The sequence below is a fragment of the Dyadobacter linearis genome (genome assembly GCF_907165045.1).
In the GTDB taxonomy this organism is placed as follows: Bacteria; Bacteroidota; Bacteroidia; order Cytophagales; family Spirosomataceae; genus Dyadobacter; species Dyadobacter linearis.
The window spans coordinates 1151323-1208993 of record NZ_CAJRAU010000001.1; the positions used below are offsets into that span (position 1 = coordinate 1151323).

Below are 57671 nucleotides of genomic sequence, written 5' to 3' on the forward strand. Positions count from 1 at the left end.
TCAGATCAGTTTTATAGGTGACGATACGGGCCAACTTAGACGATCTTAAATCCACTAAGCTTAATTATTTTGCGTTATTTGTACTACAACATAATTTTCCGGCAGCTCGTGCCACGGCAACTGAATGATCAGTCAAACTCCCAAGCAAAAACCGCGATTTCGTCTGCATCCGGCAGCCATATTAAACAGCCAGCGCCTGCGCCGCTCGCTGATGGATACCTACGATCAGAAGAGTGCTTATAAGTATCTGATCGGGATTATTCTGCTCCTGCTCAGTATCAGTTCACTTTTTTACACCAACATATTGGTCGAAGAACTGGAACAAAGGGAGGAGCGCGAGGTACAACTTTACGCGGAAGGGCTTCGGTATGTGGTAAATAGTCCGCTGGATGAAAACTTCAATGTGGTGTACCAGGTAATCCAGGACGCTGTCAATTTTTACCAGATCCCGGCCATTTATGTAGATGAAAATAACCTGACTTCCCCCGACCGGACGATGAATATCGATTTCCCGGTGACGATCAGTGCACAGGAAAAGGAACGCATGATCCAGGAGAAGCTGGCCGTTATGAAGCTCGAACACCCGCCTATTCCGGTGGAGCTCGGCAAAGGACGCACGGGCTATATTTATTACAGTAACTCATTTCTACTCACCCAATTACGATACTATCCTTTTCTGCAACTTTCGGTGATGCTTTTGATCGGCTACCTCGCCTATCTGGCATTCAGTTCGGCCAGGAAGGCGGAACAAAACCGGGTTTGGGTGGGCTTGGCGAAGGAAACTGCGCACCAGCTGGGCACGCCGCTGTCGTCGCTGATGGCGTGGGTGGAATATTTCAGAAGCGATCCAAACATTGATCCCTCTATTGCCGAGGAAATCGAAAAGGATGTGATCCGCCTTGAAATGATCACTACCCGCTTTTCCAACATCGGCTCTATTCCCACACTGAAAGCCGAGCCGGTCGCCGAGATCCTGAATAATTTTGTCAGTTATCTTGAAAAAAGGGTTTCATCCAAAGTGAAGTTTACGGTGTACAATCAGCTCGCCGACGAGCAGACTGCGCTTTTAAACAAAAATCTGTTTGAATGGGTGATAGAGAATATATGCAAGAATGCGGTAGATGCAATGGGCGGGATCGGCGAAATTAACGTCACACTACAGGCGCCGCCGAACAACAATGAGATGTGGATCGATATTGCAGATACCGGCAAAGGAATGACGAAAGCTAATATGAACAAGATCTTCAATCCCGGGTTCAGTACCAAAAAAAGGGGCTGGGGACTGGGGCTTACATTGGCAAAAAGGATCATCGAAAATTACCACTCGGGCAAGCTTTTCGTGAAAAATTCGGAGATAGGCAAAGGAACTACATTCCGTATCATATTAAACGCCAGCATCGTAGAGTGATGCCGGCGTTTTGTATTTGGTTTTCGAATGAATTTTATCTGTAAACCGGAACTGTAACTTCGTCGGTAGGCGGGTTAAGCTGGTTACTGATGTGGAATGCACGGTCGATAATGCGCACTTTGAATTTCACTTTCGTTAAAACAGCATTATCGAGGTAACGGAAAGGAATTTTCAGATCGAGCTTACCTTTAATCGGCCCCGCTTTTCCGTCTGGTTTAAGCATAGGAAAGAATTTAAAACTATCTCCCTCCATCACCGTCTCCGACCAGCTGCTATCCTTGTTCATGATCATGGTCACCAGTTCGTAATTGGCAGGCATCCCCCAGCCTGGCACATTCTTGTACGCAGAAGTAAACTCAGGTTTCTGAACATCTTCCGAAGACGCGCCCAGATCTCCGTCGCCATCTTCAAAATCGACTGTGATCGTCACCACTTCTGTCCGTTGCAGCTTACCTGAAATCGTATCAGATTCGGTATATTGATCTATTCCGTTATAATAAATTCTTGGCGTTTCGTCGAAATTGGGGATATCGACACATCCTGCCATTGAAACCGCAAATAAGAGGAAGAGGGAAACTTTCAGCTTCATATCACTTCAATTTTTAACTTTGTACTTATATCCTACGAAAGTAACAGTATTGGAACTTCAAAACAATATAGCGGTTACCGAACTTAGACAGCGCCTCAGGGACCAGATTCTGACATTTGAACCCTCTGATTTCGAGAAACTGGCGCTGCAAATCTTCCGCTATCAAGCCGACCATAATCCCATTTACAAACAGTTTATCGGTCACCTGCAAATCGATCCGGGGACTGTCGAAAAACTGACTGATATCCCATTTCTGCCTATTCAATTTTTCAAAACGCACAGGATCAAAACCGGGGCTGTTTCTAAGGTAAAAACTACTTTTGAAAGCAGCGGGACAACTGGTCAGCAAACGAGCCGCCACGATCTGTACGATCCTGAGCTTTACGAAACGATCTCAGAACAGATTTTCAGGGAAAAATACGGAGACCTTAATCACTTCCATATTCTCGCCCTATTGCCGTCATACCTTGAACGAAACAACTCTTCGCTCGTGTATATGCTGCAACATTTTATTAAGGCCAGCGGCTCCCCTTTTTCAGGATTTTATTTGAATAACACAGCGGAAATGCTGAAAAACCTGCGCAGTCTCATTGCAAAGCCCGACGGTAAGCAGGTACTGTTAATGGGCGTGACCTTCGCATTGCTGGACCTGGCTGAAAATGAAGCTGATCTTCAATTTTTGAAGCAAAAAAACGACCTCATCGTGATGGACACTGGCGGTATGAAAGGGCGCAGGCGCGAAATGCTGCGGGAAGAAGTGCACGATATATTGACGTCGGCTTTCGGTGTGCCGCAAATTCACTCCGAATATGGTATGACGGAGTTACTTTCCCAGGGATATTCCAGCGGCTCAGGACTCTTTACGGCGGGCCGCACCATGCGGATTTTGCTGCGTGATATCAATGATCCTTTGTCCGTTTATGATCATAATATCAGCTTATCGAAAACCGGCGGTATCAATGTGATCGACCTGGCGAACCTTGACAGCTGTTCTTTCATCGAAACGCAGGATCTGGGTCGCTTTGGCGAGGCTGAGGGTAGCTTTTATGTGATGGGAAGATTTGATAATTCTGATATTCGTGGCTGCAATTTAATGGTCCTGTGATGCGTTTTACCTCCATTATTCCGACTGCAATTATTCGTACTGCAACTTTAATGCCATTTTAATTAGTCATAGCTGACTGGATCTCAGACTGCTACCTATCAGTTTTCTTATATAGAATTGTTCTAACAAGTTCGGTTTAGAATATTTCATAATTTAGCTTGATTGTTTAAAAATTGCATTAATCGAATGTATTATTACATTTTGGATTGTTAACTAATATTATAATATATACCAAATGAAAAGACGTGATGCCCTTGGCCGAGTAGCGCTCCTGATGGGTGGAACACTTTCCGCCCCTACGATCCTGGCTTTCCTGGAAAGTTGCAAATCGGCTACCGACACTTCTACCGCTACCGGTTTCTCCTTTTCCACTGATCGCAAGGCATTGGTCTCAGAAGTTGCAGAAATGATCATTCCAAAAACTGACACACCCGGTGCAAAGGATGCAAAAGTGGGTGAGTTCATCGAGAAAATGCTGAATGAATGCTATTCAGAAAAAGATCAGGATAGTTTTACAAAAGGACTTGACGCTTTGGAGAAGAAGGATTTCATGAAATCCTCCGCTGCCGACAGAACTACTATTTTGAAAGAAATGGAAAAATCGGCGAAAGATGAGATTGCAAAAGCCGATACGGAGAAGAAAGCCAGAGCCGAAGAGGAAAAGAAAAAGTATACCGAAGCCGGTAAAGAGTATAGCGATGCGGGTGTGCCATTTTTTAGGTTGATGAAGGAACTGACCTTACTGGGCTATTTCACTTCGGAAGTTGGGGCAACGCAGGCATTGGAATATGTGCCGGTACCTGGCAGATATGACGGTTGCATTGACTATAAACCGGGGCAGAAAGCCTGGGCAATGTAAAAATTTAGACGAATCGGAGCAGCCGCCTTACTTCATAAAATCGATATTATTCACTATGAATCTGAATTTAAAAGCAACAAAACAAGCCACTTACGACGCCATCGTAGTTGGTTCGGGTATCAGCGGCGGCTGGGCAGCTAAGGAGCTGACAGAAAAGGGATTGAAAGTCCTGATGCTGGAAAGAGGCCGTGACATCAAACACATTACCGATTACAAAACTGCTACCCTTGCTCCCTGGGAGCTGGAACACAGAGGCCGGGTTACGACCGTGGCCAAAGAAGAATACTGGGCAGGAATGCGCACTGGCTACACGGCCAATGAAGAACACCGGTATCTTTTCGAGAATGACAAAGAAAATCCTTACGAAGAAACGAGGAAGTTTGACTGGATCCGCGCCTACCACGTAGGAGGCCGCTCACTGTTGTGGGGACGCCAGAGCTACCGCCTCAACCCTGCTGATTTTGAAGCAAATGGAAAGGAAGGCATTGGTGTAGACTGGCCGGTACGCTATGCAGAGATTGCGCCCTGGTACGATTACGTCGAAAAATTCGCAGGTATCAGCGGAGCAAAGGACGGACTGGATGTATTGCCGGACGGTAATTTCCTGCCACCAATGCAAATGAACTGCGTTGAAAAACATGTGAAAGGCGAGGTTGAGAAAAAATTTGCAGGCCGCCACATTATCATGGGACGCGCCGCGCACCTTACCCAGCCGCAGAATTTCCATACTGAACTGGGCCGCGCTGCTTGTCAGTTCAGGAATATGTGTATGAGAGGCTGTCCTTACGGTGCCTATTTCAGCACGCAGTCTGCTACACTTCCTGCGGCTCAGAAAACAGGAAATCTGACCATGATCACCGATTCGATCGTGTCGGAAGTTATTTTTGATGATAAACTGAATAAGGTAACCGGAGTGCGCGTGATTGATCAGAATACACTTGAAAGCAAGGAGTATTTTGCCAAGATCATATTCATGAATGCGTCTGCGATCGCCTCTGCGTCAATCCTAATGAACTCCAAATCGAAACGTTTCCCGAACGGACTGGGTAACGAAAGTGACCAGCTGGGCCGGAATATCATGGACCATCACCTGGCGGTAGGTGCACGCGGTGATATGGACGGATTTGAAGATAAATATTATTTTGGTCGTCGTGCCAATGGTATCTATATACCTCGTTACCGCAACTGGGGAACGGATAAGAGAGATTACGTAAGAGGTTTTGGATATCAGGGCGGAGCCAGCCGCGAAAGCTGGGGCCGCGGTGTGAGTACCGACGGTTTTGGAGCTGATTTTAAAAAGCAGCTTACCGAGCCAGGCGCGTGGAGCATGAACCTTGGCGGATTCGGTGAAATGATCCCGAACGAAAAAAACAGGTTTACACTGCACCCAACCAAGAAAGACAAATGGGGGCTTCCTGTTGTCGTTTTCGATGCGGCTTATGGTGATAATGAGAAAAAGATGCGTGTCGATATGATGAACGACGCAGCGGAAATGCTCGAAGCAGCAGGCCTGAAAAACGTTGTTCCTTATAATGACGAATCAAAACACCCTGGAATTGGTATCCATGAAATGGGTACAGCGAGAATGGGTAACGATCCTAAAACGTCAGTATTGAACAAGCACAACCAGATCTGGGGCGCTGAGAACGTGTATGTGACCGACGGTGCGTTTATGACCTCGGCTTCCTGCGTGAACCCGTCACTTACTTATATGGCAATGACAGCAAGAGCTGCCGACCACGCAGTGAAAGAACTGAAAAAGATGAATGTTTAAGAACTGAGATACGATTTGAAAAACCCCGCCAGGTAAATCCAGCGGGGTTTTTTCTTTATATTTCAATTCTAAACCCACATGGATTTGAAAGACTTTACGCCAGCCCCGATACAACGGGTTTCTTCCGTCGATGCCTACCGTGGCTTTGTGATGTTTCTGATGATGGCTGAAGTGCTGCGCCTGGAACAGATATCCGAGTCATTTCCGGACAGTGCGTTCTGGTCTTTTCTGGCATTTCATCAAAGTCATGTACCCTGGGTAGGCTGCTCGCTCCACGATCTGATACAACCTTCATTTTCATTTTTGGTCGGTGTTGCAATGCCATATTCCATGGCAAGTCGGGCCAGCCAGAATCAAAGTACCGGCGTGATGTGGTATCATACCTTGCGCCGTTCCCTGATTTTGATCTTACTCGGCATCTTCCTCCGCTCGATGCATTCAACGCAGACGAATTTTACATTTGAAGATACATTAACACAAATAGGACTGGGATACCCGTTTTTATTCGCGCTCGCATTTGTGAATGAACGAATGCAATGGAGTGCGCTGGGAGTGATCCTGCTCGCCTATTTCCTCGCATTTGCGTTTTACCCTGCCCCGGGTCCCTACTTTGACTGGTCTCAAACCGGCACTACGGCCGATTGGGAGCATAATCTGAAAGGTTTTGCAGCACACTGGAATAAGAATACGAATCTGGCGTGGGCGTTTGACAGGTGGTTTTTGAACCTGTTCCCGCGCAGCAAACCGTTTCTGTTCAATGGCGGCGGGTATGCAACTTTAAGTTTTATTCCTACCCTGGGCACTATGCTGCTTGGTTTGATTGCTGGAAAATGGCTCAAATCAGCTCCGAATTATAGCTGGCTTATCAAGCGCTGTGCTATCACGGCAGCGATATTATTTGCATTAGCTATTATTCTAAATATCAGTGGTATCAACCCGATTGTAAAGAAGATATGGACGCCGGCGTGGACCCTATTCAGCGGCGGCTGGTGCTTTGTTCTGCTTGCGGCTTTCTATTACGTAGTGGATGTGAAGAACAACAAGCGGTTTTTCCTGTTCCTGATCGTGATCGGTACCAATTCCATCGCCGCCTATATTTTCGCACATACCATAGACAGCTTCATCGATCAGTCTTTCCGGATCAATATCAGTCCTAACTATGACCTGATTTTTGGTGAAGGATTGAAATCGCTGGTAAGCGGCGCGGTGATCCTATTGATCGAGTGGTGGATACTTTACTGGATGTACAAAAAGAAAATTTTCATTAAGATCTGATCGGTCTTACATTTAGAATTCACTTTCAAAAATGGCCATGTTAAAGCTCAACGCGGTTCACCATATCGCTATCATTTGTTCGGATTATCAAAAATCAAAAGCGTTTTATACAGAAGTGCTGGGATTTAATATTGACAGGGAAGTATTGCGTGCCGAGCGGCAGTCATACAAACTGGATCTTTCACTAAATGGTCAGTATTGCATTGAGTTGTTTTCTTTTCCCTCGCCGCCTGCTCGACCTTCCAGGCCAGAGGCGTGCGGCTTACGGCATATTGCCTTCGAAGTAACTGATATTGAAGAAGCTATTGCTGCATTGAACGAAAAGGAAATATATCCTGAACCGATCAGAGTGGATGAATTTACCGGAAAGCGATTCACATTCTTTGCCGATCCGGACGATCTTCCGATCGAACTTTATGAAGTGTGAATAGCGTGAATCAGGCCGCGGCGGTGTAAGATATCGTTTGTCTGCTATTCCCTTCCAACTTGCTGAGAACCTCGTAAAATTCGGCGATCCGATTCAAATGTTCATCCAGAATGCGGCAAGCTTCCAGTTCCCTGTCCATATAAGTGCGAAGTGCCTTATAATGCTGCAAAGTGGTACCTTCTAATTTTCTCAGACATGCTGCAACTTCCGACGGGGCTTTTGCATTTTCAAGTAATTGCAAACTGGCCAGTGAAGCGATCTGGTTGGTTTCGCTCAGTTCTTTATCTGTCAGGAAACATTTGAAATAATCGTAGATAGAGCGAATTTCTTTCTGAAACAGCACCGCGCTCACGTGCCCCTGGCTTAACAGCCGGCGAAAAGATCCCATGCTATCCTTTTTAAGGGCTTCCAGATAAAGTAGCTCCCGATTTTTCTGTTCAACCCACAATGCCCTGATAATAGGCACAAAGTTGTTAGTTCTCACATTTTCCATAACCCCTGATTTTGACCGTGACACTTCTTGCAAAAAATGTATGCCTGAGGTTACTAAATCGGAAGTGATATTCTTATTAAAACATCAATTCCAGCGTAAATGCAAAAAACGCAGTATTTAAAATTTTAGCTGAACAGCTACACAAGGCGCGAAATAGTTAGCTGGGGTGAATTTGCCATAGCGGTCACATGGAATGGGGAAACCGCAAAGCGCAAATCACATACCTGATGCGATATTTTTGTCGTGTACCGAAAGCGGCTAACTTTGCCAGCTTAACAATATTTGAATACAATCGGGGTTAAATAAAACAGCGTCTTTTGGGCTGTCATTTGAAATTAAATAATATGCTTAGAGCAACTTCCTTTATTATTACTACTGCGCTTTTCACGACTTTATCCTGTAAAACATCCGCACCGCCCAAGCAAGCTGTCACTGAGGAGCAGCCGCTGCTTGAAATAGGAAACGAGAAATTTTCAATCGACGAATACCAGGACTCTTATAACAAAAACAAATTCGCCTCCGACTCCACCAAAGAGCTCACACCGAAGGAATACCTCGACCTATATACGGACGTAAAGATCAAGGTGATGCAGGCGAAACAGGACGGCAGGGATACCACATTGGACTACCGGGAGGAAATTGCTTCGTACCGGGAACAACTGGCTAAAAATCATCTGGTTGACAAAGATTTAGTAGAGAAATTTACTAACGAAGCTTACAACAGATTGAAGCAGGAAGTGCGGGCTTCGCATATATTGGTAGCTGTATCCGAGGACGCTGCGCCGGCTGATACCCTGGAAGCGCACCGCGCCGCAATTGCATTAAGGGGCCGCCTGGAAGAGGGTTCCGATTTTGGAGATATCGCTTCCCGCTTTTCAAAAGATGCTACTGCAAAGAAAAACAAGGGAGACCTGGGTTACTTCACCGCTTTTCAGACCCTGTACCCTATTGAAAATGCCGCCTATAATCTTTCCGTCGGCAGGGTTTCCCAACCCGTTCGGACAAAAACCGGTTACCACCTTATTAAGGTAACCGACCGGCGCGCCAATCGGGGAATGATCCAGATTGCGCATATTATGGTACAGGATACCAACGCCGCTGCCGGCCAGAAAGAAGCTGCGAAAGCAAAAATCGACGAAGCCTACAAGCTTTTGCAAGACGGTGAAAGCTGGGCTGATGTAGTCGCCAACTATTCTGATGACAAACAGTCCAAGAAAAATAATGGCCTTTTGCCGCTGTTCGGTATTGGTGAAATGGTACCTGAGATCGAGGAAGCTGCCTATGCATTGAGCAAGCCTGAAAGTTACTCCAAGCCCGTTTTAACTATTTACGGCTGGCATATTATCAAGCTGATCCAAAAAAAGCCGATAGAAAGCTTTGCTGTGATGGCGCCTGCATTACGTAAAAAAGTAGTAACCGATTCACGCGGAAAGATCATTGAAGCGGCACGGGCGAGACAATTACGCAACAAATATGCGGTTCAGGAATTTGCTGATCAGTATCAGGAAATGGCCGGCTTGCAGGATAGCAGCCTGATTACCGGGAAATGGGATTACCAGCGGGCCGTTTCAAAAGACTGGTCAGCAAGCACTTTGTTCAAGATCGAGGAGCAATCTTACGACGCATTGTCTTTTCTGGATTTTGTAAAAAGGCGCCAGCAGCGGAGACCGAAAGATTCATCTCCGGCTGTGATTTTCAATAGATATTACAATGAATATCTGTCTGAATGCCTTTTTCAATACGAAAGAGAACATTTGGAAGAAACCAATCCTGAGTTTAGAAGCTTATTAAAGGAGATTAAAGAAGGCGTGCTTTTGTCGCAGGTAATGGAGGAAAATGTTTGGCAAAAATCGCTCTCGGACTCGACCGGCCAGGTGCGTTTTTACGAACAAAATAAAGGCCGCTACAACTATCCCGAACGCGCACTGGCCACGGTTATTTCTGCGAAAGACACGCAGACTGTCAACTCAATCAGAAAGATACTGGCGGTTGCTCCCTATCGGTTAGAGAGAAAATCCAAGGAAATACTTTTTGAAGCCGGCTCTACCATTATCAGTCCGGCCGAAACATCGTCCCTGGAAGACCTGGCTCTTATCATGCAGAAAAATCCCGACTATGTAGTTGAAATAGCGGGCTACCGTTCCACCGAAGAGCCCGAAATGGCTTCTGCGGCACGAATCAGAAATGTTGTGAAGTATTTAAATACACAAAACATACCGATTCTGCGTATTATAGAAAAGGACTACGGTTCTTTCCGGCAAGCGGCTGAGGCTGAGCGTAACCGAAGAGTAGCATTTCAGTTTTACAGCCAGTCAATCAAGGATGTTGAAAAGGTGTATAATTCCGATGCAGGCGCTTCCGTCTTGATTGAAGATGGCTATTTTAACCGCGATAACCGGTATCTGGCCAAAGCCAAATGGGATATTGGCGAACAAACCAGCGAAGAAAACGGCGCCGCAACGTGGGTAAATATCCGGAAAATTGAACCGGCCCGGCCGAAGACTTTTATGGAAGCGCGCGGCAGTGTGATCAACGATTACCAGAAAGAGCTCGAAAAACAGTGGGTGAACCGGTTGCAGCAGCAATATCCTGTGAAAGTCAATGCACAAGAATTAGAGAAAATTAAGCGTTAAGATGTATTTTAGCATTATTAAAAATAAAATCAGAAAACCCGCAAGTGTTTAAAATTGGAATAACTAATCATATGAAAATAAATAAATTGTTTGCTGTCGGCTTGATGATGGTCCTGACGCTGTTTGTCAGTCTGAAAAGCAATGGGCAAGGTCAGCAGGGCGTAAGCCTCGACAAAATTATCGCCAGGGTCGATAATCACTACATTCTGAATTCCGAACTGGAAGAAATGTACAACCAGTACAAGGCAGAAGGCCGGACTGCGCCGGAAAAATGCCAGTTGCTCGAATCTCTGATCATCAACAAAATGCTTCTTGCCAAAGCGGAAATAGATTCAGTTTTGGTGGAAGATAAAGAAGTTGACGGCGAACTGGACGCAAAAATGGGTTATATGATCCAGCGTTTCGGTTCGGAAAAGAATATTGTTGAAGCTTATGGAAAAAGTATTGATAACCTGAAAGCAGAATTGCGGCAGCAGGTAAAAGAGCAGAAAGTGGTTGAGAAAATGCAGCGTACGATTTCAGGTAATGTAAAAATTACACCCAATGAAGTTCGCAAGTTCTTCAACTCGATCCCGAAAGACAGTCTTCCCTATATTCCTTCGGAAGTTGAGATCGGGCATATCGTGAAACTGGGAACGGTGACACGGGAGCAAAAAGACAAACTGCGCCAGCAGCTGGTAGAGCTGAAACAACGTGCCGAAAAGGGAGAAGACTTTGCTACATTATCGCAGATTTATTCGGAAGATCTGGGCTCAGCCAAAAATGGCGGTGACCTGGGATTTGCCAAAAGGGGCGCAATGGTACCAGAATTCGAAGGGGCCGCATTGGCGCTGAAACCAGGCGAAATGTCCGACCCGATTGAATCGCAATATGGTTTTCACTTGATCAAGATGATCGAAACGCGTGGAGCCGAATATCATGCGAGACATATTCTGTTACGTCCTGATTACAACAAAGGAACTGATATGTCGCAGGCGGTACGCTCGCTGGACAGTCTGAGAAAACTGATCGAGATTGACACATTGAAATTTGCAAAAGCAGCTCTGGACAATTCCGACGACAAAATGACGGCGGAATCTGGCGGTTTGATCCAGGATAGAAACACAGGTTTGTCTAAACTTACCCTCGATGCTTCCATGGACCCGGCGCTTTATTTCGCCATTGATACGATGAAAGTAGGCGAATTGAGCCAGCCGGTATCTTACCGTACCGAAGACGGAAGCAGCGCGATGCGGATTATCTGGTACAAGAGCAAATCCGAGCCGCATACAGCGAATTTGCGTGACGATTACGAGAAACTTTCACAGATCGTGCTTAGCAACAAGCGTAACAATGCATTAGAAGAATGGTTTAAAAAGGCGCAGGGAGATGTATTTATCAGCATCGAACCCGAATACAAAAATTGTCAGGTGCTCGGTTTAGCAGCGGCCGGTAATGATATTTAGCGCCTTGTTTCGATTGCATTGAAGGAGTATTTAAAAATTAACCCATTACACTGTGAAGTATTCATCGGACGTAGAAGCTGCCGAAGCTATGAAAGTAGCTTACGAGAAGATCAGGAGGGAAATCGGTAATGTGATTATTGGTCAGGACGAGGTGGTGAAACGGTTACTAACCGCCATTTTTTGCCAGGGTCACTGTCTTTTGGTCGGCGTACCCGGGTTGGCGAAAACGTTGTTGATCCAAACGATCGCATCTTCGCTCGACCTCAACTTCAACCGGATCCAGTTTACGCCCGATTTAATGCCTTCCGATATTCTGGGATCAGAAACGCTCGACCAGAACAGAAATTTTAAATTCATCAAAGGGCCTGTTTTCGCAAACATTATCCTTGCAGATGAGATCAACCGGACACCTCCAAAAACGCAATCGGCACTGCTGGAAGCAATGCAGGAATATTCTGTAACGATCGCCGGAGCGAAGCACAATCTGGAAAGACCATTTTTTGTTCTGGCTACGCAAAACCCAATCGAACAGGAAGGTACCTATCCCCTGCCCGAAGCCCAGCTCGACCGGTTTATGTTTATGATCCAGCTGGACTATCCTTCTTATGCAGAGGAAGTTAATATTGTAAAAAACACGACGAGCGACAACCGTTATCAGGTTCAGAAAGTGATCAGTTCGGAAGAAATAATGGACTTCCAACACCTGGTGCGCCGCGTTCCGGTGACTGACCATGTGATTGAATATGCCGTGAAGCTTGTTCATAAAACGCGGCCGGCAGCAGGATTGGCAGTAAAAGAAACAAACGATTACCTGGAATGGGGCGCTGGTCCGCGCGCTTCTCAGGCTCTGATCCTGGCAGCGAAATGTAATGCATTGCTTTCGGGCAAATACTCGCCGGATATTGAAGATGTGAAAGCGGTTGCACTACCTGTACTTCGCCACCGCATTATCCGCAATTTCAAGGCGGAGGCGGAAGGAATTTCGGTTGACGATATCATCGGAAGACTGGTTTAGCAAGAATAAATAGATTGATATGAAATTGTGCAGGTCGGCGATTTGCACAATTTTTTTGTTTAAGGTTATATCAAAACAAAGATTTTTCAAATGGATATTCAAGGTAAAAACTATATTGGCTACTCACTTTCAGCCGAAAGCGATCGTACATTTCAAGCTTATGTACCTTCCCAAGACGATTTTCTTCCTGAGAGATTTCATGTAGCAACGAGTGCGGAAGTAGAGCAAACAATGCGCCTTGCTGAAAAGGCATTTCAGGAATATGCCGGAATTTCTGCCAGCCGCCGCGCCGACTTTCTGATCGCTATTACCGAAGAAATGTTAGCAATCGGCGACCACTTGCTTGAACGTGCGAGCCAGGAGACAGGTTTGCCCGCTGGGCGGTTGCAGGGAGAACGTGCCCGCACAATTAACCAGCTCACCCAGTTCGCCGATTTGCTCCGCGAAGGTTCCTGGGTAGAAGCTAGTATTGACACTGCATTGCCAGACCGCCAGCCTGCGCCGAAGCCGGATATTCGTAAAATGCTGGTACCGATCGGACCGGTGGTGGTTTTCGGTTCGAGTAACTTCCCTTTTGCCTATTCGGTGGCGGGTGTAGATGTGGGGCCGGCAATTGCGGCTGGAAATCCCGTGATCGTAAAAGCGCACGCGGCGCACCCTGGCGTGAGCGATCTTACTGCGCAGGCAATCGTAGCAGCTGCGAAAAGAACGGGAATGCCAGAAGGTGTTTTCTCAATGCTATACGATGATAAATTTGAGGTAGGCGCTGCGTTGGTGAAACATCCTGTGACTGCGGCCGTTGGTTTCACCGGTTCATTCAAAGGCGGAATGGCGCTGCATAAACTCGCGCAGGAGCGGGAAGATCCTATTCCTGTTTTTGCCGAAATGGGTAGTGTGAACCCGATAGTAGTTTTGCCTCAATATTTGAAGAACAATGCACAGGAGCTGGGAAAAACGCTCGCTGGTTCAGTAAGCCTGGGCGCCGGCCAATTTTGCACCAATCCCGGACTTGTATTTGTAACGCGGTCTGAGGGAGTGGATTTATTTAAAGAATATTACCAAAAAGCAATAGCAGAAACTGTCTCGGCAACTATGCTGACTGCGGGTATATGCAAGAATTTCTATCGCCTGCGGGATGAAGTGTTCGGGCAAAATGACGTTTCGGAACTGGTGGTCTCAGAGAATATAAATAGCGGAGAAAATCAGGCGCAGGCTTCTATTGCCGAGGTTTCCGGTGCCGCCTTTATTGCTAATCCAAAATTGCATGAAGAGGTTTTTGGACCGTTTTCTTTGCTGGTGGTTTGTGAAAATACCGACGAACTGCTGAATGCAATTTCGCATTTGAAAGGGCAACTTACCGCAACTTTAATGGCCGAAGAAACCGAGGCCGCCTCCTACCCCGCACTACTGCGACAACTCGCTAGAATATCGGGCAGGTTTATCATGAACGGAGTTCCTACCGGCGTCGAAGTTTGTCCTTCCATGCATCACGGCGGCCCTTTTCCGGCAACAGTTGATTCGAAATTTACCTCGGTGGGCAGGCATTCTATTCTGCGTTTCGTGCGGCCGCAATCTTTCCAGAACTGGCCGGATTCGCTGCTGCCTGACGCATTGAAAAATGATAATCCGCTTGGGATAAACAGGTTAGTGAACAATATACTAACCAGCGAGAGCGTGAGTCACTGACCTAGCAATATAGATTCGGGGTAACCTACTTCTGTTAAAAACAAACCTTCTGCCGGGGCCTGCGCTCCGGCATTTTTTCTGTTTTTTGAAATAATTATTTCCTCAAAATCCTGAACCGACTTTTTGCCTTTGCCCACTTCCAGCAAAGTCCCCACCACCGCGCGCACCATTCCACGCAAAAATCGATTTGCCTGAATGTGGAAAACTAGCATATCGTCCGTTTCTCGCCAAACCGCCTCCGTAATCGTGCACCTGAAGTTATTGACGTTTGTATGGATCTTACTGAAACTTTCGAAATCGTTGTGCCGCAATAGCAGGCCGGCAGCTTTGTTCATCAGATCGACATCCAGATCTGCTTTTAACAAAAAAGACAAACCGGTCAGAAAAGGATCTTTACGCTTTGAAATGCGGTATTCGTACTTCCGGTGACTCGCTGCGAAACGTGAATTAAGATCTGCTGCAACCTGGTACACATTCCTGACCGCAATATCTCTCGGGATCATGCCATTTATTTTGTAAATGAATAAATCGTGGTCCGGAATGGGATTATTCAAATCAAAATGGGCGAATTGTTGTTCTGCATGTACGCCGGTATCCGTTCGGCTGCTGCCGGTCAGTTCAACAGTGGCGCGAAAGAGTTTTGTAAGTGCTTCTTCGAGCACCTGCTGCACACCGAGCGCATTATTTTGCTTTTGCCAGCCATTGTAAGCTGTTCCGCGATAAGAAAATTCCAGAAAATAGCGCATGGTGCAAAAGTAAGGCAAACCGCAGAGATTTGCGATTTACATTCTGATTTGCGGATTTTGTTGGGAAGAAGATTAACTTTGAGAATTGGATAATTTCATTATTATATGATTACGGAAGACAAAAAGGAAGAGAAAAGCCTGAATTTTATAGAAGAGATCGTAGAGGCCGATTTGCAATCAGGAAAATACACTCAGATCGTTACCCGCTTCCCGCCAGAACCTAATGGTTATCTGCACATTGGGCACGCGTCATCTATTTGTCTCAACTTTGGATTAACCAAAAAATTTCCCGGCTACACCAACCTGCGATTTGACGATACCAACCCCGTAACTGAGGATACGGAGTACGTGGAGAGCATTAAACGGGATATCCGCTGGATGGGATTTGAGTGGAAACACGAACTTTACGCTTCCGATTATTTCGATACTTTATATGATTTCGCCGTTTCGCTGATCCAGCGAGGTCTTGCTTACGTCGATGATTCCACTTCGGAGGAAATCGCCGCACTTAAAGGTACGCCTACCGAGCCGGGAAAAGACAGCCCGTACCGTGATCGCAGCGTGGAAGAAAATCTTGTACTTTTTGAACAAATGCGGAATGGCGATTTTCCGGACGGAAGTCGCACGCTGCGTGCCAAAATAGATATGGCGCATATCAATATGCTCATGCGCGACCCGATTTTGTATCGTATTAAACACGCGAAACACCACCGTACCGGCGAAAAATGGTGCATTTACCCGATGTACGATTTCGCTCACGGACAAAGTGATTCCATAGAAACCGTGACGCATTCCATTTGTACGCTCGAATTTGCGCCGCACAGGGAATTGTACGACTGGCTTATCGCACAGCTGAATATATATCCATCACACCAGTATGAGTTCGCACGCCGAAACCTGAACTACACAGTTACCAGCAAGCGAAAACTGCTGCAACTTGTTCAGGAAAAACATGTTAGCGGCTGGGATGATCCCCGGATGCCGACGATCAGCGGTTTGCGCCGTCGTGGTTTTACTCCCGAGAGTATCCGCGATTTCTGTGACCGGATCGGTGTGGCGCGTCGCGAAAATATGATCGATGTGGGCTTGCTGGAATTTTGTGTGAGAGAGGATTTGAATAAAAAGGCGCTGCGCCGAATGGTCGTTCTGGATCCTTTAAAAGTCATTATCACCAATTTCCCGGAAGGCGAAACTGAAATGTGCCACAGCGAAAATAACCCTGAGGACGTTTCGACTGGCAACCGGGAGATCCCATTTACAAGAGAGATCTATATTGAAAAGGAGGATTTCATGGAAACGCCTTCCAAAAAATATTTCCGCCTGGCGCCCGGCAAAATGGTCCGTCTGAAAGGTGCATATATCATTCAATGCGACGATTTTGTAAAAGATGAAAATGGCGAAGTAACCGAAGTGCATTGCAGCTATGTTGAAAACAGCAAAAGTGGCCACGATACGACGGGTATTCATGTAAAAGGAACCCTGCACTGGGTGTCGGCTGCGCATGCGGTCAAAGCCGAGATCAGGTTGTATGATCGACTGTTCTCTGTGGAAGATGTTTCCTCTGAGGAAGGTGATTTCAAAGATTACATCAACCCGGAATCCCTGCACGTGATCACCGGCTACGCAGAACCCGCGCTACTCGACGCAGAAGAAGGACAATCGTTCCAGTTTCTGCGCAAAGGCTATTTCGTAAAAGACTCCGACAGCCAACCCGGCGCACTGGTTTTCAACAGAACCGTCACATTGCGAGACAATTGGGCAAAGGCGGCGGAGAAGTAAGGAAAGGTTCATACACACACACTTTTTGATGATTGTATCCATTAAGCACAAAGGATTGCTGCTCTATTATGAAAGTGGCAATAGCTCTAAATTACCGGCGTCGTACCTTAGAAAGATAGTAAGGATATTTGATCAGCTCGACGCGGTTTCAAGTTTGGAGGACGTGAAACAATTAGGAAGCGGAGTGCATAGATTATCCGGCGATCTTGCCGAATATTGGTCTATCAAAGTTTCGCCCAACTTCCGGATTATTTTCCGATTCGAGGACGGTGATATTTACGATGTCGATTACTTAGACTATCATTAATACTATGTTAAAACGAGAACTTCCACCAGTACATCCGGGTGAGATCCTGAGAGAGGAGTATATTATTGAGCGCAACCTGACGATCACGGAAGTGGCCTCAGGGCTGGGTATAAGCCGCACTAACTTGTCTGCGATTGTGAACGGACATTCAGGAATCAGTCCTGAGCTTTCCGTGAAGTTGTCTGAGGCATTTGGCAACTCGACCCAATTCTGGATTAATCTTCAAAAAAACTACGATATGTGGCATGCGGAGAAAAATGTAGACAGAACGAGTATCAGGCATTTTTGGAACGACCATGATTTACAATCAGCTTGAAGTATTTAATTAGATTGCTTACAAATAATCTTGCTTGACAGGAAGTTTGATCCTATATTTGTGCAACAATTTCCACGAATTAAATTCTTTACTGTCAGTGAATACCCCCAATGAATTGTTCAGTACTGCGAAAGGTTTTTGCGTACAATGTGATCTTACTTCCAGAATCCAACTTCATTTCGGCGAAATTCAAGCTTCTTTTAAAGTCCGTGATTTCCTGGCATTCCGCCGGTTTATCAACAGTATCGATATCCACAGCAAAATTTTTGACCTCTCCGATGAATCTGATTACGAGTTCGTTGAGGCGCCGCAGCTAAACATTTACCACAAACTTACCCTCTGCGAACTGATCCAGTTACGCGAGCTCGTGAACGGTACCCACTTCGCAATTGAGCTGAATTCCCTGCTCCACCAATTACTCTTCTTAGAAACAGAATCAGTCTAAATAGCTCATTCAGATCATATTAGACCAATTCCAAATTTCAGATCCGGTTTGGATTGATGAACTTTCGCATGATATTTGTACTTATAAATACAAATAAAAAGAAAGTAAACCATGAGAGATTTATTGAGACAACGGACTTCCCTGAAAGAGGAAATAGAAATACTTTTAAATAATCAGGTTAAAATGGAAGCTGAGGCTTCTGCCAAATATCTGGCAATGGCTTCCTGGTGTGATCGCAACGGATTCAGATACAGTGCTAAATATTTCATGAAGCAGTCTGAGGAAGAAAGAGAACACATGGTTAAGATATTTGACTACCTGATGTTCGTAGGCGGAAACGCAACTTCTCCTGAGGTACCCGCTGTAAGACACGAATTTCCAACCTTTAAAAGCATCTTCGAAGCTGCACTACAAAGCGAGATCGCGGTAACGCAATCGATCAACCGCATTGTATCTCAAAGCCGCAAAGAAGAAGATTATGCAACTGAAAACTTCCTTCAGTGGTTTGTTAAAGAACAAACAGAAGAAGAAGACAATGCACGCCGCGCACTTGAACTTTTCGATGTAATCGGAGAAGAAGGTACAGGCCAGTATTTTATCGACAAAGCGATCGGTAAACTCGGACACGAAGAGTAAAATATCAGCAATGATAAGTCTGAGGCTGCTTCTGCAAGGAGGCAGCCTCTTGTTTTGTATCCTGATGTGGTATGTCTTTTGCTTCTTTTGAGATTAAAATAGTAGTATTGCAAAAAGCGCCGCCAGCCATTATAAATGATCTATCTCGACGAATTTAAGAAATTCATTTTCAGTCATAACCTGTCGACGGGAGTGCGCTTAACGCTGGGCGCGATCATTCCAAGCCTCATTTTTCAGCATTACGGCATCCTCGGCGAGATGATCGCGTTCCCACTCGGGACACTGATTATCGGCGCTACGGATAACCCCGGCCCCTATCACCGCAGACGAAATGCATTGCTTGTTGCAATCGGTACCTGCTTCGTCGTGGCGTGCATAACCGGATTTTTGCGGCACCTCCATTTTGTGATTTTCATTGAGATCATCGTTTTCGGGATGCTCTTTTCGCTTGTCGGTGTATACGGTAACCGCGTAAACAGCATCGGATTGATCGCATTGCTGGTGTTTGTATTCAATATCGACGATCACCTGAGCGGGGATATGGTGCTTCGAACCGCGGCCATTTTTGCGGCTGGCGGGATATGGTACTTCCTGCTTTTTATGATCCTGCAAAAGCTTCTGCCTTATAAACTCATCCAGCAGCTCTTGGGTGAAAGTTTTATAGAGCTGGGAAAGCTGCTTTCCATTAAAGCGGGCTACTATTTCGCTAATCCCGATTACGACGGGCTTTTCAACCGGATTGTAAAGCAGCAGGTTTTACTTCGCGAAAACCATGAAAACCTGAGGGAGATACTTTTCAAAACGCGCGAGATCGTCACTGAATCGACTAACAAAAGCCGCATATTAATGCTGATGTTTCTTGATAGCATTGACCTTTTTGAACGCATTTTAAACTCACAACAGAACTACGCCAACCTGCACCGGGCATTTGACCATACCAAAGTGCTCAGACTATTCGGAACTTACATTATCTGGCTGGCCGAGGAAATTCAGACGATCGGGATAGCAGTTCAAAGCGGCTTCGCTTCCCAGCCGCGGCACGACCTGGACGAAGCCTTTGCGAAATGTCAGAAAGCATTCGAGCGGATGCGTGAATATAAAATGACCCATGAGAACATGGAGGATTTTATCATGCTGCGCCAGATTCTGAACAGTTTGCAGGATGTAACCGAGCGTATCAAGAAAATGCACCGGGCTACTACTTACGATGCGGAGGTTGGGAAAGGGTACACTTTGAATGTGCAGGGAGACAATTTCATCCCCAAACAGGAATATCATCCACGCATTTTGCTGGATAATTTGTCGCTCAAATCCAGCCATTTCCGTCACGCTGTCCGGGTTACGCTTGGTTTACTGGTGGGTTATTTCGCGTCCTTATTTTTCGAGCTTGGCCATGGTTACTGGATTTTGCTGACTATTGTGGTGATCTTAAAACCCGCTTTCAGCATTACCCAAAAACGAAATATCCACCGGATAGGCGGCACTTTGCTTGGCGTCGCGACCGGATTTATGCTATTGTACCTGGTTAAAGACAGCACTGCCTTATTTGTATTCATGATGCTGGCTATGGTCACGGCATACAGCTTCTTGAAAATCAACTATTTCATCGCTTCCACATCCATCACTTTGTATGTGATATTATCATTCAACTTCCTGAATCCGAACCATATACAAACTGTTTTAGAGGATCGGGTGGTCGATACCATTATCGGGTCGGTGATCGCTTATGTGATTTCATCGTACGTATTGCCGGTTTGGGAGCATTCGCAGATCAATCAATACATCAAAGAGGCGCTAGATGCAAACCGGAAATATTTTGATCTGGTAGCCGGTAAATTTGCAGGTAAGGAGCTCGATATCAATGAGATGAAAGTGAGCAGGAAAGATGCGATCATTGCGATGGCAAACCTTTCTGATAATTTCCAGAAAATGCTTTCCGAGCCTAAAAGACAGCGGCTTAACATGCAGGAATATCACCAGTTTGTCGCGACGAGCCACATGCTCACTTCCTACATTGCCTCTTTGTCTACTTACGCCCAAATGCTCAACTACTCGGAGTTTTCAACGGAATTTGAGCTGATGATCAGACAGATAGACAGGCAACTGCTCGCTGCGACTGATATTATTGAAGGCAAGAAGAACAATACTTTTGAGATAACCCGGGAATCTTTACCACAAAACCAGAAACTCATCGAGCTGCTCGCGAAACGAAAAAAGGAAATAAAAGAGCTGGGAATTGAAAAAGCAGATCAATCCGCGTCGAGAAAAATGTTATCGGATATAAAAACGATCAATGGGCTTTTCGAGCTGATCAGCACCATTACAATTGACGAAATCAAGATTTTACAAAAAATAAAGGCAGCTAATACGTAGAATGGAAGGATTATCAGGAACAGAAAGAAAGAATATCCGCGCCGGCCTTTCAGTCGGAATCGTTTTGAAAAAAGATCAGCGGAGCGGCACGTTAACCTATGGAATTGTTAAAGATATCCTCACCAAAGCGCAGGTTCACACACACGGAATCAAGGTCAGGCTCGAAACGGGCGACGTCGGCCGCGTTAAAATCATTCAGTAAATTTCACCAACAACTAATTTATGTCATCACTCCTGTTCACTCCAATTACATTTAAAAGTGTCGAATTAAAGAACCGCATCGTGGTTTCTCCGATGTGCCAGTATTCTTCCGTCGATGGATTTGCCAATGACTGGCATTTGGTCCATTTAGGTAGTCGGGCTGTCGGAGGCGCGTCGCTTATCATTGCCGAAGCCAGCGCAGTATCGCCGGAAGGCAGAATTTCTCCGGAAGATTTGGGTATCTGGAAAGACGAGCATATTGAAAAGTTGAAGCAGATCACCGATTTCATAACTTCTCAGGGAACCGTACCAGGCATTCAGCTCTCCCACGCAGGCAGAAAAGCAAGCACTTACCCAGCATGGAAAGGCCGCGGACAAGTTCCGTTTGACCAGGGCGGCTGGCAAACATTGGGCGCCTCCCCTATTCCTTTTCACGCAAGTGAAAATCCGCCGCTTGAACTTGATCAGGCCGGTATTGACAAAGTAATTTCCGATTTTGCAGACGCCGCGCAACGAGCCCTCAAGGCGGGATTCAAAGTGATCGAAATCCACGCAGCCCACGGCTATTTGGTGCATCAGTTCCTTTCGCCGCTTAGTAATGCGCGACAGGATCAGTATGGCGGAAGCTTCGAAAACAGGATACGGTTTTTACTCGAAATTCTTGAAGGAGTAAATAAAGTATGGCCGCAGGACTTGCCCGTTTTTGTACGAATTTCCGCAACGGATTGGGCCGAGAATGGATGGGAAGAAGAACAATCGTCCAGACTTGCGGGTATATTAAAAGAAAAGAATGTGTCATTGATCGACGTTTCGACAGGCGGTTTGGTGTCAAATGTCAAAATTCCCGTCGGCCCCTCTTATCAGGTGCCTTTTTCAGCGAAGATCAAAAAAGAAAATGAGGTATTGACGGGAGCAGTAGGATTGATCACCGAAGCCGGGCAGGCCGAAAGTATCCTGCAAAACAACGAGGCCGACCTCATCATTATGGCGCGGGAGCTGTTGCGTGACCCCTATTTCCCGCTGCATGCAGCGCATGAACTCGGCGAAGATATTGCCTGGCCTATTCAATACGACCGGGCAAAACCTACCCTGTAACATTTATATCGTGAACCCGAAGATTGCGCTTGTAGTTGGTCTGATCAGCATCAGCATATTTCCGGTACTTGTGAAATGGGCGCCGGTGTCCGGCATTACCTCTGCATTCTACCGCATGTTCTTCGGGTTCATTCTGATATTACCTTATGTTTTTTTAACTAAAAAATTTACCTGGCCCGCTCGTAGCCTATGGCTTCCAACAATTCTGTGCGGGATTATTTTCGCTTCTGATATTGCGGTCTGGAATTTATCAATCACACTTTCCAGTGTAACCCAGGCTACTTTGCTCGCCAATCTTTCGCCGGTTTGGGTAGGTATATGTTCATTCTTTTTTCTTTCTGATAAACCAAAATCCGCATTCTGGGCCGGCACTATTGTCGCTCTGGCCGGAACTGTGGTATTGATCGGATTCGAGCATTTCACCGAGATGAAACTCGATGCAGGATTTAGCCTGGCAATGCTATCGGGCATTTTATATGCAGCCTATATGCTCCTGAGCAAATTAGTACTCAACAAAGTGGATATTGTTAGTTTTATGACGATCAATATGGCTGCTTCGACCATTTACCTACTCGCAATCTGTCTGTTTTTCGACCAGCCGCTTTTGGGTTTCACGCCATCGGTTTGGAGCGTTTTTGTAGTGCAGGGATTGATTTGCCAACTTATCGGCTGGCTCGCATTGAATTATGCAGTGCAAAAAATGGATGCGAAAAGAGTCTCTCTCAGTCTGCTTAGCCAGGCGATCGTGAGCGGGTTATTTGCCTGGATTTTTATAGATGAACAGATCACATTGCAAATGATCGCCGGTGGCGTGATCATCCTGGCTGGCATTGCGATCACTTATCAAACTAAAAAACAATCTCCCTCGGCTGAGAAAACAAACGACGGCGGGTATTAAGCTTCGGGCAAATAAATAATGAACGAGGCTCCGATCCCGGGTTGGCCGGTTGCATCAAGCAAACCTTTATGATTCTCCACGATCTTCTTACAAATCGCCAGCCCGATTCCTGTGCCGTCATAAGAACTTCTGTTGTGCAAGCGCTGGAAAACCTGAAAGATGCGGTCTTTGAATTGCTCATCAAAACCAATACCGTTGTCAGAGAATGAAATGTAAGTGTACGTCTGACCGGGATCAGCTTCCGAAAGCGCTATTGATTGTCCTGCGATTCGCCCGGCTTTGATCTGAATAAGCGGAGCCTGTCCCGGCTTTACGAATTTGAGCGAGTTGGCAATGATATTTGTAAAAAGCTGCTCAAATTGGTACACAATCACATCTCGTGTCGGAAGCAGCTCACTGGTAATCACTGCATTCTTTTGAGAAATCACCTCGCCAAGCTGTTCCTTAACAACTTTTAATATCTCATTCAGGTCCGTGCGCTCGAAGTGCTTTTCAACTGCATTAGCTCTCGAAAACGCCAGCAAATCAACGATCAGCTGCTGCATTCGCGTAGACGAAGCCTGCATCCTGCTAAAATAATCCTTGCCTTTTTCCGACAGTTTATCGTTTTCTGTTTCCAGAATGCGCGTAGCAAATGTCTGTATCTTCCTGAGTGGCTCCTGCAAATCGTGACTCGCCACATAGGCAAACTGGGCAAGTTCCATATTCGTCCGCACCAGCTCACTGTTCGCAATCGTCAGCTCCTTGGTACGCAGCTGTACCTTCGTTTCCAGCTCATCGATAAAAAGCTTGCTCTCGTGAATATCAGTACTTGTACCTACCCACATATTAATCGAACCGTCGGGGTTCCGTTGTGGAATTGCGCGGCTCAGCTTCCACCTGAATTCCCCGTCGAACCTTCTTAAACGATGCTCGCGCACGAAATCAGTACCATTTTCAATAGATATGTTCCACAGCCGCGTATTCTCTTTCAAATCCTCCGGATGCACAATATGCCGCCACAAATGCTTATGCATTTCGGCAGGTGTCAGGCCCGTATAGTCGTATACGGATTTGTTGAAATAATTGAGATTCCCTTCCCTGTCGCCGGTCCAGACAAATTGCGGCATAGAATCCGCCAGTGTCCTGAACTTCCCTTCACTCGTTTTGAGCGCAAGTTCTGATTCTTTCCGATCGGTAATATCCATCATCGTACCCAACATCCGGTGTGGCACGTGATTGTCCCGGTACAATATCTTGCCCTGCGTTCTGATCCAATGGATGGATTTATCTGGGTGTATTACCCGGGCTTCGTAATAGTAAGTACCAGTTTCCAGCGCAAGCTCGAATGCTTTTTCTACGATGGAATGCCTGTCGTCGGGATGCACGTGGTCCCGTAGCTCGGCGTGCGTCAGCAGTTTGTTTTCGTCGTAACCAAACAGGGTAGCCAATCGGCCGGAATAAATAATATCTCTGGTTTGCAGGTTCAAATCCCAGGTAGCCAGTTTCGTACCGTCTGTTGCAAGTGAGAGCCTGTCCGCGGCTTCCGAGATTTGCTGGCGGAATTTTACCTTTTCTGTCACATCATTCACGGACACCATTATAGCCGACACTTTTCCTTCCTCCTCAAATATCGGTGCATACTGATAATCTAGATAAAAAGTCCGCATTCCATCAGGCCCGTCTACCTGCGCAAGCGCTTCGTTTTCCCGGTGAATTGTCCCGGTTTCGTATACGTTTTTGAGAATTGCGATAAATTTCTGCTCCTTTAATTCAGGAAACACGTCGAGTAGCTTTCTGCCTGCTACCTCATCCAGTGTCCTTCTCCACAAATTTTTGAGCATTGCTTCATTGGCAAGACTGATCACAAAATCCTCGCCTTTGAATATTGCTTTGGCAAATTGAGACTGGGTTACCAGGCTCCGGAACTGATTTTCACTCCGCTGTAATGCTTGCTTCGACAATACCTGCTGGGTTACCTCGGTAGCCACCACAATAATCCCCGATAATTCCCCGGAAGTTTCAGCAAGTGGCTGATATACAAAGTTGAAATAGCACAACTCCTTTTTACCAAAACGGTTCAATGTTACTTCGAACTCGTTTCCATGGAAAGGTTCGCCGGTCTGCAATACTTTGGTAAGAACAGGCTTTACATATTCCCGCACTTCGGGCAAGGCGTCGAAAAGCAACCTTCCAACGAGCTCTTCTTCGGTGCGGCCAACTATGTTCAGGTAAGAATCGTTGGCCATTTCCACCAAAAAATCTTCTCCACGCAGGATCACCATTCCTACCGGAGCTTGCTTCATCGTATCTCTGAATCTGCTTTCGCTATCGCTTGATTGCTTCTTGTTTCTGTCTTCCTGGTGATCAAAGTAGCTACCAGGGTTCGGGAGTTCAGTTGACTCGTTCACCAATATCGTCTGAAATGTATTTTACAAATTAAACAGTGAACAGAAGGAGAAGGTTAATATTGATAATAAAAATTCTCTGGTACCAGCTTCCAGTTGTAGTTGTTCCAGTCTATATCCAGAACTTGCTTGATCGCCTGCTTCAGCTTCGGAAAAGAGCCTGGTTTTCTGATAAAGAAATTGGCCCCGCCCTGGTACACCTTTCTTACCATTTCCTCCTGGCCGGTTGTAGAGAATATAACCACCGGAATCCTCTCCCACGCTTTGGTATTTCTGATTTGTTCAAGACACTCAAAACCGTTTTTCCGCGGCATATTCAGGTCTAGAAAAATCACGTCCGGCGGAGGTGGGACGGTTGTTTCCATTAAACTGATCAGTTCAACGCCGTCATTCGCAGTTATCAGTTCTGTCGAGTCGCTCACTTCCCTCAGTGCATCTTCAAACAGCATGCAGTCGTCTGCATCATCATCTGCCAGAAATATCGATTTATTTGCTTTTGCGCCCATAGTTCAAAATTAAGCATTATCAGAAGATAACATCGCCATTGATCAAGACATTCCGCAAAACACGATTTGGTGAAACACGCTAACAATCTCTAAATCATATACAAGTTATGACAATTATCCTTTTTTACGAAACATAATTTCCTTAAAATTCCCCGTCAAGAGACTCCTTCGGCTTCTTCTTCGCCTGATGCAGCCGGTAATTCAGTGTGAGGTTAACCTGGCGCAATCTGCCTTGTGAAGTGTTTCTGGTGTAAAAATTAAAACCCTCGGTGACAGAGCGGAACTTGCGCGAGTTAAATACATCTATCACGCTCAGTGTCAGGGTTGCATTGCCTTTCATAATGTCCCGCGTTGCCGCCAGGTCCAGCGTGGCCAGCGCCTTTCTCCGCCCCTGCGGCGTTTGCTGCGGCGCTTCATAATTTCCCCGCAGCTGCACGTCGGCTGACTTCCAGAGTGTAAATCTCGACATCATCCGCACAAACCAGCTGTAAGTATCACTTTGAAAAGATTCGTCGACATTCGCACCATCCGTGATCGCCCGGAAAAAATTCACGCTATTATCGATTTTCCACCATGAATAGGGGTTAAATGAACTGGTAAATTCGGCACCGTAGGCATCTTCCGTACCCAGGTTTTCGGGGCGGGTGTAAGAGCTACCGTCTTCCTGCACAGTCCTGATACTCGTAATTTTCCCATTCGTGTGGCGATAATACAGTGACGATGTGAGCGAACCCTTTGACATATACTTAATATGTCCCAGCTCAAATGCATTCGTAAATTCAGGGTTGAGATCCGGGTTACCGCTCCAATAATTGCGATTATCGCTGTAAGTAGCAAACGGGCTCAGGTCATTATACTGCGGCCGGCGCACGCGGCGACTGAAACTCAGCTGAAATGCATTCTGCTTGGCAAAATCATAGGTGACGTGCACGCTGGGAAACAGGTTCGCATAAGTCCGTTTATTCACCTCGGCAGTTTGTTTCAATTCCGTAGTCACGCCCGTCCATTCAGCCCGTAAACCAGCCTGGTAAGAGAATTTGCCAGTTTTGTTACCAAGAATCCCGTACACTGCATTGATATTCTCCTCATAAAGAAAATCATTCGTAAGGTTTGGCAGCGTAAACCAGCCGCCGTCTTCTCCGCGCTGGGTTACGGTATAATCGTTGGTCATGTCCCGCGAGCTGCTCCGTGCACCTGCTTCTATCTTCCCGTCTTTGGCAAAAGGATGCACATAATCTGCCTGGAAAAGCAGCTGTTTTTCAGTCTCATAATTAACCGCACGCTGCAAAAGTGGCGGTATTCCGGACATGCTTCCATTGGGGTTAAATACACTTTCGTTGTAATACTGATCCGAATTTTCCCAGTTATCCAGGTAGCGCACATCCGCCGTAAACTCCTGCCCTTTCCTGTTAAATGTCTTTTTGTAAGTGACTGAGTATTCAGAGTTTGGCTCCGTTTCCGTCTCGTCCTGCGTGCGCACTGTGTAGCTCGTCAAATTATTGGTACTGCCGATATAATCCCTGTAATTCAGTGTCGAGAAGCGTTTTCCTTTGCTGGTACGCCACGTATAGGAGCCGGTCAGGATATTTTTTGCGTTAAAATAATAGTCGATCCCGCCACGGGCACTATTGGCCATTCCTTTCAGATTACTCTTCATATCCCGCTCCATGATAAACGTGGAATCGTTTCGGTACAACTCCTGGTACAGGAAATTCTTGCCCGGCGTATTGCGGTAGGACATGGTATAATTAATGAAGAAATTCAGGTTTTTACGTCGGTAGTTAACATTTGCGGCAGCACCGTAATTGGTCGGGTGGCCGGTGATTATGTCAAAAGATCCGTTGAACCCTTCTTTCCGCTCCTTCTTCAGAACGATATTGATCACCCCTCCCATACCTTCCGCCTCATAACGCGCTGATGGATTTGTTATAATTTCAACCCGCTCGATCATGCTGCCCTGCAACTGCTGCAAGCCGCTCGCGCCCTTGATGCTCACCAGACCGGAAGGTTTGCCGTCGATCAGTATACGCACATTGCCACTTCCCCGCAGGCTCACATTCCCTTCCACGTCCACAGCTACGGAGGGCACATTTGTGAGGATATCCACCGCTGTACCACCCGCATTCGCCAGGTCTTTTCCGACATTGAATATCTTCTTATCCAAAGACAGCTCCATCGAACTTTTCTCCGCCTGCACGGTAACTTCATCCAGCGTCCGCGCTGAGGGGCTTACTTTGATTAATCCTAAATCCATCGGAGAGTTCGAGGAATTCAATCTGATATCGGGCGTAACCTGTGGTTTGTAACCGATAAATTCGGATAGTGCATAATAGTTACCTGCTGCAATATCCACAATGAACCCGCCTGTCTCGTCGGTGATCGCGCCGCTTACAAATGAACTGTCCGCTGACTTAAAAACCCGGATACTGGCATATCCAAGCGGACTATTGCTTTGGCTGTCAACGATCTTACCTACAATTTTCAATTTCACCCCACTCTGGGCAAATGCCATATTTGCGCCCGAAATAAGGCAAATTAAAATCCCTGCCGCGAAACTTCTCCTGATACTCATTCTGTTTTTTGTAATATTTTTTCAATAAACGATTCCCCTGTTTTTGCTACCAATAGAAACCGTTTTGCAAAGCTGTTTTACTCTAACCGGGTAGATATTAAAACGAAATATTCCTACTCCCATCTCTAAATACCTAACTTTGCATCCCTTTTAGCATATCCACATAAAGCCGTGAAAAAAGAAGCATCACAAACGTTAAAATTAGCATTTCCTATTATTATCGGCGAGCTCGCACAAATGGCGCTCCACCTGATAGACAGCGCAATGGTAGGCGCGATCAGCTACAAACATCTTGCAGCCGCCGCACTCGTTATCAATGCGATGAATATCCCATTCGTGATCGGTATCGGTATGACGATCTCCGTTTCCCAAATGGTATCGCTGGCCAACGGAAAGCAGGACGCGCAGCAGGTATCCCACTATTTGTACAATGGTTTCATCCTCTGCACGCTCACTGCGCTCGTCATTTCATTTACCCTGGTTTTTGGTAAAAATATACTTTATCATCTGGGGCAGGATCCTGACGTAGTGGAACTTGCAATGCCTTTTATGAAATTAATGGGCTTGTCCATTATTCCTATGCTGCTTTTCATGACCCTGAAACAGTTTGCCGACGGACTCGAATACACGCGCACCGCGATGATCTTCTCTCTGGCCGGCATGCCGCTGAATATACTTTTGAACTGGCTGCTGATCTACGGCAACTGGGGCTTCCCCCGGCTGGAACTGGAAGGCGCGGGCTGGGCCACGCTTATTACCCGGACCTGTATGTTTCTCGCGCTGGGTTACGTGGTACTGAGTCACAAAACTTTTGCGCGGTACATTGCTGTGCGCCATAACCAATGGAAGCTCAAAGCCAAGACTTTACGTGAACTGCTGCATATCGGCGTTCCGAGTAGCATGCAGATCGGTATGGAAGCAGGCGCATTTGCGGTTTCGGGTATTATCATCGGTACTTTGGGGGCAGTTTCGCAAGCGGCGCATCAGATCGCGCTCAACTGTGCTTCCTTTACTTTTATGGTTTCCATGGGCCTCGCGCAGGCGGGTTCGATCCGGGTCAGCAATGCACTCGGCCGCACCGATTGGGTCAAGATCATCGTGATCGGAAAAAGTACGATTCTGACTGCTTTAATATATGGTACCATTTGCGCGGCATTGTTTGTAATCCTCCGCAACGTACTTCCGGTCGCATTTAACCAGGAGCCGCAGGTGGTGGAACTGGCCGCCCTCCTGTTGCTTTTCGCCGCGGTTTTTCAGATTTCAGATAGTACCCAGGCGATCAGCGCGGGTTTGCTTCGCGGGATCAAAGACGTAAAAACACCCACCATACTGATCGGAATTGCGTATTGGGTAATCGGTATTCCAGTCGGGTACCTGCTCGCATTCAATTTCAATATGGGTGCCAAAGGAATGTGGCTGGGCCTGATCCTCGGCCTTACAGTAGCTTCCGGCTTCCTGATCACGCGGTTTTTGAAAATGGGTAAAAGGAACACACTGCGTGGCGCGCGGGGATGAAAAACTGAGCGAGCGGTAAGGTTCTGCGGCAATATCACTCGTCAGGTCAATTTGACGGAACGATCCGTTGTTTTAAATCATTCTTCAATTAAACCTTACCATCATTTTTAGCCAGCAAAAAATGGATTTCAACGCCACATTAAGAAACATCTTCGTCGAAGAAAATGACATTCCCCAGGAGTTCAGCCTGCCCGGGCTTATTCACCAGCGCGAATACCTGAGCAACGGTGCAATGAAAACCTGGGACGGGCCTGTCCATGAAGTATATTCACCGATTTGTATCAAAACCGAAAACGGGCTCGAAAGAAAACTGATCGGCAGTTACCCGGTATGCACAGCCGCAGAAGCAGACGAATCGCTTGACGCGGCCGTGGCGGCTTACAACAATGGCAGAGGAGAGTGGCCCACAATGGGCGTGGCGGAAAGGATCCATTGCGTGGAGCAGTTTACCGGCAGAATGATCGAACAGAAAGATATTATCGTCAAACTCATCATGTGGGAGATCGGTAAGTCTTTCGCGGATTCGGTAAAGGAATTTGACCGGACCGTTGAATACATTTACGCGACGATCGATTCTTTGAAAAACCTCGACCGGGATTCTTCGGGTTTTGATATTGTAGACGGCATTGCAGCTCAGGTAAGACGCTCGCCGCTGGGCGTGGTGCTTTGTATGGGACCGTTCAATTATCCCCTTAACGAAACTTTTACCACACTTATACCTGCCCTGATCATGGGCAATACCATTCTTTTCAAACCCCCGAAATTCGGTACGCTGCTGCATTATCCGTTGCAGGAAGCATTCAGGGACTGTTTTCCAAAAGGGGTGGTCAATATAATTTACGGACGCGGAAATACGATCGTACCTGGTTTGATGCAGTCGGGCAAGATCAATGTACTGACGCTTATCGGGTCGAGTAAGGTAGCTAATGAACTGAAAAAGCAGCACCCAAAAGTGAACCGCCTGCGTGCAGTTTTGGGGTTGGATGCGAAAAATGCCGCGATCGTAACGTCCAATGCGGATATCGAGCTGGCGGTAAAAGAGATTATCCTGGGCTCGCTTTCCTTCAACGGGCAGCGCTGCACAGCTTTGAAGATCGTGTGGGTGCACAGAAGTATTGCCGACGAGTTCTTGAAAAAATTCAGTGCTGCGGTGGCCCAGCTGAGATTTGGAATGCCGTGGGAAAAAGGCGTTTCGCTGACCCCTCTTCCTGAAACCAATAAAATTGAATACCTCGACAGTTGCATTGCCGATGCTGTGGCGCACGGGGCTTCGGTAGTGAATGAAAACGGCGGCGGCTCGGAAGGCTCGTTTTTCTATCCCGCCGTGGTTTATCCCGTTAATAGCAAAATGAAACTGTACCACGAAGAGCAATTCGGGCCGATCGTGCCGGTGGTGCCTTTCGATGATCTGGAAGAAACGATCGAGTTTTTGATCGAATCGACTCACGGTCAGCAGGTAAGTATTTTCAGTAATGATGCCGATGAAGTTGCGTCGCTGATAGATCCGCTCGTAAACCAGGTTAGTCGTGTAAATATCAATACACAATGTCAGCGCGGACCTGATGTATTCCCATTTACCGGCCGGAAAGACAGCGCCGAAGGTACCTTATCAGTAGCCGACGCGATCCGTGCATTCTCGATCCGCTCGCTGGTCGCATTCAAAATGAATGAAACCAACAAACAGCTGATCAACGAGATCGTTCATGAGGATACATCTAACTTCTTGAGTACCAAGTTTATTTTTTAGAATATTATTATATTAATACAGAAACCCTTTCCGCCAGCATTCGGAAGGGGTTTTTATTTTAAGGTAAAATCTGATCTTGAATAAAAATACAATAGTTACTAAATTCGGAACACACGTTTTTTAAGCACCACAAATGGAGTCATCGAGTGAGGAGGAAATTTTCGGGCAAAAAAAGTCAGAGGGGGAGGATGATCGTGAGCTTTTGCAGGAAAAACTGAGCGTGATCTTCCAGTATTCCACAGATGCGCATTTGCTGTTTGATGAAAGTGGTATCCTTGATTGCAATCAGGCTGCTGTGAAAATGCTGGCTTGCAAAGACAAGATTGAACTGCTTTCCCTTCACCCCGCGACATTTTCACCCGAATTCCAGCCCGACGGAAAAAGGTCGGCTGAAAAAGCGCTAGAAATGGACCGGCTTGCCTATGAAACCGGTTACACGCGTTTTGAATGGATACACAGAAAGATAACCGGAGAGGAGTTTCCGGTAGAAGTCACATTGAGCCCCGTCCCGATTAATAATAAGAAAGTGCTGCTGGTGGTGTGGCACGACATTTCGGACCGGAAGCGGGCGGAAGAGGCGATCAGGCGCAGCGAGGCAATGCTCAGCGAGTCGCAGCAACTCACCCACAGCGGGAGCTGGGAAGCCGATCTGATAACGGGGCAAAACTACTGGTCTGCCGAAGCTTTCCGGATATTCGGACTGGAACCTGACAGCGCCGGGCCGAATACCGACGTTTTTTCCAAAATGATCCACCCCGACGACCTGCACCTGTACAAAACGCACATTTGGGAAGCGATCAATAAAATGTCGCCCGCCAGTTTCGACCTCCGCATCGTCCTGCCTGACGGACAAATCAAATTTATCCACGCGATCGGAAAGCCTTTTTGTGATGCTACCGGCAAGGTAGTGAAGCTGTACGGGGCGATTATGGATATTGATAACCAGAAAAAAACCGAGAAGGAACTGATCCACGCCAAGGAAATGGCCGAAATGGCGGCTATTGCGAAATCGCAGTTTCTGTCCACGATGAGCCACGAGATCAGGACGCCGATGAATGCAGTGATCGGTTTTACACATTTGCTTTTGCAGCAGGATCCCCGGCCCGAGCAAATGGAGTATCTCAATATCCTCAAATTCTCCGCTGAGAATTTACTGGTATTGATCAATGATATCCTGGATTTCAGCAAGATCGAAGCCGGCAAAATAGAGTTTGAGGAAGTCGATTTCAATGTGCTGTCCCTGCTTGAAAATATCCGCTCGGGTATCCTTCAAAAGGCAAATGAGAAGGGGATTATGCTCAAATTAAAAGTGAGCAACGATGTGAACGTGACCGTTGTGGGCGATCCTGTGCGGCTGGGACAGATATTGACGAACCTGGTCAGCAATGCAGTTAAATTTACAGAAACCGGCAAAGTGACGATTTCCTCGGAGGTGACCAGCCGCCGGGGAAACGTGATCACACTCGATTTCAAGGTCCAGGATACAGGTATCGGGATCCCGCCCGGAAAAATCGATAATATTTTCGACAGCTTCACGCAGGCTACCTCAGACACTACCCGGAAATACGGCGGCTCAGGACTCGGACTGACGATCACCAAACGCCTGCTCGAATTACAGCATAGTAAGATTTTCGTGGAAAGCGAGCCGGGAAAAGGCTCCGTTTTCTATTTCAGTCTCACATTCAGGATCAGCGAAAAGCATTTTACCGAAAAAATAAACGGCAGCCCGACCAACAAATTCAGCCTGGAAGGAATGCGGCTGTTGATCGTGGAGGACAATGCCATCAACGTGCTGCTGATGCGCAATTTCATGAAGCAATGGAATGTACAATACGACGTCGCAGAAAACGGCCTCGTCGCGCTCGAAAAAGTGCAGACAACCGATTACGACCTGGTATTAATGGATCTGCAAATGCCGGAAATGGACGGCTACGAGGCTACTTTAAGGATCCGCCAGCTTCCCGACGAAAAGTACACCAAACTCCCGATCATCGCATTGACCGCCTCCGCGATGATGGATATCAAGGATATTGCATTTACCGTCGGCATGAACGATTACATCAGCAAACCTTTTACACCTGCGGAATTATATTCAAAAATCGCTTCCTACCGTAAGGATAAGCCTTTGTAAATGAAGCCCGCTATTCGGTAGCATCGGTCGCTGCAATTCCTAAAAACGGTAGAATGTAGTTGTAAAAATCTTCCGGGATAAAAGGTTTGGTAAGATAACCCGAAAATCCAGTAGACATAGCCCGCTCCTTTTCGTCTTCGAAAGAAGAAGCTGTGAGCGCCACTACCGGAACCTGCTTGTCGAGTAAGCGGATCATGCGCGTACTTTCAAAACCGTCCATTACCGGCATCCGAAGGTCCATCAGCACCATATCAAATTTCTCCCGGGCAAACATTTCATAAGCCTCCTGTCCATTCACCGCAATTTCAAAATCAAGGTTGCGCCTTTTGAGCAACTGGGTCACCAGAACGATATTGGCCCGGTTATCATCAACTACCAGCACTTTTATCCCTTCCCTCGGCGGGGTGGGCAGTGTCGTTGCCGGGTAATCAGTTTCAGTGCTTTGGGAATATCTCAGTGTCAATTCAAAAGAAAAGGTACTGCCCTTTCCCGGCTCGCTCCGCAGCACTATTTCGCTATTGAATAATTGAAGCAAATCACGCGAAATAGCCAATCCGAGCCCCGTACCTGCATTTTCCCGCTGGTTACTGGCTTTCGTTTGCGTAAAAACTTCAAATATCTCGCGCTGCTCAGATTCGTGAATTCCTATTCCGGTATCGGTTACCTCAAAGTATAATTTGACGAAATCACTGGTTATCTCCTTTTGCTCGACTTTCAGCCTGACAAAACCTTCGGCAGTAAATTTTACTCCATTATGGATCAGGTTTTTGAGGATCTGTTTGAGCCGCATCCGGTCGGCAATCAATAGGTCGGGTAAATCAGGTTCAATTTCAAAAATGAGCTCAATACCTTTTTCAATCGCGCCCGGCCCGAACATTTTGCGGAGATTTTCAAATAACTGCCTCGGGTCAAAAGGCTGGGGATCCAGTACCACGTGCCGGGAGTTGATCTTGTTGAAATCGAGCACGTCGTTCACGACGGTCATCATGTGGTCTGCGGAGTATTTGAGTGTGTGCAGCAACTCGCCCGACCTTGGCTCGCTGCGATTTTCTTCCTGCATCATCAAATGCACGATCCCGACGATTCCATTCAATGGTGTCCGGATCTCGTGGCTCATCAGCGACAGAAAATTGGACTTGGCGCGCGTGGCATTCTCGGCAATATGCTTTTGCTGGGCAAGTGCCTCATTCTGCTGCTGTAATGTGTACCGGAAGTAAAATTCCGCCTTATCCTTGTTGTATCTCAACTTCACGATCACGGGGAATATGCAATTCGCGACCAGCACAAATACCCCGCCCTGCTCGAAAAACAGCGTCAGAGAAGTGTCGCTTGCGAAGTGGATCGACAAGGGATAAAGCACCAGCGGCAACACTGAGGCGATGAGCGCATATCTGAATTCCCAACGCAGTATCATACCCGCAAATATGATTGCCAATGTAAGATTAAGCGACGATTGCACGTAAGAAAGATGCGGGAGTGAAAGCAGATAAGAATAGAAAAATATCAGCGTAACGTGCGCTGCAAAACTCATTTGGTGACCGGTAATCACTTTTTTATAATTCAAAAGAAGGTAGAGCAGCAGGAATAGTCCGGAGAAGAGATGGGTGGTGAACAGGGTATAAAAAAAAGAGTCGCCGGAGAGGTAGAAGGCAACTGACGAGATCGGGTTACAAAAGAGGAAGACAATGCAATAGAGCCGGTTAGTAAGCTGTGACTTTCGCTCACTTTCTTCCGACCAAAGCTTTTCGAAAGCTTCTGCGTATTGGATACTTTTCAAGAGTGGAGTTTTTATAACGTTGGTAATCGTAAGATAAAGATATAGAACCTGGCCTGATCTTCAACAACGCATAAATGCCTATTTATCAAACGCTGCGCATTTTTTGAAGCACGACGGGGCGTGGCACAGTATTATTCAGGAAAGCTCCCTGTAAACCAGCCGCCCTAATTATGAACAGATCATTTTATCAGATTTTTTGGATTCTTGCCCTTTTCACAATTGCTTCTTGTGATGACGATAAAGGAGATACCAACAGCGTGGTCGCGGAGGCGGATCGTGAGTTTGTAATGAATGCAGCGGACGAGGGACTTTTCCAGATCAGCGCGGGGCAGGTTGCACTGAATAATGGTGCGTCGAAAAGGTATGCAGACTTTGGACAGCTGATGATCGATGGATACACCGCTTCAAACCGGGAATTGCAAGATTATGCTGCTTCCAAAAATCTGAACGTGCGAACAACCTTATCGGATACCCGGCAACAGACGCTTGATACGCTCTCGGGAAGAAAGGGAATGGAACTCGATACCGTGTACGCAGCTGCAATGCTCGTTGCCCATTCCAATACTATTACCTATTTTGAAACTCAGAGAGAAATGGTAACGGATGCACAATTGAGGACCTGGATCGAAAAGAAACTTCCCACTTTGCGGCAATATCTGGAACAGGCGAAAGTATTGAATGATACCTTACAGTAAATCAATTCAGAGGCGAGTAACCGTCATTGGTCAGAATATCGCGGCCATTGTATTGCTGAAATTTTTGAATGATCTCATCACTTTCAGCCCGGTTTTTTGGGTCTACGCTGATAATAATGCCTCCTTCCTTCACGCCCTCTTCGTAAGTATCTGAATGCGTGGCCGGGATTTTCGAACCGATGATCCCGCCCAGCGTGCGGCCTGTCAATGCGCCGGCAATACCCGCCATCACCGGACCCGCAATCGAAATCCCAAGCCCGGGCACAGCAACGAGGCCAAGCGAAACGAATAAGCCAGTTAATGCGCCGGTTGTACCGCCGATCGTCTTACCTCGATCCTCTTCTGTCGGGGGTGTAGATTCAGGTTCGGAATGCTCGTTTGTATCACTAAGGTGCTTATTCAAAGTTTCATCGGACATCAGCACCGAAATTTCATCCTCAGAATAGCCCTTCTTCAAAAGTGCTTTGTATGCCTTATCCGCATCATCCCGGGTAAGGAACACTGCCGACACCATTCCCGGCGAATCGTATGCGTAGCTTGAAGATTCCATGACAGTTTTTAAAATGCCTTACGGCCGGTTATTTAATACGATTCGACATTTTCTTCCTTTTCCGAAGGTTTGATGATCATCCGCAGCGACTGGTCTTTGGTAAAATAAGCTACCATCCAGTTATACAGGGTTTTCATTCTGTTTCTGTGATTGATGAGCGAGATAAGGTGAATGAATAACCAGGCTAGCCAGGCGATCACACCTTTGAAATGGAGTTTTGGAGAAGGCATATCCACAACCGCTTTGGCGCGGCCGATGATTGCCATTGAACCTTTGTCGTGATATGCAAATGCTTTGAGCGGCTCGTTTTTGACCTGCGCTTTGAAATTGCGGGCCAGTGTTTTTCCCTGCTGAATTGCCACCTGTGCAACCTGCGGATGCCCCTGCGGAAAATTCGCGTCAGTCAGTTGAAGACAGGCATCCCCTATTGCGTAGATATTATGGGTGCTGTTCACGAGATTATACGCATTCACCAGCATTCTGCGTCCGCGGCCGTAAGCTTCCGGCGGAATGCCTTCAAATACAATTCCGGTTACGCCGGCAGCCCAGATCAGTGTTTTTGTATCAATATAATCACCTTCGGTAAAGAAAACCTTATCATCGGTGAAGTCGACCACGTGGGTATTGAGCATGATTTTCACACCCAGTTTGGTCAAAGCCTCGTAGGTATCCTTTTGTGAAGCGACACTCATCGGCGACAGCAGCGAATCTCCCCCGTCGACCAGATAGATTTCGCTTCCTTTACCTGCCAGCTGCGGATATTCTTTCCGCAAGATGCCATTCCGCATTTCGGCAAACATTCCGGAGATCTCAACACCAGTGGGTCCGCCGCCCGCAATTACGACGGTAAGCAGCTTTTTAACCTCAGCAGGATCCTCGCAGATGGTAGCCTTTTCCATTTGCAGCAACATCTTATTCCGCATTCCGATCGCATCTTCGAGGGTTTTCATTGGCGTGGAATTGCGTTTTACATTTTCCATCCCAAAGAAATTACTCTCCGCCCCGGTCGCGAAAACAAGCTGATCGTATTCCAACTCACCATTTGAAAGCACAACCTTGTTGGCCTCAGGTACTACTTTCAACAGCTCGCCCAGCCTGAAATGCAGGTTATTTTTTCCTGAAAATAATTTGCGAAACGGATAGCTGATACTGGAAGGCTCCAAGAAGGCCGTGGCAACCTGATATATCAATGGCGGAAAGAAGTTGTAGTTGTTCTTATCCACCAGGGTAACATCAAAATTTCTGTCTTTGGCAAGGTCAAGCGCCAGGTTAACACCTGCGAATCCTCCTCCTATGATTACAATTCTCATACGTCCTTCTATTAGATCGGGGGTTATGATTTTAATAATTCAGGTTTAGGAGAGCTTCGTACATTAACTATGCCAAATAGCATGCCAACACGTACTTTACCCCGATTATGCGACAGAATCTGTCATTTTGCCGGATTTTTTGAGGTAACGAATGTAACCGTAGATTGCGCCGAGAATCACCACGACAACGATGAAAGCCGGCACGCGCGAATCAGGATTTGGAATCAGTTGGGGGTATTTGAAAATAAGGATCGCGAAAATCCCGAGCAGCCACACCAGCAGGGTATTGTACTCTTTCAGTACCCACCTTTTATAGTTGAACTGCATGCCGTCGAAAGCATTTGAAATGCCCCTGAAATTGATGAGCCAGCGATTCACCCGACTGCAATATGCATCAAACTGCGCGCCGAACTTGTTTCTCAGAAAATTCTCCTCGGCCAGCACGATCGCCTGATAGATAAAGAGAAACAGCGGCATCACCACCCCAACGTAAAACAACGAATTGGAAAGTATACCTACGCCGAGCAGCATCAGAATATTGCCCACATACAATGGATTGCGGCAGTGGTTGAATATACCCTCCGTGACAAGTTTTTCAGCATACACTTTTTTGTCTTTTCCACCACGGATAATATAGGCGAGACCAATCGTAATACCACGGATAATTTCTCCGGCAAAGGTCACAAGTAACCCTAGAATGATTGGATAGAGATAGTATTTTTCCCCGAAATGCTCCGGCTTGAAAAGCATCGGAGAGGGAACGAAAAGTAAGAGGTAAAGGAAAATAAAAAGATTATTCCTGTATTTAAAAAAGAAATTCCCGATTGCGATCATGATTTTTTATAAGCTATCATTCCTGAAAAATTGTACCACTTAAAGAATATTTCGCAATCCGCGAAACCGGCCTCCTTCAACAGGAGCATGTTTTCAGATAACTTATACGGGATCAAAACGTTTTCGAGTGCTTCTCTTTTCTGAGAAATTTCGAGCTCGCTGTAATGGTTTCGCCTTTTATAATTATAGTAATATTTGATGAAGTCTCGGTTGAATACCGAGCTTTCGGAAAGTACTTTTTCCACCAGTAACAAGACACCGCCCGGGTTCAAACCTTCATAAATATTACGCAAAAGCCGCTCGCGATACAGCGGGCGGACAAACTGCATAGTGAGGCAAAGTATTACGACTGATGCATTTGAAATGGGAAGATCTTCCTGCTGCAAATCGGCCGAGCGCAGGTCGTAGGGACGCACAAAACCTGCTTCCTTGAATTTCAGGTCGCACTTTTCGAGCATTTCCGGAGATTCGTCAATGCCGATGAATTTTATATCAGAGGGGATTAATTTGTCTACTTCAATCAGTGTGGTACCGGTAGAGCATCCCAGATCGTACAGATGCGAACCTTCTTTGACGTGATCAGCCGCAATTTCTGCGAGCATGCGCTGAGTTTCGTTGTAAAAAGGTACCGATCTGCTGACCATGTCGTCAAAGACTTTCACAACCGTAGTCCCGAATTTGAAATCGGAAGCTTTGGTTATTTCATCTTTAAAGACCTGATCCTGATCGGTATTTCCAATATTATCCATTTGTCAGTAAGGTTAAGATTACGTTCAGATTAATTCAGGCAATAGAATTTTTAATAAAAATCTAACCCAAATATCGAAACTTACTCCATAAACTTTACTAGCAAGTGCATATTCATGTTGCAAACTTGCAGGAGAAATTGGCACTCAACCCTTTCAGGATGGTTTAATTCGCTGCGTGATTGTTCTCCCCGTCGCGATTTCAGTCCCTTTCAGCTCAATGTAAACCACGTTGGGTGACCAGAATGTACCTCCGTCAATACGGATAAAAACCCTGCTCAGAATGCATTCTTTTTTGTTGATACTCGTGTAAACGTGGTATTCATTGCGCGTATCTTTCCGCAGGGATAATGGAAGCTTATTGTAGGCGACCGACCTCAGCTCGTAAGAAGAATTGCCTTTTTCCTTTACATTAATACCGTAAGCAAACTTTTTCTGAATGTAATTGAGCTCCTTGCGGATCCCGCCGTCGGTATAACGGATCCAGAACATATTGACAGGATCTTTCGCGCTTAACTTTCCCTGTCCGTCAACATTAAGCTGGTAGCAGATCGTATTTTCATTCGGGTCGCGCTGAATGTAGAACAGCAGGCCCGGGACATTTTTCGGAACAGGAAATTCGTCGGGATCGGCAAACTTACCATTTGGATTTTCAGCTAGTGAATATGTCCCTGAATACGAAGCCAGTATCAGGCCGAAGGCCATCAACAGTTTCATCACGTATTTCATTGTTGAGTATTTGTTTCAATAAATGGCCTGGGCGATCAGTTCGCGATCACATTCACCATGAAGAACAACATGATTAACAGCTTCCTGGTTTCCCGAAAACGGTCCGGAAGACTGAATTTTTAAGGTTGCCATGGCGGCTCCGAACTCCCCGGCCTCCTGCACATCCGCTCCTCTTACTTTCTTACTCAAATATCCTGCCATATAAGTGTCGCCGCAGCCGGTCGCATCTATGACAGCAGTAGGTGTATAAGCCGGGATCTGGTAAAAATGATCGTCTTTGTAAACCAGCGAACCTTTGCTTCCCAGGGTGATGATCACTTCTTTTACGCCCATTTCCGCTAATATCCGTGCGCCTTCACGCACGTCGCTCGTTCCGGTCACCACTTCCATTTCAAATTCGTTTGCTTTCAGAATGGAGACAAATGGTAAAGCTTCCTTTTTATCCGCCCAGTCGGTATAGTAAACTTTTTTGTCTTTTACGTACCTTAAATAACCCTGAATATCGAGTGAAACCTCCCCTTTCGAAGCCAGGCTTTTCAACAGATCTAACTGAATATCATCGGAAAGCAGCGGGCCGAGGTGGAAAATGCGGGACTGGATATCAGGCATTTGCGCAACTGTGAACGGAGCCGCTTTGTGCAACACATTCTGCTCACGGTGATCCTGGTTGGCGCTGTAAATATTTTCGAAATAGACTGTATATGGACTTGGCTGAGAAAAGATCTCGATCTGCTCTTCGCGCAATGCTGCCAGAATATGGTTTTCTTGCTCCGCCAGCGCGGTTACCAGCATATAATTGATATCAAATTGCCGCAATGCTTTCGAAAAGTAGAACGAAGTTCCCCCCGGCATATAGTTGACAGACTGGGTCGTAACTACCTTATCGAGTGTAATGTGGCCGATCGTACAAATGTCGTACATGATAATTTTCATTTAATTTCACCAGGTCGCTTTCGTGCCTGACAAAAGTTTTACAACTAACCCAAACTCTTTAAAACTTCCGTGATGCGTGCAAAATCGGTGATCTCAGTAACACCTTCGGGCGTCGCCTGCTTTTCGCCGTTTTCCTCCCAGCCTTCCACATTCAACCAGATCGCCTGGCAGCCGAGTTGCCGAGCCGGTTGAATATCTTTTGAAAATGAATCTCCTACCACCACGCATTCCTCCGGCTCAAAACCAAGTGAATCTATGCCCAGCTGATAGATCTGCGGATCAGGCTTTCTGACACCCACAACAGCAGATTCGATCACATCCTGAAAACAACCGGCGATACCGAAATCAGCCAGGATATTATTGATATTTCCGTAAAAATTGGAAACCATCACCAGCGGGTACTGCTTTGCCAGCGCTTCGAGTACCTGTTTTGCATTCGTTACCGTAGTGTGTGCGAATTGATTGCATTCTCTCGCAATAGCTTCAATTGCTGCATCGTCGACCGAATGTCCGTTTTCCTTCAAAAAGCTGAATTGTTCAGTCAGTTTAAGAAACAGTACGTCGTAAAAAACGTGGTGCGGCTGAACCAGCGGCTTGATCGCCAGCGCCCTTTCACCATACTTATAAGCTTCGCTAAATGCCTTTTTATCAACATTCACATTATTCCGCTGGTACGCTTCCCACAAAACATGCGCCCAATGCAAACCATTGGTATCAATCGTACCGCCGTAATCAAATAGAATTCCTTTAATCATATTATATTTTTTCACTCACTTACAACCAGGATTTCCTTTTCTGTCTTCTTCTTACCACTCACCAGCGCCAGACCGATCATGATCCAAACTATTTCCCTGATTCTCATCACGATACCGATGAAAAGTCCGGGTGCGGAGGCGATTCCAACGCTGCGCAATGCGAGTATCAAACCGCCTTCGCGCGTGCCGAGCTGCATGGGGAAAAAGAATATCAGATTGGCAAAAAGCGATGAACCTGAACTCACGATCAGCGACTGTGAAAGGCTCATTTCCATGCCGATCGCGTGAGCTGTGAAGAATATTTCGAGACAACCTATTACTCTTGCTACAAATTCATAGAATAGGGAGGCGTAAAAAACGTCGCGCCGCTGGGCGTAAAGTATACGGATCTGATCGTCGACCTCGTACAGATTTTCACCGTTTTTGAGCGCAAACTCTTTTGCTTTTTTTCCAACAAAAGGCAGCTTTTCGAGCACACGGAACGAGCTTACGATCAAGCCTTTTTTGTACACATTGATAAACCAATATCCTAATATCAGACCGACTACCAGCAGAATACCGCAACCTGCAAGCATTACGTCGCTCAAAGGAACGACCGCCACGATCAGCACAATACTCGCGAGCCAGAAAAGCACGTGCGAAAACATGTGCATCAAACTGTAAAGCAATACCGAGGAAGTCGCTTTCTTCATTCCCAGCGCCGGTTTCAATTCCAGGATCCGGTAAGGTTCCCCGCCTAATGCGACAAATGGGGTAATGTAATTGATCGCGTAACCGGAAATAGTAAGCCGCAATACCGACCAGAATGAAAGGTTGGTTTCGGGCAACTGCGGTTCGCGGATGATCGCGCGGAATGCGAATGCGTTTAATATGTAAATCAGCAGCCAGCTACCTATTACGGGCACAAACCAGATACCAGTCAGCTGGATATTTTCCCAGATCACGGTGACGCCTGTGCCATAGATCATATAGCCCAGTGACGCGACGCCGATTGCCAGAAAAAGTGCCTTATATGCTTTGGTATTCATTATTTTTCCCGCTGATAAGCTCCTGATGAAAATGCTTGCTCACCTTTTCCTGCCCATTGACCATATAAATAAGAATCGGGTTCAAGATGAATATGTCGAAGAAAAAGTAGATCCACGACTGGTCGATGAACAGCCAGAGGAACAGGAACAGCACGCGCGTATTGAACTGTACAATATTGGTATATTTCATTAAAGGCCGGTTTTGCGCCCTGAAATCTGTTACGAGCTTTTCAGGTAAACCATTTCTGAACCTATCGCGAACGAGCCAGAGCAGCTTTTGCAGATTTGGAGAAAACTGCTCCTGCATTTTGGTATAATTCAGGTAAAAACGCGCCACGAATTTCATTCCTAAATTGGAAGTCCAGCTCAGGCGATCGTACTCAGCTTGCAGCTCACGGCTGTTATCCAGCTCGCTGCCCGATGTTCCTTTGATAAAAAATAAATGCACATTCCGGTAATAGTCCGCCATCGCAGACTGTACCACGTGCGACGCGCCCGCTAAAACTCCCCAAACCCAGATCCAGGCTGTCCAGCCTTCGTTCATACCGCGGAGGCACAATGCAACGTGGATCGCGATGAACCAGAAATCGCCCGCAGCTCCGTCGAGAATACGCCCGAGCCGGCTTTTATCATTTGTCATCCTGGCCAGCTGTCCGTCGGCGCTATCGAGGGAATTAGCGAAAACAAGCGAAAGCATTCCGATCACATTGACCCAAAGCTCCTGGGAATAGAACAGGATACCCGCGCCCACGCCGAAGAAAATACTGACGATCGTGACCGGATTGGGCCGAATGCCGACTTTGGCACAAAACAATGCGATCTGATAGCCGATTGGCCGGTAAAACCAAATATCGATCTGCTCCTCGGTATCGCGGGATTTCAGTGAGTTTTGAAAGGCAGAATCGCTGGCTTCTGACTTCAATTCAGATTTTTCGGTAGTGGTGGTAGCCATTAATTATTGTTTGTAAATACTTCAAAAATCCGTCCGGCAATGTGCCCGGCTGCTTCGTCGCGGCAGGGTGCAAAGCTGGGCCAGTCGTTCAGGTCGATAATGCGGAAACTGCCGTCTTTCCCGACGATCGCGTCTCCTCCATAAATATCGATCCCGACAGCCAAAGCTGCTTCGTTCGATACCTGTTGCAGGTTGTTTGCGTCAAAAGCATAGTAAGCCGAGCTGCCGTTTATTTCCTGGTACTGCGTGTATTTGTGATGATTGTTGTCGTAAGGATAAAACCAGAAGAAAAAGTCAGTCCCGCGCACGCCGTAAAATTTGACCAGATCACCTACCAAATGCTCGGAAATAACTGCGTCGGGGATATCCCGCAATGCATATTCACGCAAAATACTTTTGGCTTCTTCTCTCGATGCCGCAAACGAAACGTCTTCCTTATGTATCGCGTGAAAGTCGCCGCGCTTGATCCAGTAACCTTTGCCTTTGATGGTATCGAAAACCGTCTCTTCCTGATAATCAGTCGGTACTATGTGACTTTCTGCGACCGGAATGTTGTTTTCATTCAATGCATTGGTCAGGTTGGTCCGGAAGCATTTTTCTATTCCAAATGCTGAATTGACTACCTGAATACCCTCACTTTCCAATTTTTGAAGTTTGGCAACCACCGTTTTTTGTCTTGCCATTGTAAATATCTTCGACTGCGGAACCTGCTCCATCGCCAGAAAATCGTCCTCGCAGCAGATCGTGACGCGGCAGCCCAGCTTTTCAAGTGCTTTGGCCGTTAACGAAAAAATCGCGTCGTCGTTACCAATGTGGTTCGGTGAAAACTTTTTGTTACGGTGTACACCGAGTATTTCAAATTCATTCATACGCTGCCGGAAAACGCCCCGGTCTTTAATTAATTGGTGTCAGATTGTAATGCGTTTTTAGACCAGGTTTTCCTGATTCAAAAACATTTCAGCCGTTTGTATATCGCTGATATGGTCAACATCCACAATCTTGGAAAATGGATAAGCTTGTAATTCAATTCCCTCGAGCAGCAACTCACGCTGGAAATTCCGCATGCGCGAAGTGCCGCTATTCACAGATTTCGCCAGCGTATTGATCGCTTTTTGACGCAAACAGTAAATTCCACCCGAAACAAATTGCGTTTCCGGTTCTCTCGAATCTGTAAATGCAGTGATCTTACCTTCCTGGTCGGCACTGATGTACAGCGGACTTTCATCGTCGACGAAGGCCGTTACCGCCATTTGTCCTTCCAGTTGGGGGTTATTTTCAAATGCATCAATAAATGCACCGAATTCTTCTTCTTTAAAAACCGTATCTGTCGTAGTGAGGCAAACTGCTTCTGTTTCAGGATATTGGTCCAAAAGTTCAAATGCGCTGTGCAGCGAGCTGGGCGTGGATTTGATCAGGATATCAAGTGGTAATGTACTACTCAATGCATTCAAATGCGCTTCCAGTTCAGGTGAGTTTTCATTGATAATGATCAAAATCCGCTCCGCCCGATTCCGCATAAAAATACCGATCAGCCTGTCGATCATCATTTCCCCGGACAAGGTTACCATCGGCTTGGGAAGCTGAAAACCTTCCTTTGCCAGGCGTGAACCCTCTCCTGCTGCTATGATCGCATATTTCATAATTGGTGTCTTTTACTTTTATAAATTAAAAATCAAGCTTGAACCTCGCCCGCACGCCCCATTCCGAAACGGTTGGATTGTCGAGGTAAGTAAACCTTTTGACCAGGTCCACACGCAGCAGCTTGAATATATTCGCAACCCCGATGCTACCTTCAATGTAAGGCGCGCGGGATAAAGTGTAGCTGATCGGCTTACCCTGCTCGTCTGTCGGGAAACGGTAGAGCGACGGGTTCAATGCAGGATTATTCTCGTCCCTCAAACCACCCATTAAACCTTTAAAACTCACAACTTCACGCAATTTCAGCTTTTTGAGAAGTGGTATTTTATTGAATACAAATCCATTCAGATAGTATTGCACATCCAGACTTGCGTAATGGTCGCTGACAAATTCGAGGAAGTTCATCAGGTTAAACGAATTCAGCTGGTAGGCGTAAGATTGGTTGGCGCGGTGGATCGTCAGCAGCGGGAACAGCACATTTTTACCAAAAATATAACCACCCTCTGCCGTTACGTCGGCATATCCGAATTGCGACAGGTATACCCTTTTCGCCACATTCCCGGAAATATTATGATAACGGTTCTGACCGGCGAAAACGCCTTTTATACCTGCATTGTAGCGGGCTGTGAATACCGGGTAGCGATTGATGATCGGGGTACGGTATAATTTTCCCTGATAAAACTGCTCGTGGGGCGCGTACCGCAATTCGAAATTCGCCTCGGTATTGTTCAGCAAGCCACGATCCTGTAATGTTCCGTCGCTGTCCAGGCTTTCGTAGCGTAATATCCCCGCCGCGCGCTGGCTCCATTGCGTGAAACCGAGCTTGTAAGACAAATGGTTATCAAACTCCCGGACATATTCCAGTTTGTAAATGTCATTGTACAGCCAGCGGTTATTATCGCCGCGCTTGAATGAAAGCAACAGGTTATCTTCCTGCACGAACTGCAATTCCTGGCCCGGAATCTTGGTATCGCGCTGGTAGCTCGCCCGGATGTAATTGAACGGAAAATGGTAGACCGACTTATTGTTGATCGAATAGGTACCTGCAACGAAGTATTTCCACTTTTCATCCTTAAAACCGTAAGCCGCGTAAGTTTCAAAATAAACGCGTTTGCTCAGCTCCTGGGTAGTTCTGCCGCCGAAACGCAATCTGAAACCTTCGACCGGATTGAAGCTGTAAAAGGTATTGAATGGTCCTATCTCCACTTTTCCGAACGATTTATAGCCTGCCAGGAAAAGCGTCGCAATATCCATGGTCCGGCGGAACGACGGAATGGTTTGCAGGGTATCTATATTTCTGTAAATGTCGAGTTCAATCGCGTCGAGCGGAATATGCCGCGCGCTGCCCCAGAACGATTCGCCGACTTTGACCTCAGGATTGTAAGCGATTTCTTCGTGCGGACCTTTGTAAATACTATCGGGGCGGGGCTGATTGATGGTGTAATTCTTGAAATTAACCACCCGCTGACCGTATAGTCCGGCGCTTTTTTCACCCAATGCAAACTCCATCGCCAGACTGGTTTTGGAAGGATGATATCTTTCGTCGGCGCCTTTCTCAAATTCCAGGCTCGCTTCAAGGTCGCGCATGAAGTTGAGGTTAATGTCTTTATTAACAGTCAGATAAGCATTCTGCACACTGTATTTTCCATCGAGCGTCACAAACAGATTTCCTTCAAAAAGCATATCTGTTTTATTTCTCGGAACAAAACCTAACTCGATCAGCCAAGGATTATTGGTTTTAATGGTATCCCTGATAAAAAACTTGTAAAATGTCGGCGCCGTGTTCGCGATCGGGCTCAGTAGCAGGTTGGTAGCAATGGAAATGTCGTTGTCGTAGATATTGATATCTTCATACAACCTATTAAAATAAGAGCTTAAACCCTCATTATCAATGAATTTAGAATCAAATTCAGCGCGACGGTTGGCAAGTACAATTTGTTTCTTTGTATTTGGATTTTTACGAAAATAAACCTGTGAAAGCTTTTCCTGAATGTAAGCCGGCAGCATATTCCTGCCGCCCATCGCGGTAGAATCCTGTGCTTTGAACAGAAACTGGTAATTCTTGAAAATGCGTTTGTCCTTGAACTCGTCTGAAAGATTGCTCAATGCGAGCGAGATCTTTTCGTATTGCTCATATTCAACAAATGCATTACCGGCCATTTTATTCTCATCCTTGTGTGCGATCACTTCACGGATCAGCTGCACAGCCGGGTTATCCTTATTGCGGTAACGTCCTCGTCCTTTTACAGTTACCTCTTTCAGCATCGACGCATCCACCGACATTTTGATATCGATAACCTGCGAAACTCCCGCCGTAATTGGCTTTTCAACACTCAAATAACCTACATAAGTAAATCTGATCTTCGCGTGATCTTCCCGCAAAGTAAGTGCGTAGCGCCCGTCCACATCTGAGGCAGTCCCCATGGTAGTGCCGGGAATCAGCACAGACACAAAAGGCAGGGTCTCGCCTGTCTTCGCGTCGGTAACGGTACCTTTAATCGTAGTTGTATTTTGCGCCATGGCCGCTCCTGAGATAACCTGTACTATACAGATCAACAGTGCGATTTTTAACCATACCGACTTAATTATTGTTTTCATTTTGAAGGATCAAATACATAATGCTACCCGATCACAATCGCCCAAGTACCTGACTTACAGTCAGTAATTGCGATTATTAGATTTTAAAACCGATTAAATCGGGAGCAAAAATTAAAGCCACTTATTTTCTTTGTACCAGCTTAATGTCTCCGCAAGTCCTTGTCGCAGGTCATATTGCGGCTGGTAATGCAGATTGTTCCGGGCTGCGTCTATACTACAGTTCCAGTTAGAAGCCGTAAGCTCTTTTAGCTTCTCCCTGTTTAAGACAGGTGTTTTGGAGGAAAAGGAATAAATGATATCCAGCAGACCTGCCAGCCATTTTACCAGAATAATGGGCAGATGCGTCCGAAAAACGTTTTTCCCGCTGATCTCTTTGAACCTGTCAGCCAGTGCGTAACGGTCGTAAGCATTTCCATCTGAAATGTTGTACACTGTTACGTCTTTCTTATTTTCAGTGAGTGCGGATAAGGTAGCGGCGACGAGGTCTTTCACGTACACAAAACTCAGTCGCTGCGGCTTGGTACCAATGTACGCATCGAGCCCGCCGGACAGTGTTTTGAACAACACAAAAAGATCTTTTTCACCGGGTCCGTAAACCGCCGTGGGTCTTATTATCGTAAGGGGCAATCCGCTGACATCTTCCAGATATTGCTCAGCCAGCAGCTTGCTTTTTCCATAATCGGTGACTGGCCCGGGCAGTGTACTTTCCGTGATCGGCTGCTGCTCCGAGTAACTTATCGGCCCTATTGCGGCCAGACTGCTCAGGAAAACGAATCTTTTCAACGGAATATCTGCTGACATCGCAGCCTGCGCCAGGTTGAGGGAATACTCGGCATTGACCAAATTATAAGCTGCCGCCGTTTTCTCCTTCGTAACTCCCGCCGCGTGGATAATGTATGTATAACCTCCCGCTTCGAGTAAATCCTTCAATTTTTCACGGGAGCTGAAATCTGCATTCACAATTTGAAGCGCTGCCGGCTGTCCTGTTTTAGGATCTTTTGCCAGCTTTTTCAGAAATTCCAGGTCGCTGGTGGGACGCACGGCCGCATGTACTTCCATGCCTTTGCCCAGTGCCTGTTTTACCAGATGATACCCGATAAATCCGCTCGCCCCTGTTATGAATACCCGCTCCTTCATATCGGTTTTTCGTACAGTCTGTATTTTTTGTACAGCGTTCCGTTAATCTGCTCGATGGCGTGGTTGATCAAAAAATTATCTTCCAGCATCCAGGAGCATTCAGCTTTTACGATTCCGCGCGCTCTTCCATTTTGGATAATGCGGCCGTAAAGACAAGCTTCAATGCCCATTTTCCTGAAATCCTCCACTACGCCGAGCGTCAGCACACGGAGGCCCTTTATATTTTTCTTGCCAAGTAATAATTTAAAAATCCCTGTTGGCAGTAATCTTCCTCTCTTTATCTTAATCAGGATCTGGTTGATATCTGGAATACCTAATATGAATCCAACCAGCTTGTTATCTTTCTCGGCCACCAAACAGTAGTCGGCGTCGAGTACCATTTTAAGGTCTTTTGCCAGATAATTAAATTCGTTTTCCGTCATGGGAACGAACCCCAAGTTCTTGTCCCAGGCAGAATTATATACTTCGCGAATCTTGGCAACTTCTTCGTCGAATTTTTTAAGGTTAATCTTACGGATCACCACTCCGCTTCTCCGCAACCTGGCTTCCAACGCATCAACCAGCTTCACCGATCGTTCATTCACCGAAGCCTGAATAATTTCATAGGCAAACAGGTCCGTATTTTTTACCAAACCGCTATTTTCAAGCAAAGTCTGATAATAAGGTGCATTATAAGGCATCATCGCAACCGGCGGGCGATCAAAACCTTCGATCAATAATCCGCAGGTATCATTGGTAGACAAGTTGACCGGGCCTCTTAATGTATCGGCGCCTTTTTCCTTTATCCATTTAGTAGCTTCTCCAATTAGCAGATCAACCGTTTCCTGGTCTTCAATTGTATCAAAAAAGCCAAAAAAACCATCGTTGCGCTCGGTAAAAGCATTGTGGTTCGTATTTAAGATCGCTGCTACCCGGCCCACAATTTTGTCTCCATCATAAGCGAGCATCGGCTGCACCTGTGAATGTTCGTAAAATGGGTGTTTGCCCGGAGTCAGCATGTCCTTCTGAGCTATAAATAGCTCAGGGACGTAATTTTTATCGTTTTTATAGAGGTCGTGAGGGAAGTCAATAAATTTTTTGAGTTCCGAAGGAGAGTTTACATAGACGATTCGCTTCATAGTCTTTGTCTTTCAATAACACGCTCCGGACATACTTCGCGATATATGCGTGATATTTTGTCAACCGCTTCTTCGATCTGGCTGAAAGTATGCGTGGCCATCAATGAAAAGCGGATCAATGAATGCTCGGGACGTACACCAGGCGAAACGACAGGATTCACAAATACTCCTTCATCCTGCAAACGTTTTGTCATGATGAAAGTCTTTTCATTATCCCGGATATAAAGCGGCAGGATTGGACTCTCTGTTTGCCCCAGATCGAAACCATTAAACAACAGTAACTCCTTGGCGTACCGGGTATTAGCCCAAAGTCGCTCCATGTGATGCGGTTCAGACTCAATGATATCCAGCGCAGCCAATGTACTTCCTACCGAGGCCGGCGTCATACTTGCGCTAAACATCAGCGAGCGGGCGCGGTGTTTCAGATAATCGATCGTAGCGGCGTCACCTGCAATAAATCCACCCAGCGAAGCCAGCGATTTACTGAAAGTCCCCATTACCAGATCAGTAATATCTGTCTGACCAAAATAGGAAGCAGTACCTGCACCTTTTTCACCGATCACACCCAAACTATGCGCATCGTCAACAAGTACGGTTGCGTCAAATTCAGCGGCGATCTTATTCAATTCGGGAAGCTTCACAATATCTCCTTCCATGCTGAAAATCCCGTCAGTAGCGATCAGCTTGTCGGCATCGTCGGGCAGGAGGCTGAGCTTCTTGCGAAGGTCGTTCATGTCATTGTGTGCATACTTGATCACTTTCGAGAAAGAAAGCCGGCTGCCGTCGATGATCGATGCGTGATCGCTTTCATCGAGTACCAGGTAATCGTTACGTCCTGTAAGACAAGACAATGCACCCAGATTAGCCTGGTAGCCAGTACTGAAAAGTACCGCACCTTCCTTACCCGTATAAAGGGCAAGTCGCCTTTCCAGCTCTTCATGGATATCCAGCGTTCCGTTCAGGAAACGCGAACCTGCGCAGCCTGTGCCGTATTTCTGAGCAGCCTTTTGAGAAGCTTCGATAATGTAGGGATGAGATGTTAGTCCGAGGTAAGAATTGGAACCGAACATCAATACCGATTTCCCGTTGATGATTACCTCTGTATCCTGTCCGGATTCAATTGGTCGGAAAAAAGGATAAAGACCTTTCGCCTTAATGGCTGCCGCGTCTTTGAATTCGGCAATTCGTTTATTTAGTTTTTTACCCATAAATAATTAATGTCAGAATCAACAGCTTCTTTCTTTCAAGGGTGCCGGAAGGCTTCAGGCTGTGGCCTGGGTTAATTGAAATCAGGCAAATTAATTGGTGTTGTAATGGTTGGTTTCCATAATTAGCAATGTTAAAGAGTGCGGCGCGACGGAAGAATTGATATGTCAACAATCTTGGCTTACGAATAAACCACTTACCTCTCCTTCTAGTTCACAAAACGTTCCTCTCTGTTTGTATTTTACCGTTAAAAACAAATTAAAATCTCTCAGGAATCTCAGCGTGCTTTATCCAACTAATTTTTTCGTAACCGGGCATTACCGCATTTTAAAGCACTTTTCCGCTCACGATTACTTTTAAACAAAAATCCTGTTGGCACCGAATCCGTTCGTAACGTGCTCAAAATCTTGGAGTAACCCTGAATAATCTGACCAGTATACGAAAAGGTAACTTCTCTTACAAAATAGCATGCCATTCACGGCACCTCAATTTCCTCAGACATATTGACCATTGTTTTCGAATTTGTACTAAACGCTGATCAATATGGTCGGTGAGCTTATTTCTTCCTATTCTTAATTTACCGGCGGTTGACCACCGGGATAAATGACGTCTACCTTCAAATAAATGTTTATTTTAAATATCCGTTTAATGGCAGGTCAAAAATTTAGTCTTCCAAAATCAGGTAATTGCAGATCATCGCTTTCACATGATCTTTGTGACTTTCACTAAAAGCTTCGAATTCTTCGTCCGACATATTAAAAATTTTCTGGTGCATTTCCTTCCCCAAGAACAGGAACTCGATGCAGCTTGTCATTAACGGGAGAATACTCTCAATGCGAATCGGTCGCAATTTCCCGGTCTCAATCCCCTCGTCGAGCTGCTGATTGAAAAGCGTTGATTTGAGCTGATGATACAACGCCGTTTTTACCAGCAACCTTTCCGGTTCCTTATGAATTTCGTTCATGATGAAAATAACCAGGTCTGGCTCCTGTTTCATCATTTGATAATTGTTTTCGACTACCTCCGAAATTTTGGTTTTGATGTCAATAGGCTTGTTCAGGATGAGGATGATACTCTGGAAATACATCTCCATCAGATCTTTAAATATTTCCATAAACAACTTTTCCTTACTTCTGAAGTAATAGTTGGTTAAAGCAATATTCATATCTGCCTCTTTGGCAATATCACGGGAAGTTGTCCCGTCAAAACCCTTCTTAAGGAAAACCCGTTTCGCCGCCTCTCTGATTTTATCCTCGCTTTTTTCGCTTACGCACTTCACAATGTTCAATAGTTAGGTTGTAATGTTCTTAAAACAAGGTTTTACCAGGAATATGTTTCAAATGTCGGGAGCAAAGTTGAATTGTACAAGCGTATGAAATGAATATTTTAAACGATTGTTTAAAATATTCATTCAATTTTAGATTATCCGGGAAAAATACAAAAGATAGGCTATTGTTTAATGGTGTTCCACTCGGCTACTCTGTCACCTTTTCTTTCCACCAGCCAAACGGTTGTTCCGGGGAATTTGCGGACCATTTTTTTGGTCTTTTCAATACCCGCTACACTGAATGCAGTTGCGAGCGCGTCGGAAATAGTCCCGTTTGGACAAATTGCGGTGGTACGTACGTGAAAAAGCAGTCCGATGCCGGTTACCGGATCGACGATGTGCGAATACCTCACTCCGTTGTATTCCATATATCTATATGTAGGGCCGGAGGTGGCCAGGGAAATGTTGGAAAGTTTAAGCGCTTTCAGGGAATCGCTTCCATTTGAGATATTAATATTCCATCCATCGGTGCCGGGAGGAGGATTTGTGAGGACGATTTTCCCTCCGGCGTCCATCATTGCGGACGTAATGCCCAGCTTTTTAACTTCTTTGATCGCTTCTTCGGCCGCAAATCCTTTTCCTAGGCCGCCAATATCCAGTCGCATTCCTTTCTGGGTCAATAGCACACTGCTCGCTTTCCGATTCAGTTTCATTTTTGAATATCCCGTTTTCTGCATGGCGGCGGCAATTTCTTCTTGGGCCGGAAAAATGCCTTTGCGGGTTGCGTGTCGCCACATTTGCACGACCGGCCCGAGCGTTACGTCAAATGCACCTTTCGTTTTCTTACTGACTGACAGGGAGATATCGAGTATTTCAAACAGATCTTTGCTGACAGGCACCCACTTTCCACTTCCCGACTGGGCCGAAAGCCGGTTGATTTCGCTGCCGTCGCGGTAATCGCTCATAATTTCGTTCAGCTCCTCTACCCTGCCAAAAGCTTTTGCAGCAGCAAGCTCAGCAATGGAATCGTTCGCGGCATATACCACCAATTTAAATGGAGAACCCATTAAGCCCTTCTCAAAGCTATACCGTTTTTCCTGACCAAAAACTGAGTCAGACATGCTGATAATCAGTATAAAAACCAGAATTAGATCATTTTTCATGCAGAAATTCATAAGTAATCAAACCGAAAATTACAGCATTTAGCCCATTTTTGAAGAGAAAACAGCGTTTGAAAGTGCCAACAAAAAAAAGGTACGAACCTCCCAGCTCGTACCTTTTTATATTATTGCGGTATATCTGATCAGCTGTGAAAGTCAAAAAGACCGTCTCTGTCTGCATGCTGATGTTGTGAACTCATTGCGTCTTTTATCATACCCACTCCTATGAAAGGAAGGGAGATGATCGTAGAAATGATCATCGCTATGAATAAAATAGTTGCAAAGAAAAACTTCCCACAATAATATATGATGTTTGATAGTACGTTCATGATCACAATATTTATTTGATACTTTTCCTTCTTAAAGTTAAATTAAATAATCGTGCCATTAAAATTATTGGTACGATTTTATCATTTTTTAAGAAGATTCTAATACTCGCAACGGGCATATACTGGAATCACTGACCGAAATGTAGTATCTTGTAGAACAAATACTATAAGTAATATTGTATAATATTGACAAAAAATCCTGTTTTGTAACGTATATAGCCAAATGGAGATTTGTCGGAATAGCTTCGACTTCAAATCACCTGAAACTTCTATCTTGCAACCTTACTATTTCCTGACCAGTTCTATATGAAGCGCAGAACATTTGTCCATCTTACATCCATAGCCGGACTTTCCGGAATATCTTTGTCCTTCGCGCACTGCACTTCACGGGAACAGCAGGCGGGCGAGGATAATACGAGATCAAATCTGGAAGAAATGACGGTGCCCGAGATGCAACGATTGATGGGTCAGGGAAAACTCACTTCGCGAAAGCTCACTCAATTCTACCTGGACCAGATCAGGACGATTGATGAAAACGGCCCCGCCTTGAAATCGGTGATCGAACTCAATCCCGACGCGCTGGCAATTGCCGACGCGATGGACCGTGACCGCAAGAATGGCAAAGTCCGGGGAAATATGCACGGTATTCCGGTGCTGATAAAAGACAATATCAATACAGCCGACAAAATGCAGACTACCGCCGGGTCACTTGCATTGGAAGGAAATATTGCGGCTTCGGACGCATTCATTGTGAAACGGCTACGTGACGCCGGCGCGGTGATTTTGGGCAAAACCAATTTGAGCGAGTGGGCCAACTTTCGCTCGTCACGCTCGTCGAGCGGATGGAGCAGCCGCGGCGGACAAACCAAAAATCCTTACGTGATCGATCGCTCCCCGTGCGGATCAAGCTCTGGCTCGGGTGTAGCAGTATCTGCAAATCTTTGCGCAGTGGCGGTAGGCACTGAAACAAACGGATCAATTGCGTGTCCTTCTTCGATGAATGGCGTTGTGGGTATCAAGCCGACGGTCGGACTTGTGAGCCGGTCTGGTATTATCCCAATTTCGAAGACCCAGGATACCGCCGGCCCGATCGGCAGGACAGTTAGCGACGCAGCTGCATTGCTTGGCGCGCTGGCGGGCGTTGACCCAAATGACCCGGGCAGGTATACCAGCGAAAATGCATTCCCGGCCGACTATACCAAATTCCTGAGCACCGATGGCCTGAAAGGAAAACGGATTGGAGTTGAGAAAACTTTTCTGGATAAACATGAAGGTGTAGATAATCTGATCAGCAAAGCGCTGGCGCATTTGCGAAGCCAGGGCGCTGTAATCGTTGAAGTTAATTTTATGGAAACCCAGGACGTCGATGGAGCGGAATCGGCTTTACTTCAGTTTGAGTTTAAAGACGGGATCAATAAGTATTTAGCAGGTTCCAATGCAAAAGTCAAGTCACTGGAAGCACTGATTGCATTTAATAAGACGAACGAGGCTGAGGTAATGCCGTTTTTTAAGCAGGAGCTTTTTGAAAGTTCGCAGGCAAAAGGAGATTTGAATAGTAAGGAATATAAGGGTGCATTGGAGAAAATCAACAAAGTAGCCGGTTTACTGGAAAAGGAATTTGATAAAAATAACCTCGACGCGCTCTGCGGACCGGCTACCGGCGCTGCGTGGTGCATTGATCCTGTAAATGGTGATTTCTGGACGGGTTATGGTTCTTATGGGCCGGCTGCAATTTCGGGATTTCCTTCTGTTACTGTCCCAATGGGCAATTTGAATGATCTTCCGGTAGGTTTATCGTTTCTAGGAAAACCATTCAGCGAGCCGGAACTGATCGGTATTGCTTATGCGTATGAACAGGTTTCGAAACACCGGGTAGCACCTAAATTTCTTCCCACAATCGGCAAAAATTGACTTTTGTATATAATAAATAGTAGCAGGCGCGCCGCAAGTCCTTTTTATCCTGAATAGAATTAATCAATTTCATGGATAGAAGAGAGTTTGTCAAAAATAGTGCGCTTGCTATTTGTTCGATGCCGGTAGTCGCCCCGGCTTTTATTTCAACAAAAAATACCGCAGACAAAATGCCGCCCTGGCTGGCTGCAATGGCTAGCCGAACCGATAAAAGCATCGAGTCGCTGCTGACCTTTCAGGTTAAGGACAAGAATAGCGAAGATCTGGGCGGGCTCAGGGATGGATTTGACCTATTGAACCCGCACAGTACCTCTGCACTGATCCAATACGGAGCTTCCGGCCTTTTTTCTCCTACTTCCAAATACTACCTATCGACCGAGCTGGTCGAAAGTATGAATCTGGCGGCTCTATACCTGATCAAAACGCAGCACGAAGACGGCACAATCGACTTGCTTTCCACTAATTTCCACTCTACACCGGACACCGGTTTTTTGGTCAAAAGGCTGACAATGTCTTATGCATCGATCAAAAACTCGGGCACTCCGGGTGTCGAGAAATTACTTGAAAATCTGAAAACCTTCCTGATCCGGGGCGGTAATGCATTGAGTGTGGGCGGAATACATACCCCCAATCAC

Annotated in this window: 49 protein-coding genes (1 of these 49 running past the window's edge); 25 read left to right on the forward strand and 24 right to left on the reverse strand. The window is 46.2% G+C overall.

The genetic code is table 11. The features are described 5' to 3' along the window. The first annotated feature begins 124 nt into the window (after positions 1 to 124). Positions 125 to 1408, forward strand: coding sequence for a sensor histidine kinase (locus tag KOD92_RS04735; RefSeq protein ID WP_215232345.1), 1284 nt, complete (start codon positions 125 to 127; stop codon positions 1406 to 1408). Positions 1409 to 1442: 34 nt separating this feature from the next. Here the strand turns inward: KOD92_RS04735 and KOD92_RS04740 are convergent, their stop codons facing one another. Next, positions 1443 to 1997, reverse strand: coding sequence for a hypothetical protein (locus tag KOD92_RS04740; RefSeq protein WP_215232346.1), 555 nt, complete (start codon positions 1995 to 1997; stop codon positions 1443 to 1445). A gap of 49 nt (positions 1998 to 2046) precedes the next feature. On the opposite strand from KOD92_RS04740, the gene KOD92_RS04745 reads away from it, so the two are divergent. The 5 genes from KOD92_RS04745 to gloA2 all read left to right on the forward strand — a co-directional run bounded on the left by KOD92_RS04745 (position 2047) and on the right by gloA2 (position 7437). Beyond that, positions 2047 to 3102 (forward strand): LuxE/PaaK family acyltransferase, encoded by a 1056-nt coding sequence (locus KOD92_RS04745; protein ID WP_215232648.1) that lies wholly within the window; start codon positions 2047 to 2049, stop codon positions 3100 to 3102. Between the two features lie 235 nt (positions 3103 to 3337). Then, the gene (locus tag KOD92_RS04750; protein WP_215232347.1) at positions 3338 to 3961 is read left to right on the forward strand and encodes a gluconate 2-dehydrogenase subunit 3 family protein; all 624 of its coding nucleotides are present in this window, start codon (positions 3338 to 3340) and stop codon (positions 3959 to 3961) included. Between the two features lie 55 nt (positions 3962 to 4016). Continuing rightward, complete coding sequence (locus KOD92_RS04755) at positions 4017 to 5735, forward strand: FAD-dependent oxidoreductase (protein WP_215232348.1); 1719 nt, start codon at positions 4017 to 4019, stop codon at positions 5733 to 5735. Between the two features lie 78 nt (positions 5736 to 5813). Next, positions 5814 to 7010, forward strand: a complete 1197-nt coding sequence (locus tag KOD92_RS04760; protein WP_215232349.1) for an acyltransferase family protein — start codon at positions 5814 to 5816, stop codon at positions 7008 to 7010. A gap of 37 nt (positions 7011 to 7047) precedes the next feature. After that, positions 7048 to 7437, forward strand: a complete 390-nt coding sequence (gene gloA2 / locus KOD92_RS04765) for an SMU1112c/YaeR family gloxylase I-like metalloprotein (protein ID WP_215232350.1) — start codon at positions 7048 to 7050, stop codon at positions 7435 to 7437. Positions 7438 to 7447: 10 nt separating this feature from the next. Here gloA2 and KOD92_RS04770 read toward each other — a convergent pair whose 3' ends face one another. After that, positions 7448 to 7930 (reverse strand): hypothetical protein, encoded by a 483-nt coding sequence (locus KOD92_RS04770; protein WP_215232351.1) that lies wholly within the window; start codon positions 7928 to 7930, stop codon positions 7448 to 7450. A gap of 344 nt (positions 7931 to 8274) precedes the next feature. On the opposite strand from KOD92_RS04770, the gene KOD92_RS04775 reads away from it, so the two are divergent. The 4 genes from KOD92_RS04775 to KOD92_RS04790 all read left to right on the forward strand — a co-directional run bounded on the left by KOD92_RS04775 (position 8275) and on the right by KOD92_RS04790 (position 14709). Further along, positions 8275 to 10563 carry a peptidylprolyl isomerase gene (locus KOD92_RS04775; protein ID WP_215232352.1) on the forward strand — a complete coding sequence of 763 codons (2289 nt, stop codon included), beginning with the start codon at positions 8275 to 8277 and terminating at the stop codon, positions 10561 to 10563. A 71-nt stretch (positions 10564 to 10634) separates the two neighbouring features. Further along, positions 10635 to 12008, forward strand: a complete 1374-nt coding sequence (locus KOD92_RS04780) for a peptidylprolyl isomerase (RefSeq protein ID WP_215232353.1) — start codon at positions 10635 to 10637, stop codon at positions 12006 to 12008. Positions 12009 to 12060: 52 nt separating this feature from the next. After that, the gene (locus KOD92_RS04785; protein ID WP_215232354.1) at positions 12061 to 13023 is read left to right on the forward strand and encodes an AAA family ATPase; all 963 of its coding nucleotides are present in this window, start codon (positions 12061 to 12063) and stop codon (positions 13021 to 13023) included. Between the two features lie 90 nt (positions 13024 to 13113). After that, positions 13114 to 14709, forward strand: a complete 1596-nt coding sequence (locus tag KOD92_RS04790; protein WP_215232355.1) for an aldehyde dehydrogenase (NADP(+)) — start codon at positions 13114 to 13116, stop codon at positions 14707 to 14709. Here the strand turns inward: KOD92_RS04790 and truA are convergent. Next, a complete protein-coding gene (gene truA / locus KOD92_RS04795; RefSeq protein ID WP_215232356.1) occupies positions 14703 to 15455 on the reverse strand; it encodes a tRNA pseudouridine(38-40) synthase TruA in 753 nt (250 codons plus the stop codon). The two genes, KOD92_RS04790 and truA, sit on opposite strands and share 7 nt — an antisense overlap. A 105-nt stretch (positions 15456 to 15560) precedes the next feature. Between truA and KOD92_RS04800 the strand changes: the two genes are divergently transcribed. From KOD92_RS04800 to KOD92_RS04840, 9 genes are all read left to right on the forward strand, one after another. After that, on the forward strand, positions 15561 to 17234 hold the full coding sequence (locus KOD92_RS04800; RefSeq protein ID WP_215232357.1) for a glutamine--tRNA ligase/YqeY domain fusion protein: 1674 nt from the start codon (positions 15561 to 15563) through the stop codon (positions 17232 to 17234). 28 nt (positions 17235 to 17262) lie between these two features. Then, positions 17263 to 17541: a type II toxin-antitoxin system RelE/ParE family toxin gene (locus KOD92_RS04805; protein WP_215232358.1), complete on the forward strand. Its 279-nt coding sequence runs from the start codon at positions 17263 to 17265 to the stop codon at positions 17539 to 17541. A gap of 4 nt (positions 17542 to 17545) precedes the next feature. Continuing rightward, positions 17546 to 17857 carry a HigA family addiction module antitoxin gene (locus KOD92_RS04810; protein WP_215232359.1) on the forward strand — a complete coding sequence of 104 codons (312 nt, stop codon included), beginning with the start codon at positions 17546 to 17548 and terminating at the stop codon, positions 17855 to 17857. 97 nt (positions 17858 to 17954) lie between these two features. Beyond that, positions 17955 to 18302, forward strand: coding sequence for a DUF6686 family protein (locus KOD92_RS04815; protein ID WP_229254523.1), 348 nt, complete (start codon positions 17955 to 17957; stop codon positions 18300 to 18302). Positions 18303 to 18413: 111 nt separating this feature from the next. Continuing rightward, positions 18414 to 18938: a ferritin gene (locus tag KOD92_RS04820; protein WP_215232360.1), complete on the forward strand. Its 525-nt coding sequence runs from the start codon at positions 18414 to 18416 to the stop codon at positions 18936 to 18938. A gap of 135 nt (positions 18939 to 19073) precedes the next feature. Then, entirely contained in the window at positions 19074 to 21311 is a 2238-nt protein-coding gene (locus KOD92_RS04825) for an FUSC family protein (protein WP_215232361.1), read from the forward strand. Position 21312: 1 nt separating this feature from the next. Continuing rightward, on the forward strand, positions 21313 to 21513 hold the full coding sequence (locus tag KOD92_RS04830) for a YwbE family protein (protein WP_215232362.1): 201 nt from the start codon (positions 21313 to 21315) through the stop codon (positions 21511 to 21513). A 20-nt stretch (positions 21514 to 21533) separates the two neighbouring features. Further along, positions 21534 to 22607: an NADH:flavin oxidoreductase/NADH oxidase gene (locus tag KOD92_RS04835; protein WP_215232363.1), complete on the forward strand. Its 1074-nt coding sequence runs from the start codon at positions 21534 to 21536 to the stop codon at positions 22605 to 22607. Positions 22608 to 22617: 10 nt separating this feature from the next. After that, a complete protein-coding gene (locus tag KOD92_RS04840; protein WP_229254524.1) occupies positions 22618 to 23505 on the forward strand; it encodes a DMT family transporter in 888 nt (295 codons plus the stop codon). Here KOD92_RS04840 and KOD92_RS04845 read toward each other — a convergent pair. From KOD92_RS04845 to KOD92_RS04855, 3 genes are all read right to left on the reverse strand, one after another. Continuing rightward, a complete protein-coding gene (locus KOD92_RS04845) occupies positions 23502 to 25895 on the reverse strand; it encodes a PAS domain-containing sensor histidine kinase (protein ID WP_229254525.1) in 2394 nt (797 codons plus the stop codon). The two genes, KOD92_RS04840 and KOD92_RS04845, sit on opposite strands and share 4 nt — an antisense overlap. Positions 25896 to 25948: 53 nt before the next feature. Further along, positions 25949 to 26398 (reverse strand): response regulator, encoded by a 450-nt coding sequence (locus KOD92_RS04850; protein WP_215232364.1) that lies wholly within the window; start codon positions 26396 to 26398, stop codon positions 25949 to 25951. Between the two features lie 142 nt (positions 26399 to 26540). Next, on the reverse strand, positions 26541 to 28970 hold the full coding sequence (locus KOD92_RS04855; RefSeq protein ID WP_215232365.1) for an outer membrane beta-barrel family protein: 2430 nt from the start codon (positions 28968 to 28970) through the stop codon (positions 26541 to 26543). Between the two features lie 171 nt (positions 28971 to 29141). Between KOD92_RS04855 and KOD92_RS04860 the strand changes: the two genes are divergently transcribed. The 3 genes from KOD92_RS04860 to KOD92_RS04870 all read left to right on the forward strand — a co-directional run bounded on the left by KOD92_RS04860 (position 29142) and on the right by KOD92_RS04870 (position 34363). Further along, complete coding sequence (locus KOD92_RS04860; protein ID WP_215232366.1) at positions 29142 to 30485, forward strand: MATE family efflux transporter; 1344 nt, start codon at positions 29142 to 29144, stop codon at positions 30483 to 30485. Positions 30486 to 30606: 121 nt separating this feature from the next. Further along, positions 30607 to 32232, forward strand: coding sequence for an NADP-dependent glyceraldehyde-3-phosphate dehydrogenase (locus KOD92_RS04865; protein ID WP_215232367.1), 1626 nt, complete (start codon positions 30607 to 30609; stop codon positions 32230 to 32232). Between the two features lie 133 nt (positions 32233 to 32365). Continuing rightward, positions 32366 to 34363, forward strand: a complete 1998-nt coding sequence (locus KOD92_RS04870; protein WP_229254526.1) for a hybrid sensor histidine kinase/response regulator — start codon at positions 32366 to 32368, stop codon at positions 34361 to 34363. A 10-nt stretch (positions 34364 to 34373) separates the two neighbouring features. Here the strand turns inward: KOD92_RS04870 and KOD92_RS04875 are convergent, their stop codons facing one another. Further along, positions 34374 to 36140, reverse strand: coding sequence for a response regulator (locus KOD92_RS04875; protein ID WP_215232368.1), 1767 nt, complete (start codon positions 36138 to 36140; stop codon positions 34374 to 34376). A 170-nt stretch (positions 36141 to 36310) separates the two neighbouring features. On the opposite strand from KOD92_RS04875, the gene KOD92_RS04880 reads away from it, so the two are divergent. After that, complete coding sequence (locus KOD92_RS04880) at positions 36311 to 36835, forward strand: DUF4142 domain-containing protein (protein ID WP_215232369.1); 525 nt, start codon at positions 36311 to 36313, stop codon at positions 36833 to 36835. A 1-nt stretch (position 36836) separates the two neighbouring features. Here KOD92_RS04880 and KOD92_RS04885 read toward each other — a convergent pair whose 3' ends face one another. From KOD92_RS04885 to KOD92_RS04965, 17 genes are all read right to left on the reverse strand, one after another. Next, positions 36837 to 37385 (reverse strand): general stress protein, encoded by a 549-nt coding sequence (locus tag KOD92_RS04885; protein WP_215232370.1) that lies wholly within the window; start codon positions 37383 to 37385, stop codon positions 36837 to 36839. A 32-nt stretch (positions 37386 to 37417) separates the two neighbouring features. Next, positions 37418 to 38695: an NAD(P)/FAD-dependent oxidoreductase gene (locus KOD92_RS04890; protein ID WP_215232371.1), complete on the reverse strand. Its 1278-nt coding sequence runs from the start codon at positions 38693 to 38695 to the stop codon at positions 37418 to 37420. A 105-nt stretch (positions 38696 to 38800) separates the two neighbouring features. After that, positions 38801 to 39529, reverse strand: a complete 729-nt coding sequence (locus KOD92_RS04895; RefSeq protein ID WP_215232372.1) for a methyltransferase family protein — start codon at positions 39527 to 39529, stop codon at positions 38801 to 38803. Then, positions 39526 to 40278 (reverse strand): carboxy-S-adenosyl-L-methionine synthase CmoA, encoded by a 753-nt coding sequence (gene cmoA / locus KOD92_RS04900; protein WP_215232373.1) that lies wholly within the window; start codon positions 40276 to 40278, stop codon positions 39526 to 39528. The genes KOD92_RS04895 and cmoA overlap by 4 nt, the downstream gene beginning before the upstream one ends. Positions 40279 to 40431: 153 nt before the next feature. Then, positions 40432 to 41004 carry a DUF4833 domain-containing protein gene (locus KOD92_RS04905; protein WP_215232374.1) on the reverse strand — a complete coding sequence of 191 codons (573 nt, stop codon included), beginning with the start codon at positions 41002 to 41004 and terminating at the stop codon, positions 40432 to 40434. Positions 41005 to 41019: 15 nt separating this feature from the next. After that, on the reverse strand, positions 41020 to 41937 hold the full coding sequence (locus KOD92_RS04910) for a PfkB family carbohydrate kinase (RefSeq protein ID WP_215232375.1): 918 nt from the start codon (positions 41935 to 41937) through the stop codon (positions 41020 to 41022). Between the two features lie 44 nt (positions 41938 to 41981). Beyond that, the gene (locus tag KOD92_RS04915; protein WP_215232376.1) at positions 41982 to 42692 is read right to left on the reverse strand and encodes an HAD family hydrolase; all 711 of its coding nucleotides are present in this window, start codon (positions 42690 to 42692) and stop codon (positions 41982 to 41984) included. Between the two features lie 11 nt (positions 42693 to 42703). Beyond that, complete coding sequence (locus KOD92_RS04920; protein ID WP_215232377.1) at positions 42704 to 43720, reverse strand: lysylphosphatidylglycerol synthase transmembrane domain-containing protein; 1017 nt, start codon at positions 43718 to 43720, stop codon at positions 42704 to 42706. Continuing rightward, positions 43701 to 44672 (reverse strand): CDP-alcohol phosphatidyltransferase family protein, encoded by a 972-nt coding sequence (locus KOD92_RS04925; protein WP_215232378.1) that lies wholly within the window; start codon positions 44670 to 44672, stop codon positions 43701 to 43703. Before KOD92_RS04925 ends, KOD92_RS04920 begins: the two co-directional genes overlap by 20 nt. Beyond that, positions 44672 to 45541, reverse strand: coding sequence for a hypothetical protein (locus KOD92_RS04930; RefSeq protein WP_215232379.1), 870 nt, complete (start codon positions 45539 to 45541; stop codon positions 44672 to 44674). The genes KOD92_RS04925 and KOD92_RS04930 overlap by 1 nt, the downstream gene beginning before the upstream one ends. A gap of 57 nt (positions 45542 to 45598) precedes the next feature. Next, the gene (locus KOD92_RS04935; RefSeq protein WP_215232380.1) at positions 45599 to 46312 is read right to left on the reverse strand and encodes a nucleotidyltransferase family protein; all 714 of its coding nucleotides are present in this window, start codon (positions 46310 to 46312) and stop codon (positions 45599 to 45601) included. Positions 46313 to 46337: 25 nt separating this feature from the next. Continuing rightward, positions 46338 to 48908: a DUF5686 and carboxypeptidase-like regulatory domain-containing protein gene (locus tag KOD92_RS04940; protein ID WP_215232381.1), complete on the reverse strand. Its 2571-nt coding sequence runs from the start codon at positions 48906 to 48908 to the stop codon at positions 46338 to 46340. A 111-nt stretch (positions 48909 to 49019) separates the two neighbouring features. Further along, positions 49020 to 50045: an NAD-dependent epimerase/dehydratase family protein gene (locus tag KOD92_RS04945; protein WP_215232382.1), complete on the reverse strand. Its 1026-nt coding sequence runs from the start codon at positions 50043 to 50045 to the stop codon at positions 49020 to 49022. Beyond that, on the reverse strand, positions 50042 to 51163 hold the full coding sequence (locus KOD92_RS04950; protein ID WP_215232383.1) for a hypothetical protein: 1122 nt from the start codon (positions 51161 to 51163) through the stop codon (positions 50042 to 50044). The genes KOD92_RS04945 and KOD92_RS04950 overlap by 4 nt, the downstream gene beginning before the upstream one ends. After that, a complete protein-coding gene (gene spt, locus KOD92_RS04955) occupies positions 51160 to 52371 on the reverse strand; it encodes a serine palmitoyltransferase (protein WP_215232384.1) in 1212 nt (403 codons plus the stop codon). The genes KOD92_RS04950 and spt overlap by 4 nt, the downstream gene beginning before the upstream one ends. A gap of 662 nt (positions 52372 to 53033) precedes the next feature. Continuing rightward, positions 53034 to 53648 carry a TetR/AcrR family transcriptional regulator gene (locus KOD92_RS04960; RefSeq protein ID WP_215232385.1) on the reverse strand — a complete coding sequence of 205 codons (615 nt, stop codon included), beginning with the start codon at positions 53646 to 53648 and terminating at the stop codon, positions 53034 to 53036. Between the two features lie 170 nt (positions 53649 to 53818). After that, positions 53819 to 54757, reverse strand: a complete 939-nt coding sequence (locus tag KOD92_RS04965; protein WP_229254527.1) for an FAD:protein FMN transferase — start codon at positions 54755 to 54757, stop codon at positions 53819 to 53821. Between the two features lie 674 nt (positions 54758 to 55431). Between KOD92_RS04965 and KOD92_RS04970 the strand changes: the two genes are divergently transcribed. Together KOD92_RS04970 and KOD92_RS04975 are read left to right on the forward strand one after the other, a co-directional pair. Further along, positions 55432 to 57036, forward strand: a complete 1605-nt coding sequence (locus KOD92_RS04970; protein ID WP_215232387.1) for an amidase — start codon at positions 55432 to 55434, stop codon at positions 57034 to 57036. Between the two features lie 71 nt (positions 57037 to 57107). Next, positions 57108 to 57671, forward strand: partial view of a hypothetical protein gene (locus KOD92_RS04975; RefSeq protein ID WP_215232388.1) — the 5' end (the start) only. It continues 1146 nt past the right edge of the window; only the first 564 of its 1710 coding nucleotides appear in the window; the start codon lies at positions 57108 to 57110; the stop codon falls past the right edge of the window.

What these genes read in the sequence shown, in the direction of transcription:
- KOD92_RS04735 (WP_215232345.1), top strand. Translation starts at nt 125, where the DNA reads ATGATCAGTCAAACTCCCAAGCAAAAACCGCGATTTCGTCTGCATCCG.
- KOD92_RS04740 (WP_215232346.1), bottom strand. Translation starts at nt 1,997, where the DNA reads ATGAAGCTGAAAGTTTCCCTCTTCCTCTTATTTGCGGTTTCAATGGCA.
- KOD92_RS04750 (WP_215232347.1), top strand. Translation starts at nt 3,338, where the DNA reads ATGAAAAGACGTGATGCCCTTGGCCGAGTAGCGCTCCTGATGGGTGGA.
- KOD92_RS04755 (WP_215232348.1), top strand. Translation starts at nt 4,017, where the DNA reads ATGAATCTGAATTTAAAAGCAACAAAACAAGCCACTTACGACGCCATC.
- KOD92_RS04760 (WP_215232349.1), top strand. Translation starts at nt 5,814, where the DNA reads ATGGATTTGAAAGACTTTACGCCAGCCCCGATACAACGGGTTTCTTCC.
- gloA2 (WP_215232350.1), top strand. Translation starts at nt 7,048, where the DNA reads ATGTTAAAGCTCAACGCGGTTCACCATATCGCTATCATTTGTTCGGAT.
- KOD92_RS04770 (WP_215232351.1), bottom strand. Translation starts at nt 7,930, where the DNA reads ATGGAAAATGTGAGAACTAACAACTTTGTGCCTATTATCAGGGCATTG.
- KOD92_RS04775 (WP_215232352.1), top strand. Translation starts at nt 8,275, where the DNA reads ATGCTTAGAGCAACTTCCTTTATTATTACTACTGCGCTTTTCACGACT.
- KOD92_RS04780 (WP_215232353.1), top strand. Translation starts at nt 10,635, where the DNA reads ATGAAAATAAATAAATTGTTTGCTGTCGGCTTGATGATGGTCCTGACG.
- KOD92_RS04790 (WP_215232355.1), top strand. Translation starts at nt 13,114, where the DNA reads ATGGATATTCAAGGTAAAAACTATATTGGCTACTCACTTTCAGCCGAA.
- truA (WP_215232356.1), bottom strand. Translation starts at nt 15,455, where the DNA reads ATGCGCTATTTTCTGGAATTTTCTTATCGCGGAACAGCTTACAATGGC.
- KOD92_RS04800 (WP_215232357.1), top strand. Translation starts at nt 15,561, where the DNA reads ATGATTACGGAAGACAAAAAGGAAGAGAAAAGCCTGAATTTTATAGAA.
- KOD92_RS04805 (WP_215232358.1), top strand. Translation starts at nt 17,263, where the DNA reads ATGATTGTATCCATTAAGCACAAAGGATTGCTGCTCTATTATGAAAGT.
- KOD92_RS04810 (WP_215232359.1), top strand. Translation starts at nt 17,546, where the DNA reads ATGTTAAAACGAGAACTTCCACCAGTACATCCGGGTGAGATCCTGAGA.
- KOD92_RS04820 (WP_215232360.1), top strand. Translation starts at nt 18,414, where the DNA reads ATGAGAGATTTATTGAGACAACGGACTTCCCTGAAAGAGGAAATAGAA.
- KOD92_RS04825 (WP_215232361.1), top strand. Translation starts at nt 19,074, where the DNA reads ATGATCTATCTCGACGAATTTAAGAAATTCATTTTCAGTCATAACCTG.
- KOD92_RS04830 (WP_215232362.1), top strand. Translation starts at nt 21,313, where the DNA reads ATGGAAGGATTATCAGGAACAGAAAGAAAGAATATCCGCGCCGGCCTT.
- KOD92_RS04835 (WP_215232363.1), top strand. Translation starts at nt 21,534, where the DNA reads ATGTCATCACTCCTGTTCACTCCAATTACATTTAAAAGTGTCGAATTA.
- KOD92_RS04850 (WP_215232364.1), bottom strand. Translation starts at nt 26,398, where the DNA reads ATGGGCGCAAAAGCAAATAAATCGATATTTCTGGCAGATGATGATGCA.
- KOD92_RS04855 (WP_215232365.1), bottom strand. Translation starts at nt 28,970, where the DNA reads ATGAGTATCAGGAGAAGTTTCGCGGCAGGGATTTTAATTTGCCTTATT.
- KOD92_RS04865 (WP_215232367.1), top strand. Translation starts at nt 30,607, where the DNA reads ATGGATTTCAACGCCACATTAAGAAACATCTTCGTCGAAGAAAATGAC.
- KOD92_RS04870 (WP_229254526.1), top strand. Translation starts at nt 32,366, where the DNA reads ATGGAGTCATCGAGTGAGGAGGAAATTTTCGGGCAAAAAAAGTCAGAG.
- KOD92_RS04880 (WP_215232369.1), top strand. Translation starts at nt 36,311, where the DNA reads ATGAACAGATCATTTTATCAGATTTTTTGGATTCTTGCCCTTTTCACA.
- KOD92_RS04885 (WP_215232370.1), bottom strand. Translation starts at nt 37,385, where the DNA reads ATGGAATCTTCAAGCTACGCATACGATTCGCCGGGAATGGTGTCGGCA.
- KOD92_RS04890 (WP_215232371.1), bottom strand. Translation starts at nt 38,695, where the DNA reads ATGAGAATTGTAATCATAGGAGGAGGATTCGCAGGTGTTAACCTGGCG.
- KOD92_RS04895 (WP_215232372.1), bottom strand. Translation starts at nt 39,529, where the DNA reads ATGATCGCAATCGGGAATTTCTTTTTTAAATACAGGAATAATCTTTTT.
- cmoA (WP_215232373.1), bottom strand. Translation starts at nt 40,278, where the DNA reads ATGGATAATATTGGAAATACCGATCAGGATCAGGTCTTTAAAGATGAA.
- KOD92_RS04905 (WP_215232374.1), bottom strand. Translation starts at nt 41,004, where the DNA reads ATGAAATACGTGATGAAACTGTTGATGGCCTTCGGCCTGATACTGGCT.
- KOD92_RS04910 (WP_215232375.1), bottom strand. Translation starts at nt 41,937, where the DNA reads ATGAAAATTATCATGTACGACATTTGTACGATCGGCCACATTACACTC.
- KOD92_RS04915 (WP_215232376.1), bottom strand. Translation starts at nt 42,692, where the DNA reads ATGATTAAAGGAATTCTATTTGATTACGGCGGTACGATTGATACCAAT.
- KOD92_RS04920 (WP_215232377.1), bottom strand. Translation starts at nt 43,720, where the DNA reads ATGAATACCAAAGCATATAAGGCACTTTTTCTGGCAATCGGCGTCGCG.
- KOD92_RS04925 (WP_215232378.1), bottom strand. Translation starts at nt 44,672, where the DNA reads ATGGCTACCACCACTACCGAAAAATCTGAATTGAAGTCAGAAGCCAGC.
- KOD92_RS04930 (WP_215232379.1), bottom strand. Translation starts at nt 45,541, where the DNA reads ATGAATGAATTTGAAATACTCGGTGTACACCGTAACAAAAAGTTTTCA.
- KOD92_RS04935 (WP_215232380.1), bottom strand. Translation starts at nt 46,312, where the DNA reads ATGAAATATGCGATCATAGCAGCAGGAGAGGGTTCACGCCTGGCAAAG.
- KOD92_RS04940 (WP_215232381.1), bottom strand. Translation starts at nt 48,908, where the DNA reads ATGAAAACAATAATTAAGTCGGTATGGTTAAAAATCGCACTGTTGATC.
- KOD92_RS04945 (WP_215232382.1), bottom strand. Translation starts at nt 50,045, where the DNA reads ATGAAGGAGCGGGTATTCATAACAGGGGCGAGCGGATTTATCGGGTAT.
- KOD92_RS04950 (WP_215232383.1), bottom strand. Translation starts at nt 51,163, where the DNA reads ATGAAGCGAATCGTCTATGTAAACTCTCCTTCGGAACTCAAAAAATTT.
- spt (WP_215232384.1), bottom strand. Translation starts at nt 52,371, where the DNA reads ATGGGTAAAAAACTAAATAAACGAATTGCCGAATTCAAAGACGCGGCA.
- KOD92_RS04965 (WP_229254527.1), bottom strand. Translation starts at nt 54,757, where the DNA reads ATGTCTGACTCAGTTTTTGGTCAGGAAAAACGGTATAGCTTTGAGAAG.
- KOD92_RS04970 (WP_215232387.1), top strand. Translation starts at nt 55,432, where the DNA reads ATGAAGCGCAGAACATTTGTCCATCTTACATCCATAGCCGGACTTTCC.